Origin of the sequence: Kaistia sp. MMO-174, from assembly GCF_037147815.1 — a bacterium.
GTDB lineage: Bacteria > Pseudomonadota > Alphaproteobacteria > Rhizobiales > Kaistiaceae > Kaistia > Kaistia nematophila.
The window spans coordinates 903,052-959,868 of sequence record NZ_JBBCUO010000002.1 but is presented as its reverse complement, the minus strand read 5'-3'; the positions used below and the strand labels follow the sequence as shown (position 1 = coordinate 959,868).

The following is a 56,817-nucleotide window of genomic DNA, read 5'->3' as shown; positions in this document are numbered from 1 at the left end:
CGTCACCGCCTGGCAGATCTCGTAGACCTCCTGCAGATGGTGAGAAATGAACAGGAAGGTGACGCCGGCCGCCTGCAGCTCGCGGATGCGGATGAACAGACGCTTGATCTCGTCGCCGTCGAGCTGCGCCGTCGGCTCGTCGAGGATGATGAAGCGAGCGCCATAGGAGAGGGCGCGGGCAATCTCGACCAGCTGGCGCGCCTCGATGCGAAGGTCGCCGGCGCGGGCGTCCTCCGAGACGTTGACGCCCCACTGGTCGAGCACCTCGCGGGCGCGCCGTCGCAAAGTCGACCAGCTGATGAAGCCACGCTCGGTCGGATGGCGGTTGATGAACAGGTTCTCCGCGACCGTCAGGTCGGGAATGATCGTCGAATGCTGGTAGACGCAGGCGACGTTGCGGCGCCAGCCCTCGCGATCGGAGATGGCCGGGGCCGGGACGCCCGAGAACAGCACCTGGCCGGAATCCGGCGCGCGCAGTCCGGTCAGGATGCCGACCAGCGTCGATTTGCCGGCGCCGTTGCGGCCGACCAGCGCGTGCGACTCGCCGGCGAATACCTTGATATGCGCTTCGTGCAGCGCCGTGGTCGGGCCGTAGCGCTTGGAGACGCCGCGCGCCTCGACGATCGGCGTTCTCGTGTCAGGCGGCTGCATGATGGCCCCGCCCTGCGTCTGGAAAGAAGAAATGCATCGGGGTCTCCGGAGTTCGGGAGACCGGATCCATGCCGTCGGCACGGATCCGGTTTATCAACACCTTGCGCCAAGCGCTTGATCCAGCGGGGAAAGCGAGACGCTTTCCGGGATCAGGCAATCAGAGCTGGTTGCCCCAGAAGGCCTTGTCGTCGACATTCTCCTTGGTGACGAGCGGCGCCGCGAGCTGGTCTTCCAGCACGCCCGGGCGGACCTCGACGATGTTGCTGTCGTGGTCGGTCGGACCCGGCTTGAAGGTCGTGCCGTTGATCGCCTCCTTCAGATACTGGATGCCGTACTTGGCATAGAGGTCGGCCGGCTGCGAAACGGTGGCGTCGATCTCGCCCTTGCGGATGGCGTCGAATTCCTGCGGGATGCCGTCATTCGAGACGATGACGATGTGGCCTGCCTCGCCCGCCGGCTTCAGCAGGTTCTTGCGCTTCAGCGTTTGCAGGGTGGGGGCGAGGAACACGCCGCCGGCATGCATGTAGATCGCCTTCAGGTCGGGCTGCGCATTGAGGAGCGCGTCGAGACCGGCTGCGGCGTCTTCACCCGACCAGGCCTTGGTCGGGATCTCGAGCAGCTTCAGGTTCGGATAGTTCTTGGTGATGCACTCGCGGAAGCCGTTGCCGCGATCGCGTCCGTTGATCGAGGCCTGGTCGCCCATGATCTGGACGACGGGGCCTTCCTTGACGTTGTCGCCGATGAATTTGCAGGCCTTCTCGCCATAGGCGAGGTTATTGGCGCGTACGACGATCGCCACCGGGCCGGCATCCGGCGCGACGTCGACGGCGACGACCTTGGCGCCGGCCTTCTCGGCCGCCTTCAGCACGGAGCCGGCGGCGGCGGATTCGAACGGCGAGAAGATGATGCCCTTGGCGCCGAGCGACAGGGCGTTCTGCACGCCGGTGATCTGCTTGGCCGTGTCGAACTCGGAATTGAAGGGTTCGAGCAGGTCGACGCCCTGCTTCTTCGCTTCCTCGACGATGTACTTGTTGTACGAGGTCCAGAAGGGCGAGGTCAGCGTCGTCAGGTCGACAGCGACCTTCTCGCCATCGGCCCGCGATGCGCTGGCGCCGAGCATGGTGGCAAGCAGCGCCGCGCCGAGAACCGGCACGGTCTTCTTCAGCATGTTCATGTGGTTTCCTCCCACTGGTTCAGTCACGCAGTCCCGCGCCGAGGGAAACGTCCGGTTTTCCCGGTTCTGTCGTTCCCGCGGCGACGTCCTCCTCCGACATCGCGCTTGACCGTTTGGCCCGCCTACGCGCGGACCGGAAAGTCCTCCGGTGCGCGCGACATCATCGCGTCCCGGCTCGCGGCCAGATGGGCCCGGAGCGCGGAAACGGCCTGTTCGGCATCGCCTTCGGCCACGGCGTCGACGATCGCGGAATGTTCCTGCCGCGTCCGTTCGGGCGTGTAGCTCTTCAGCGTGAAGTTGCGGATCGTCTGGGTCTGGCGCTGGATGACGCGGTGCCAGCTGGCGATCGTGTCGTTGGCGCCGAGCTGGACGATCAGCTCGTGGAATTCGCGGTCGAGGCGGATCGCGTCGACGAGCGCCTCGTCGCTCTGCTTGTAGACCGCGGCCATGTGCGCATCGAAAATCGCGCGCAGCCTGGCGATGAATTCCGGCGTGGCGCGACCGGCTGCGATGCCGCGGGCGAGCGCGTCGAGCTCGACCAGCATTCGCGCCTCGAAGATCTCGCGGATCGCCTCCGGCGTGAAGCGGCGAACGACGGAGGCGCGGCGCGATGCGCCCTCGATGAGCCCGTCGCGCGCCAGCATGGCGAGCGCTTCCTTGACCGGCGTCTGGCTGATCATCAGCTCGCCCGCCAGCTGGTCGGCGAGCAATCGTTGCCCGGCTGGCAGCCGTCCGGAGACGATCTGGCTCCGTAGCTCCTCGTAAGCCTGTTCTGCGAGTGTGGCGCGTTTCAGCTTGGGCATGCCGCAACGATAGGCTCGGTTTTACTCGCCATGCAATAAAAAATTTTTTGTTTCTTTTGGCCGGATGATGGGCTAGCTCGAAGGAAGAGCCGGGACATTCTGAGCAGAGCCGTATCGCCATGCCCAATCCTTCGCCTGACCCTTCCCATGACCTTGCGCCGGCCGTTTCCGGCACGGACAGTCGCCTGCTTCTTCTCTTCGAGGACGACAATGTGCTGGTCGCGCGGATGCGGATCCGTGCCGGCGAGGCCGTTTCCGTCGAGGGGGCGGCGGTGACGCTCGCGGCCGACCTGCCGCTCGGCCACAAGCTGGCGCGGCGTACGATCGCGGCCGGCGAGAAGATCGTCAAATATGGCGCGCCGATCGGCACGGCGACGGAAGCGATCGCGGCCGGGACCCCGGTGCATGTCCACAACGTCAAGAGCGACTACACGCCGACCTATCACCTGATGGACGCGGCAAAAGCGGGAGCGGGCGCATGAGCATGGCCATCGCTACAGGGACCACCTCCGTTCCGCCGTGGCTGGCCCTGACGGAAACCATGCGCGGCTGGCTGCGCAGCGATGGCCGCAAGGGCATCCGCAACACGGTTGTGGTCGCCTATCTCGTCGAGTGCGCCCACCACGTCGCCCGCGAGATCGCGATCCCGTTCCGCGAGCACGACGTGCATGTGATCGGCTTTCCCGGCTGCTATCCGAACCCCTATGCCGAACGGATGATGGAGCGGCTCTGCACGCATCCGAATGTCGGCGCGGTGCTGCTGATCTCGCTCGGCTGCGAGAGCTTCAACAAATACGCGCTGGAGAAGACGGTGCGCGACAGCGGCCGCCCGGTGAAGACCATCGTCATCCAGGCGGCGGGCGGCACCCGCAAGTCGATGGACGAGGGCAGGGCCTTCGTCGCCGAGCAGCGCGCCTTGCTGGACGAGGCGCCGACCGTGCCGATGGCGCCGAGCGAACTGATCATCGGCACCGTCTGCGGCGGATCGGACGGAACGTCCGGCATCTCCGGCAACCCGGCCGCCGGCCGCGCCTTCGACCAGTTCGTCGCCGAGGGCGCCGCCTGCATCTTCGAGGAGACCGGCGAACTGATCGGCTGCGAGCACATCATGGCGGCGCGGGCGGTAACGCCGGAGCTGGGCGGGATCCTGGAGGCGTCGGTCGCCAAGGCGGCGCGCTATTACGCTACGCTCGGCTATGGCTCGTTCGCCGCCGGCAATGCCGAGGGCGGGCTCACCACCATCGAGGAAAAGTCGATGGGCGCCTATGCGAAATCGGGCGCTTCGCCGATCTCCGGCCTGATCAAGCCGGGCGACGTGCCGCCGCATGGCGGCCTCTATCTGCTCGACGTCGTGCCGGATGGCGAGGTCCGCTTCGGCTTTCCCAACATCAACGACAATGCCGAAATCGCCGAATTGATCGCCTGCGGCAGCCATGCGGTCCTCTTCGTCACCGGGCGCGGCTCGGTGGTGGGTTCGGCGATCTCGCCGGTGGTGAAGATCTGCGCCAATCCCGAGACCTATCGCCGGATGGAGGACGACATGGACGTCGATGCCGGCCGCATCATCGAGGGCCGCGCCAGCCTCGACGAGGTCGGCCGCGAGATCCATGATCTGGTCGTCGATCTCGCGCGCGGCAGGCGCACGAAATCGGAGGAGCTGGCGCACCAGGAATTCGTGCTCGGCTACAAGAGCTTCGAGCCGATCGGGCCGGCCTGCCTGCCGGTCTGACACGGAAGAAGGGACATCGGGGAGGATGTTTTGACGGATCTGACCGCCAGGCTGGAGGCCTGCTACACCGGCGTCGTGCACGACGTCATGCGTGCCATGGGCCTGCGCGATTTCACGCTGCCGGCCGAATTGCGGCCAATCCTGCCGGAGCGCCCGCTCGCCGGCCCCGCCTTCACCATCGAGGGGCGCGCCGATCCAGACGCCGACGGTCACGAGACGCTGCTCGCCTGGACGGGACTGCTCTCCAAGGCGCCCGCCGGCTCGATCTGGGTTTCGCAGCCGAACGATCGCATCGTCGCGCATATGGGCGAACTTTCGGCCGAGACGCTGAAGAACAAGGGCGTGCGCGGCGCCATCGTCGACGGCTTCATCCGCGACACCAATTTCCTGCTGGAGATGGGCTTCCAGACCTGGTGCCGCGGCTTCACCCCGCGCGACATCGTCGGCCACTGGTTGCCGGTCGCCACCGACGTGCCGATCGTGATCGGCGGCATCGACATCCGGCCGGGCGATTATTTCCTCGGCGACCGCGACGGATTGGTCCGGATTCCGGCCGAGCATCTTGCCGAAGTCGTCGAGCGGGCCGAGACTGCGATCTCGACCGAGAACCTCGTCCGCAAGGCGATCCTCGCCGGAACCGATCCCCAACAGGCATATCTGAAGCATGGCAAATTCTGATCTCGCCGCGGTCGAGCCGCTGCACCCCATCCTCGCCGAAGGCGTGAAGGCGCGGCGCGCGCGGCCGGCCTTTCCCGATATCGGCCCGGAAGCGGCGAAGCGCCTGTTCGAGGAGATGCAGGCCAATCCGGAGGGGCTGCCGGCGGTCGCCGAGGTCGAGGCGCTGACGGTCGCCGGCGCGGAGGGGGCGCTCGAGGCGCGGCTCTACCGGCCGGACACGCAGGCGCTTCCGCCGCTGGTCGTCTATTTCCATGGTGGTGGCTTCGTCGTCGGCAGCTTTGCCACGCATGACCGCAATGCGCGGCGCATCGTCAATGCGGCAGGCGCGCTGGTGGTTTCCATCAACTATCGGCTGGCGCCCGAGCATCCTTTTCCCGCCGGTCCGCTTGATGCATCCGCGGCCGTCGCCGATCTGGCCGCCCGCGCCGAAGCGCTCGGCGCCGATCCGGCCCGCATCTTCGTTGCCGGCGACAGCGCCGGCGCGACGCTCGCCATCGCCGCGGCGCTGTCCGGGCGGGATGGACGCGGCCCGGTGCTGGCCGGCCTGATCGCCTTCTATCCCGTCACTGACATGACGACGATCGGCGCGGGCGTTTCCTATGAGGCGTTCGGCGATGGCTCCGTTGGGCTGTCTGAGGCAGACATGATCTGGTTCCGCGATCTCTACGCGCCCGATCCGGCCGACTGGAACGATCCGCGCTGTTCGCCGCTGACGGCGGAACTCGCCGAACTCGGCGAATTGCCGCCGACGCTGGTGATTACGGCCGCGTATGACGTGCTGGCGGAGGACGGCGCATTGCTCGCCGCTCGCCTCCGATCGGCCGAGGTCGCCACGACCTATCTGCATGTCGAGGGCGTCAACCACGGCTTCATCGGGGCTCCCAACCCGCCCCCCGCGACGCTTTCCACCTACGAGGCGGTCGCGGACTGGATGAAGTCGCTCGGGTAAGGGGTAGAAAGACCCTCACCCCAACCCTCTTCCGCGCGCGGGAGAGGGGGAGCGGCGGCGGCCGGAAGGTCCTGGCGAAGGTCTGGGTGAGGGTTTAGGGAATCTTCCGGGTGAGGCGGTAAACCCCACCCGCCGCACTGCGTGCGGGGTCCTCTTCCGAAGGGAGAGGTGAAGAGCGAGGCTCGCCGGATCCTCAGAACCGCCGCGCCATCGTCAGGCCGCCGGCCGGCAGTTCGTCCGAGACGACCGGCGCGAAGCCGAGCTTCTCGTAGAAGGCGATCGCCGCGTGGTTCTGCGGGCTGACGTCGAGATGCATGCCGCGCGAACCGGCGGCGGCGAGCGCCGCCATCAGGTGCTCGAAGCCGCGCCTTCCCCAGCCGAGACCGCGCGCCTCCGGCAGGAAATCGACATGGCCGTGCGAGGGGAACGGATGCAGCGCCGGCGGATAGAGATAGGGCGGGCGGTGGATCAGGCGGCGCACCCAGTCGCTGCCGGACCAGCGGCTCTCGTCGTCGCCGGGATCGCGCAGGCGGGGGCGGATCTTCGCCAGCCAGTCGCGTTCCATGCGGCCATAAAAATCCGGCGTGTCGAGCGCGCCCATGACATAGCCGGCGACGCCGTTCGGCCCTTCCAGCACGAAGGCGAATTCGGGCTCGAGCACCAGATAGGGGCCGATGAACATGTGGCCGAGCGCGTCGGGATCATCCTCGCGGGCGCTCGCGTCCTGCCCGGCATTGCCGGTGCGGAGGCACACCCGATAGACGGCGGGCATGTCGGCGAGGTCGGCCTTGCGCAGGCGAAAATCGACTTGGTTCGGGGAGGCCATGGCATTTCCGCTGCGCGATCGGAATACGGCCGGGAGCGGTCGTCCCGGCCGGCTTCCTGTCGGGCGATCGATCAGGCGAGGGTCCGCCCGCCATTCACGGCAAGCGTCTGGCCGGTGATGAAATCGGCCGCGGGTGAGGCGAGGAAGGTGACGATGCCGGCGATATCGTCCGGTGTGCCCTGATGGCCGAGCGGCACCAGGCGGCGATAGTCTTCCAACTCGTCGGCCGTGGTGCCGGAATGGCGCTCGACCGGAATGAAGCCCGGCGCCACCAGGTTGACCGTGATGCCCTCCGGGCCAAGTTCGCGCGCCCAGGAGCGGGTGAGGCCGACCATGGCCGCTTTCGCGGCGACGTAGTGGCCGAATTCCGGATTGCCCATGTCGACGACTTCCGAGCCGATATGGATGACGCGGCCGACGTGACGGGCCCGCCATTCCGGCAGCACGGCCTGGAGCAGCAGCAGCGGCGCCTTGACGAAGAAGCGAAGCTGGTCGAGATGGTCGTCCCAGGTCTGTTCCTCGATCGGGATCAGCGGCTGCGGGCCGGTCGCGTTGTTGACGATCACGTCGACGGGGCCGAGATGGCGGTCGATCTCGGCGATGCCGTGGCGGACGCTGGCCTTGTCGGTGACGTCGAACTTGAAGGCGGCCGCCTTGCCGCCGGCGCTGGTGATGGCGTCGACGACACTGCCGGCGCCGACATCGTCATGCGCAAAGTTGACGGCGACGGTCCAGCCGGCGGCGCCCAGCCCCTTTGCGATCGCTGCTCCAAGTCCGCGCGACGCGCCCGTGACGAGTACTACTCCCACGATCATCCTCCCGAAATCACGCCCGTCTCTCGGATTCGACGCGGGCTGTACCGATCGAAGCACAGCCCGTCGGGATTGTCTTCCGACTTCTGAAAGCCGGCTTCGGATCGGCTCAGCCGGAACTCGCGACGGGCAGGACGCCGTCGGTCGCGAAAACGATGCCCGCCACCAGGTTGCGGCCGGCGGCCTTGGCGACATAAAGCTGCTCGTCGGCGGCGCGGATCCACGAGTCGGGCTGGCTGCCGGGAATGCACAGCGCCGTCGCGACGCCGAGGCTGACCGAAACGAAGGGCGAAGCGTCGGAGCCGGAATGCGGGATGCCGAGCGCCTGCACGCGATCGCGGATGCTGTTCGCTATCTCCATGGCCTCGGGGTGCTCGATTTCCGGCAGAACGCAGGCGAATTCCTCGCCGCCATAGCGGATGGTGACGTCGTTGGCGTGATGGACGGCACGGTTCAGCGCGGCGGCCACCATGGTCAGGCAGCGGTCGCCGGCCGTGTGGCCGTAGAGGTCGTTGAACTTCTTGAAGAAGTCGATGTCGAGGATGATGACCGAGAGGAGGCCGCCGCTGCGTGACAGGCGCGACGTCTCCTGGTTCAGCACCTTTTCCAGCCGGCGGCGGTTGCCGAGGCCGGTCAGCGCATCCGTGACGGCCATTTCGGCCAGCTCGTCGCGCATCCGCTTCATGTCGAGATGGTTGCGTATCCGGGCCCGCACCACGACCGGCAGGATCGGCTTGGTGATGTAGTCGATGGCGCCGAGCATCAGGCCCTTCACCTCGGCTTCCTGGTCGCCCAGCGCCGTGGTGAAGATCACCGGCACGTCGGCGATCAGCGGATCGGCCTTGATCGCCGCGCAGACCTCGTAGCCGTCGACACCCGGCATGAGCACGTCGAGCAGGATCAGGTCCGGCAACGTCGTGCGGGCGATCTCGATGGCTTCGGTTCCGGTGGTGGCGAAGTAGATATCGTGATCCTCCTCGAGCGTCGCGCTCAGGATCTCGATGTTGCTGACCTCGTCATCGACAATGAGGATCGATGGCCGTTCGCTCAATTCTGTACTTCCCTGGTATCGACGAAATGACGCTCAATGGCGTCGAGCCCGGCGAGGGCGTTGTTGAAATCAAGTCGGCTGATCGGGTCGCGGATCTCGGCCAGGCGTCCGGCCTCGGGCGTGCCCTGCAGCCTGGCCTCAAGTGCCTCGAACGTCCTTCGGGCCCGCATGCTGCGCTTGCTCAGTTGCTGGCGGAGTTCATAGAGGAGCTTCGCCGCCTCGTCCCGCGCGGCCGCGTCGAGGCTTGCCGCCGGCGCGGCGGCGGATGCTTCCTCGGCCGGCGACAGGGTGCGCGCCGCCGCGATGGCCGGCTGAAGCACGGCATCGAGGCGCTCGATCAGCTCGTCGACATTCGCCATCTCGCGATGGGCGATCGCGTCTTCCAGCTGGCGGGACGCCTCCGACACCCTGCGAAGTTCCAGCGAGGCGGAAACGCCCTTCAGCGAATGCGCCAGCCGGCGCGCGTCGTCGAGGGCGCCGGCATCGATCTCGCCGCGCAGTGTCGCGACGAAACCGCGATAGTTGGTCCCGAAGCTGACGATCAGCTTGCGCAGCAGCGCGGTCTTGCCGTTGACGCGGACGAGCGCGGTCGCAAGATCGAAGGGCGGCAGCTCGGCCGGTAGATCGGCGGCCGCCGGGACCTCGACGGATTTCGCCGTCGACCCGCTGCCTTCCGCCCTGCGCGGCTTCAGCCAGCGCTCGAGCGCGTGCATCAGCGTCGCCGGATCGACCGGCTTGGCGACATGGTCGTTCATGCCGGCCTGGAAGCAGTTCTGCCGCTCCTGCTCATAGGCGTGCGCCGTCATGGCGATGATCGGCAGCCTGTCGGAGGGGAACGCCTGGCGAATGCGCTTCGTCGCTTCGATGCCATCCATTTCCGGCATCTGCACGTCCATCAGCACCACGTCGTAGCTGCGGCCGGACCGGAGCACCATATCGCAGGCGATGCGGCCATTCTCGGCCAGTTCGACGACGAGGCCGCCGTCGCTCAGAATCTCCGAGGCGACTTCGCTGTTGATCTCGTTGTCCTCGACGAGCAGGACGCGCGAGCCGCGATACTCCGGCGCGACCATCGGGATCGCGTGCGCGGCGGGTGCGGCGGCGCGTTCCTGGCCCGTCCGCTGCCCCAGGAGCTGGGTAATTTCTGTCAGCAGCAGCGAAGCGTCGATCGGCTTGACGAGGAAGGCCGAGATGCCGGCCTCGCTGGCGTTTTGCATGGCCTCTTCGCGCGCATAGGCGCTGACCATCATGATGGTCGGCAGGCGGGTCAACGTCTCGCTGCTGCGCATCGCCTCGACGGCCTCGATGCCGTCCATGCCGGGCATCTTCCAGTCGATCAGCATCAGGTCGTAGGCGACGCCGCGCGCCTGGGCGTTTTCAAGCAGCGCGATCGCCTCGGTGCCGGAGGCGACCAGGTCGGCCTGGACGGACCAGCCCTCGAATATGGTGTGCAGGATCTCGCGCGAGGCCGGATTGTCGTCGGCGATCAGCACGCGGAGCCCGCGCAGCTTCTCGACATCGGCCGCCTCGGCCAGCATCAGCGTATCGCCTTCCTCCAGGCGGACGGTGAAGGTGAAGGTGCTGCCGGCGCCGGCGATGCTGTCGACGCGGATGGTGCCGCCCATCAGCTCGACCAGCTGCTTGCTGATGGCGAGCCCAAGCCCGGTGCCGCCGAATTTGCGCGTCATCGAGCTGTCGGCCTGGCTGAAGGAGCGGAACAGCATCTGCTGTTGTTCCGGCGTCATGCCGATGCCGGTATCGCGGACCGACACTTCGAGCAACAGCTGCCGGTCGACCTTCTCCAGCGTGCGGATCGACAGGACGACAGCGCCGCGCTCGGTGAACTTCACCGCGTTGGAGACCAGGTTCAGGATGATCTGGTTCAGTCGCAGAGCGTCGCCTAGCAGGGTCGCCGGCACGTTGTCGTCGATGTTGATGCGGATATCGACGCCCTTCTCGGCCGCTTTGACGGTGGAGATGGTGGTGGCGTTCTCGATCGTCTCGCGGATCTTGAAATGGGTGCCCTCGAGCGAGAGCATGCCGGCCTCGATCTTGGAAAAGTCGAGGATGTCGTTGATCAGCGCCAGAAGCGCGGTGCTGGCCGACTTGATCTTGTTGATGTAGTCCGCCTGCTTCGGCGTGAGGTCGGTGCGCAGCGCCAGGTGGCTGAAGCCGAGGATGGCGTTCATCGGCGTACGGATCTCGTGGCTCATATTGGCCAGGAACAGGCTCTTGGCGATGTTCGCGGCGTTGGCCTCGCGCGTGCGGTCGGCGACCTTCTGCTCCAGCGTCTCGTTGGCGAGCACGATTTCGGCGCTCATCGCCTCGATGCGCTGGAAGCTCGCGACCAGCCGCATGCTGAGCCAGACGAGCACGACGGTCTGGAAGGCGACGATGGCGGCGTGCAGGCTGACGCGCTCCAGGTCTGCGCCCAGCGGGAATACCGCATAGGGGAAGACCAGGTTCAGCATCAGGTGATGCACCGCCACCGTCACGGCCGCGACGATCACCGGGCGCCAGTCGCACCAGCCGATGACGAGCGCCAGCGTGGCGAAGAAGTACATGTGCATGTCCATCTGCCACGGATGGCCGGAGAACATGAAGACGAACAGGGCCGGCTGTCCCATCAGCGCGACGGCCGACACATAGCGGGTCACCGGCGCGGGCCCACGCAGCGTCCAGGAGACCTGCATCGCCAAGGCCAGCAGCACCGCCACCAGCGTCGGCGCGACCATGCTGCGTCCGATCGACCATGCGACCAGCGCGATCACCGGCACGTGGATCCACATCAGGAAGACGAGGAATAGACCGAACTTGTGTCGCAGCCTGTCGAGCTCGGCCATGCGCCAATCCTTGAAAAAAATCTGGGCGTACCGCTCAGACGGAGAAACAACCGCGCAACTTGATGGCGTCTAGCACGAGCCAGGCGCCGGAGTGGTAGAGGCGGGAAATGAAGTCGGGGCTGTCCGAGTGGGCGATGATCACATTGGCAATCCCGCCACCGGCAACGATGCTGCCGCCCGAGCGAGCCACGATGCCGGCCGTGTCGGCGGCATCTGCCCAAGGCGGCGCGACCACGGCGACTTCCGCGCTGCCTGCGTCCGCGGTGAGCGTGCTCACAAAGATCGCGATGGCACTGGCAACCAGAAGCAGGCCAGCCGGAATCAGATCCGTCCAGCTACCGCGTTCGGTAGTCTGCCCGATAGGCCTGCCAGAAATTCAATGCCCCCGTCGATGAGAATGCTGACGGCATCAAACCCGGTTAACTATAATATTTCAATAGGGATGGAGCGCAGCGCCCAGGCGTTTCCGGGCGTGGTGTGATCGACGTCACGTAACCCTGGATGGTGGGCCTGTGGGTAGTGCGCGGGATGGTATCTATCGCCGCCGTGCCCCGGAGGCTGACCGCCGCTGTGATGGCTGACTTTGCGTCGGAGCGATTCGGATGCGCCTTCGAGCAGGTTCCCGCAATGCGTGCGCGGGCGTCCTCCTGCATTCGCTAGAGGCGTCAGTCGAGGTGGAAGACTTCCTCCATCAGGGACCACCATTCGCCGGGCGCAGCCGAGGCGAGGGGCTGCTGGCAGGGACTGGTCTGCCCGAGCCAGGCCTGGATCGCGGGCTCCTTGTCGAGCCGGGCGGCGTCGGCTGGCCAGTCGGCGCCGTGATATTCCCAGTAGCCGAAGAGAAGGTTCTCCGGCTCGCGCAGGTAGATCGAGTAGTTCTTCACGCCGCAGGCCGAGAGCAGGGCGTTCACCTCGGCCGAGCCCGTGGCGTGCAGCCGCCTGTATTCGGCGACCGCCTCCGGCTTGACGCCGATCACCATGGCCATGCGCTGCATTTTTCGTTCACTCCTTCAGGCTGAGGCTATTGCTTACGGCTGGAGGGCCCTCACCCCAAGCCTCTCCCGCAAGCGAGTGAGGGAGTAGGCCAGCGCTGGTTCTTGCATTGGCCCGGACTTGATGAGTGTCACCAGCAGTAGCCCTCGCCCGCTTGCGGGAGAGGGTAGGGTGAGGGGCTGGCTAGGAGCAAAGGGCGTGGGCTGCGCCCGCTAGCTCACCCCTTCACGGCGCCGACGGCGATGCCGTTGACGATCTGGCGCTGGAAGATGACGTAGATGATGACGATCGGCGCGGCGGCGAGGCAGATGCCGGCCGCGAGCAGCGGCACGTTGGTGGTGTATTCGCCCCGCAGCGCGGCGATGCCGACCATCAGCGTGCGCTGGTCCTGCAGCACGAGCAGCGAGATCAGCACGTCGTTCCAGCAATAGAGCGTGTTGAGGATGCCGAGCGTCAGCAGGGCCGGTTTTCCCATCGGCAGCATGATGTGCCACCAGACCTTCACGAGGCTGGCGCCGTCGATCTGCGCCGCCTCGAACAGCTCGCGCGGCAGGCGGGCGTAGAAGGCGGTCATCAGGTAGACGCTGAAGGGCAGGAAGAACGCCGTGTAGGCGATGATCAGGCCCGGCCGGCTGTCGACCAGGTGCAGGCCGATCATGGTGCGGTAGAACGGCACCAGCACCACCTGCACCGGGATCATCAGCGACACGAGGATGGTGATGAAGATGATCTTGCGGCCGCGGAAGCGCAGGATCGCCAGCGCGAAGCCGGCCATCGAGGCGACGACGAGCAGCACCAGCACGGCGCCGACGGTGACGACGACGGAATTGTAGAAATATTCCGACAGCCGCGACTGGTTCCAGGCCTGGGCGAAATTGCCGAAGGTCGGGTCCGTGGTCAGGCCGAAGCGGTTGAGCACGTAGCCCTTGCGCGTCTTCAGCGCCGCGTTGATGGCGAAGAAGACGGGATAGACGGCGGAAAGGGCGAGCAGGGCCATCGGGATCGAGATGATCCAGAGGACGCGCCTCTCGCGGGTTTTGACTTCTGCCATGGCGCCCTCAGATGCTCGCGTTGCGGGACATGATGCGGATCTGGATGGCGGCGAGGCCCCCCATCATCAGGAAGAGCACCATCGAGATCGCGCTCGCATAGCCGGGCCGGTTCATCTTGCCCTGTTCGAGCCAGATCAGGAATTCCGGCAGGATGGTCGAGGTGCCGGGGCCGCCGGCGGTGAGCACGTAGATCAGCCCGAACATCGAGGTCAGCATGCCGATCGTGGTGACGACGGCGGCGAATTCGATGATCGGCCGGATCGACGGGATGACGATGTACCACCAGGTCTGCGTCAGCTTGGCGCCGTCGAGCTTCGCCGCCTCCAGCATGTCGGAGGGCACCGTCGACAGGCCGGCGATGAAGATCAGCAGGCTCATGCCGAAGGTCGACCAAAGCTGCACGGCGATCAGGCTGAACAGAGCCGTCGAGGAATTGCCGAGCCAGTCCACGGCCGAGAAGCCGAGCGCCTTCAGGAACAGGTTGAACGACCCGTCATAGCGCAGCAGCACGTTGAAGATGGCGCCGACGATGACCGAGGAGAGCACGGCCGGGAAGAAATAGACGGCGCGGAACAGCTTGCCGCCCGGCACGCCTTGGTGGATCAGGATCGCCAGCACCAGCGGCAGGCCGATCCAGATCGGCAGCGTCGCGAGCAGGATCAGCATGTTGACCAGGCTGTCGAGGAAGACCGGGTCGTGGGCGATGCCGATATAGTTGTCGAGGCCGACGAAGCGCGGCGCCGACATGCCGTCATAATCGGTGAAGGAATAGCCGAGGCCCCAGATCAGCGGGACGATGCGGAACACGACGACGAGCGCCAGCGCCGGCAGCACGAACAGATAGGCGAAGCGTTCGACGCTGCGGCTGCCGGGATCGGCAGGTGCGGCGGCGGCCTTGCGGCGCTTTGCGTCCGTTGCGGTCAGGGTCTCGGTCATCGCGGGCCTCGGGTCAATGCAACGCGGCCTCATCTCGCGGGGAGGTGGGCGCAACTCTGTCGGGGGAAGCGGCGTCGCCCGCTGGCGACGCTCGATGTCGGGAGGCGGAGCCGCATCCTCGACCTTCCCCGGTGGGAGAGGTCGGACCGATGGTCGCGCGAGGGATCAGGCCCTCGCCGGATGGCTCCCCGAACCCTCGCTCGCCGGCCCGCCTTCGACCTCTCCCGACGGGAGAGGTGAAGGGCGGAAGCCTGCGATCGGCGAAGGCGGAGCTTACTTCTTCTTGGCCTGGGCCTGGACTTCGTCGAGGCGGGCGACGGCCTTGTCGACGGTGGTCTCGCCGGTGAAGAGCATCTGGCTCTGGCGATGCCATTCCTCGGTCTCGGCCGTGGAGGTGTTGTTGTGCAGCAGCGGCACGCCGTCCGAGAGCGAGCCGAGCACGACCTTGGCCGAGGGGCTCTCGACCTTCGACGTGTCGACGGCCGTATCCGAGGGAACCGCGCCGGCCGCCTCGAAGAACACCTGCATGTTGGGGGTGTCTGCGAAGCTCTTGGCGAGCGCGACGGCGAGGTCCTGGTTCGGCGAGAACTTTGTCACGGCGTAGCCGATGCCGCCGGCGAGCGGCATGCGCAGCTTGTCATAGGCGGCCGGGGTGACCGGCGGCAGCACGAAGACGCCGACATTCTGCGGCTCCAGGAATTCGTCGAATTCCTTCCAGTGGGCGACGTCCGACAGCAGGCCGATCGTGTTGGCGTTCTCGCCGCGCTCGAAGCTCTGGTATTCGTCCATGAACTTGGCGGTCGAGTTGGCGCCCTCGGCGTACCAGCCGTCCTTCTGGGTATCGACCCACTTCTGGACGATCGCCTTGATTTCCGGGCTCGACCACTTGAGGTCGCCGGTCGTCCAGGCAGCCTGCTGCTCTGCCGTGAGCGCGTTGGCGGCCGCGGCGGAGTAGAAGAAGTCGGCGCCGTAGCCTTCCTTGTTGCCGAGGGCGAAGCAGGTGGTGCCCGCCGCCTTCAGCTTGGCGCAGATAGCCTCCAGATCGGCCCAGGTCTTGGGCGTCGCTTCCGGATCGAGGCCGGCCTTCTTGTAGAGTTCCTTGTTGTAGTAGACGGCGAGGCCCTGGATCGAGATCGGCACGGCATAGACGCTGCCATCGGCGCCGGCGAACTCGTCCCAGCCGGCGACCCGCGCCTTGATGTCGGCGACCTTGTCGTCGAGCTTGGTGAACGCCGCGATGCGCTCCTTCGCCTGCGAGCCGCCGTGCACGAGCACGACGTCGGGACCCTGGCTGGCGGCGATCGCCGTGCCGAGCAGGGTGTAGTACTGGTCATGCGGCTGCATGACGAACTTCACCGTCACGCCGGGATGGGCCCCCTCGAAGTCGGCCTTCACCTTGTCGTAATAGGGCGCCGTCGTCGGGTCGCCCGATTTCCAGTCCCACACGGTGAGCGTCTCGGCCTTGGCCGATGCCGCCACGCCGAGCGTCATGACAAGCGCGGTGGCGAGCATCGTGCCGGCGCGCAGGACCCTGTTCGTCGTCTTCATCTCGTCTTCCTCCCTAGCAGATCTCTCTCCACCCCCGGCCGCCTGCGCGGCCGTGGGCCCTCTTGCAATCTCAGTGCGGCAGGCGCGTGTTCACCGGCGCCGGCGGCAGATCCTCATTGGCAACGACTTCGGGCACGGCCCATTCGCTGCGCGCCGTCTCCGACAGCACCAGGCCGTGGCCCGGGCGGTCATGCGCATAGATCCAGCCGTCGCGGATCTCGAACGGCTTCTCGATCAGGTGGTCGAAGTTCTGGAACGAGTATTCGAGCCATTCGACCTCGGGCAGGGCGAGCGCCATGTTGACGCCGATTTCCAGGAACGAATTGCCGAGGCTGACCGGAATGCCGTGCTCGGCCGCGAGCCAGCCGATGCGCATCACCTGCGACACCCAGCCGTGCACGTTGATCATGTCGGTGCCATGCGCCTCGATGAGCTGGCGCTTGCCATGCGCGTCGAAATATTCGCCCGAATTGACCAGGGTGAACGGGCAGCCCTGGCGGATCATCTTCAGGCCTTCGAAATCGTAGCGCAGGCAGGGATCCTCGATCCACAGGATGTCGAAGCCGGCGTCCCGGATCTTGTTCATGTTGCGGACGGTCTGCTGCGGCGACCAGCCCTCGTTGGCGTCGATCATGATCGCCTCGGGCTTGCCGACCGTCTTCACCAGGAGGTCGAGGCGGTGCAGGTCGCGCTCGATGTCGGGATGGCCGACCTTGATCTTGAACGACTTGTAGCCGATCGACGCGGCGTGATCGAACAGCGCGCAGAAGTCATCGTCCGAGAGATGGAAGTCGAGGCCGCTGGCATAGGCCTTGACGCGGCTCTTGGTGCCGCCGAGCAGCTTCCAAAGCGGCATGCCGACCTGCTTGGCGGCGAGGTCCCACAGGGCCTGGTCGAGGCCTTCGCCGAAAGGCAGCGAGGCGCCGCGGATGTTGCCGCCGCGCGGACGGGTGAGCTTGTGGGCGAGGGCCGCCGGCGACTGGCCTTCGAGGCCCGGCCAGATCTCGGCGCGGAAGAGGCGCTCGATCTCGGCCTGCGACGGCAGCGGATTGAACAGCGACGGCACGAAGCCGAGACCGACCATGCCGTTATCGGCGATCAGCTCGAGGGTCGCGACATGAGCGTGCGCGATGCGGACCTGGCTGTCGCCGATGACACGGTCGCGGGCGAACTGGAAACGGACAATTCGGAAATCCACGATGCGCATGCTATAGTCGCCTAATCGATCAAAAGTGAGAGTTGATATGTCACGTAAGCGATCTGATAGATCAGATCCGATTGCATCGCAAGCCACCGGCGCCGCCGAGCCAGCCGAACGCGACGTCGAAACCGTCACGGTGTCGCTGAGCGAGGTCGCCTATGAGCGGATCCTCGACATGCTGTTCGGGCGGGAACTGCCGGCCGGCGCCTTCGTGTCGCAGAACGACCTGGTCAAGCTGATCGGCGTGCCGGTGGCGCCTCTGCGCGATGCGCTGCGCGTGCTGCAGACGGAGGGATTGCTGACGATCCATCCGCGCTCCGGCATCCGCTTCCTGAAGGCGGATTTCGAACTGGCGCGGAATACCTACCAGCTGCGTGCAATCCTGGAGCGGCCGGCCGTGCGTGTCTTCGCCGAGACGGCGGAACCGGCGCTGCTCGACGCCCTCGTCGCGCGCCACGAACGGGCGATCGAAGCGCTCGAGCGCGACGGCTTCACCCAGGCGATCGCGCCCGAGATCGTCGCGATCGACGCGGCGCTTCATGTCGAGATCATCGCGGCGCTCGGCAATCCGCTGATCGTCTCGACGCACCGCCGTGTCCACAATTATCTGCAACTGATCCGGCTCGACCGCACGCTGTCGACGCCGATCGTCATGCGCACGCTGCGCGAGCACATGACGCTGCTGGAGGCCTGCAAGGCACGCGACGCGGACACGGCCGAGACGGCGCTGCAGGCGCATTTCTCAAACGCGCTGCAGCGGACGCTGGGGATTTTCTAAGACGTTTGGTTGCTGGGGCAGGAGACCCTCACCCCAACCCTCTCCCGCGGGCGGGAGAGGGGAGCATCGCACCCGGTCGCAAAAGAGCGCCATGGCGATGAAGGGCGCTGCCCGAAAAGCCCTCGCCCGCTTGCGGGAGAGGGGTGGGTGAGGGGCTTGCCTGCCGCTGTGCGGATCAGCTCGCCTTGGTGACCCAGCCGAGCACGTTCTTCCAGAGGCGGGCATAGCCCGGCCATTCGACGAAGCTGTTCGGCAGCCAGTGCGGGCCGATGTCCGAGGTCCAGGCGACGCTGCGGCCTTCGCCGAATTCGCCGGCGACGAGAAGCGGATGGCCGCCCTCCGAATCGGGCAGGCGGGCCAGCAGTTCCACGTCCGCGCGGTCGCGCAGCTTCACCTCGTTGGCGCCGAGCAGAATCGGCCATTCGCCGTCGAGGCCCGCCAGCAGCGGATGGGACCGGTTGCCGACGATCTCGGCGCGGAAGCCCTCCGGAACCTCGATGCGGTCGTCATGCGGCAGGCAGGTGACCGGCAGCGCGTCCTCGACCGCGGTGCGCGACCAGCGGCCGCGTCCGTCGATGCCCTGGAAGGTCAGGTAGCCGCCGATCATGACGAGGCCGCCGCCCTTCTTCGTCCATTCGCGCAGCAGCTTGAGCCGGTTCGGCATCGGCTTGCCGTGCAGCCAGACGTCGGGGTGCAGCAGGATCGAGTTGGAGCCGATGTCGGACAGGATGATCGCGTCATAGGCGTCGAGGCCTTCGAGCGTCAGCGGCAGCTCGGTCGGCACCTGGTGCGCTTGCATGTAGGTGAGCTCGAATTCGCTGCCGGCCAGAGCTTTCACCAGCGGCTCGGCGCCGAGATGGAAGGTGACGCTGCCGAACTGGTCGAAGCCCTTGTAGTGCGTGGCGCTCGACATCCAGCTTTCGCCGACGAGCAGCACCTTCTTCACAGTCATACTTACCCCCTGTAGTGCCGCCTCAAGAACGAGGCGGCTTGACGGATTCGCGGATGATCAGTTCGACCGGCAGCACCTCGCTCACGGGCTCCCGCATCTCGCCCTTGATCAGGTCGAGCACCATCTCCACGGCGCGCCGGCCCAGTCTTTCGACGGGCTGGCGGATCGCCGTCAGCGGCGGATCGAACAGTTGCAGCGGACCGACGTCGTCAAAGGCGACGACAGAGATGTCGGTGCCGACTCTCACCCCACGCTGTTTGAACACGGACAAGAGCCCGAGCACAATCTCGTCGCTCGCGGCGAAGACGGCGCTCGGCACCGGATCGAGCGCCAGGATCTGTCCCGCCGCGAGCCGGCCATGCTCGGACGAATAGGGGCCCTGGATTTCGGCCGCGATCGTCACCGGCCGTTCCGAGGCCGCCACGGCGCGGCGAAAGCCGCCGAGGCGGCCCCGGCTGCTCGAAAGCCCTGCTGGCCCGCCGACATAGCCGAGCCGGCGATGGCCCATTTCGATCAGGTGACGGGCGGCGAGGAAGCCGCCCTGGTCGCTGTCGGCCATGATCGTCGGCGCGCGGGCGCCGATGATGTCGTCGTCGACCAGCACGACTGTCGAGGTGCCCTGCAGCGCGCGGCCCAGCGCGGGATCGTCGCCATTGTTGGTGGCGAAGAGCAGCCCATCGACATGGCGGCGGGCCAGCCGGCCCAGATAGTCGATCTCGCGGTCGGTCCGGCTCAGTGTCGGGCAGAGCACCAGGCCGAGCCCGAACTCGGAAGCGGCCTGTTCGACCGATGCGGCGAGATGCGCGAAATAGGGATTGGAGATATCGGGAACCACGAGCCCGATCGTCTCGGAGCGTCCGAGACTGAGGCTGCGGGCGTGCTGGTTGGGCTGGTAATTCAGGGCCGCGATCGCGGCGTCGATCCGCCCGATCGTGGCGGGCGGCAGCTTGATCGACCGGTTCAGGTAGCGCGAGACGGTGGCGACCGACAGCCCGCAGGCCTCGGCGACATCCTTCAGCGTCGCATGCCTTCGCGTCGGTGGATCCGGCTTGTCGTTCATCGCGCCTCCGAGATCGCCCCTGTCCGACGGCGTTGGATTCCCGTCTGCTGGATCCCGGGAACCATGGCGGATTCGTCGGATGCCGCGCCGAAATATATACTCGTGGTGCGTATGTCAGGCGAGAACAATTCCAGGTTATACCTAGCCGGTCCGCCCGATCCCGGCCCTGATTGCACAGTGCGAGATAGTCCCTTCGGGGCTGCGTCAGCAAGATCGATGACGCAAACTTGTCCGTGATTCGCGCGGCCATGCGTCTGTCTTTCCGGCGTTTCCCGGACGGTCGGGCGGCTTTGTTCAAGCTATTGTTATCGATTCTCGATTTTTACTAAGGAGCGTGCGGTGATCGCAGTCGATCGGTTTCAGCCGGATCCAGCCATTGGCCTGCGTTGCCAGTCGCTACTTGGCGACAAGGGGCAGGCGATCTCGGCCGAGGTGACGCATGCGCTCGCCGCGCGCCGAAATTCCCATGACGGCCTTGTCGTGCCGGCCGCGCTGGCGGCGGATCTCGTCGCGAGGCACGGGCTCGCGGGCATTTCCGAGCTGATGCTCCTGCTGGTTCCCCTGGCGCGGGGCGTTGCGCGGCCGCCGATCTCCCATTTTACAATCGGCGCGGTTGCGCTGGAACGCGAGACCGGCGATCTGATCCTCGGCGGCAATGTCGAGTTTCCCGGCGCCAATCTCGGCGAGGCGATCCATGGCGAGCAGTTCCTGTCGGCACGCGCCTTTTCGCGCGGCACGTCGATCGCCGAGATCGCCCTGGAGGCGGCGCCGCCCTGCGGCCATTGCCGGCAGTTCCTGGCGGAGTTCAGCGGCGGTCTCGATCTCCCGATCACCACCATGCAGGGCCACCGCGTCGAACTGCGGCACCTGCTGCCCTGGGCTTTCTCGCCGGCGGATCTCGGCGAGGCGGGGGTGACGCCGGTCGGGCAGGGCGGGGGGCGACAGGCGCTGCGGGTGCTGCGATCGGATATTTCCGATGCGCCGGAAATGGAGGCGGCGCTGCTGGCAGCCGGACAGCTTGCCTATGTTCCCTATAGTCGAGCGCCTTCGGCGGTCGTCCTTAAATCGGCGGATGGAATGGTCGTCACGGGGGCTGCGCTGGAAAATGCCGCCTTCAACCCGAGCCTCGGTCCCTTGCAGGTGGCTTTGGTCAGCTGGATCGCGGCCGGCCGGGCCTATGCGGATATCGAGCTGGCGGTGCTGGGCGGCGTCGAGCGCGGCGCGGTCGACTATGCGGCCGATCTGCCGAACCTGCTGGCGACCGTGGCGCCGAAGGCCGCCTTCAGGCGGGTGGCCTGGGAGGTTCTCTCTTGAATGGATGCCCTCTCCCGCCGGGCGGGGGGAGAGGGATATTCAGCGGGATCAGGCCGCGACGGGTTCGCCGAAGGCGGGAATGGTCGAAGCGATCTTGTCGCCCGTGAAGTTCGCGACCCAGCCATCCGGCGAGATGAACAGGCGGATGCAGGTGAAGTTCGGCTCGGGGCCCATGTCGAACCAGTGCAGCGTGCCGGCCGGGACCGAGAGCAGGTCATCGCGCGTGCAGACGACGCGGTACACCTTGTCGCCGAGATGCAGATAGAACGCGCCGGAGCCCTCGACGAAGAAGCGGACCTCGTCCTCGTCATGCGTGTGCTCGTCGAGGAACTTGGTGCGGATGGCCTGCTTGTTCGGATTGTCCGGCGTGATGCGCATCACGTCGATGGTCTGGTAGCCCTCTGCGGCGGAGAGCCGATCGACCTCGGCCTTGTAGGCGGCGAGGATGTCTTCATGGCTGGCATTGGCGGCCAGCTCCGCGCCGGCCTTCCAGCGCTCGAACAGAACGCCGACCTTGTTCAGCTCGGCGGCGATTTCCACCGGGTCGGACGTGACGGCGACGGGGTTGGCCGGATCCTTGTCCGGATAGATGGTCAGCGTGGTCATGGCGTGAACCTCCTGTAGGAAAGCTCGAACGCGAATAGCGTTTCGAGCGCTTCGAGATGGCGGGCGGCATCGGATTCCGTGGCGCCCCAAGCGTAGACGCCGTGTCCGGCGAGAAGATAGCCGGGCGCGGCGATGGCGTCACCGACCGGCTGCGCCAGCCGCGCGAGCACGCGGCCCGAAAGCGCGCTGATATCCTGGTCGTTGGCGAAGACCGGAACGTCGACCGTCGCCTCATGCGTGCGCACGCCGACAAGGGCCTTCTGCAGTTCCCAGCCGGTCAGCCGCAGGCTGCCCTCGGCCAGCGCCAGGCGCGACAGCACGGTGGCGGCGGGGCTGTGGACGTGGAAGATCGCTCCGAGCTCCGGCCGCTCGCTGTAGAGCGCGGTGTGCAGTTCCGCCTCGGCCGATGATCCCGGCAGCAGCTTTTCTCCGAGCGGCTGGATCAGGATGTCGGAGGCGAGCAGGTTGCCCTTGTCGACGCCCGAGCGCGTGATCGCGATCGTCCAGGCGTCGATGCGGACGGAAAAATTGCCGGAGGTCGCCGGCACCCAGTGGCGCGCTGCGCTGGCTCGGCCGGCCGCGATGACGCCGGCCACGGCCTTCGCCTCGGCGCTCTCGCCTCCCGCGACAAGCGGCTCGGATTTCAGGGAACTCGTCTGCGCCAACCACGCTACTCCATTAAAAGGCACGGTCCCGGCAAGCGGGCCGGGCGCCACCATACTAACTAAAACGCGCGCGCAAGCGTGGGGTAGATCAAATTTCCCAAGCCGTCCCGAATAAAGAGAAAATCCTTCGTTCCGTGCGCGTCAGCCGTCGCGCTATCAGAATGAAATTGCAACTTCGCCGCCGGGGCGCTGCGTGTTGCCGGGATCGTAGCCGTCCTTGGGGACGCATGGGAGAGAATAGATGAAGCGTTTTGCAATCGGCCTGGCCGGCGCGGGCCTGCTGGCGACCAGCCTCCTCGGCGCGCCCGCCTATGGCGAGGGCCTCGCCGGCGCTCCCGCTCCCTTCGACAAGGGCGGCGTCAAGGTGGCGCTGGTGACGTTCATTTCCGCCGGCGACTTCTTCCAGTCCTACCAGGCTGGCGCGCAGAAGCAGGCCAAGGCCCTCGGCATCGACCTGCAGATCTTCTCCGGTCGCCAGGACGCCGCCGCCCAGCGCGAGCAGGTCGAGCAGGCGATCAACCTCGGCGTCCAGGGCATCATCATCGATCACGGCCAGCCGGAATCGCTGAAGGACGTGGCGCAGAAGGCGCTCGACGCCGGCATCAAGGTCGTCGCCTTCGATGTCGATCTCGGCAATCCGGCTATCCCGCAGGTCGAGCAGTCGGACCACGAGCTGGCCAAGACCGCGCTCGAGCAGGCGATCTCCGACAATGGCAAGGCGTTCAACGCCGGCTATGTCTATGTCGCCGGCTTCGCGCCGCTCGACCGCCGCAACGAGGTCTGGGAAGAGACCAAGAAGGCAAATTCCGGCATCGTCGAGAAGGCACGCTGGGGCGCGGTGAACGACACCACCGCCTCGTCGACCGCCGACCAGACCAAGGCCGCCTTCCAGGCCAATCCCGACATCTCCGTCGTGTTCGCGCCCTATGACGAATTCGCCCGCGGCGTGAAGCTCGCCACTGACGAACTCGGCATCTCCGACAAGGTGAAGATCTACTCGGCCGACGTTTCGACCGCTGACATCACCGAGATCGCCGCCGAGGGCAGCCCGTGGGTCGCCACCGTCGCCACCAACCCCGCCGTCGTCGGCGAGGTTTCGGTGCGCGCCGTCGCCAAGCTGATCGCCGGCGAGGATCCGGGCCACAACATCGTCGTCAAGCCGGTGCTGATCACGCAGAAGGACCTGCGCGCCAATGCGATCAAGACGGTCGAGGACCTCGACGCCAAGCTGCCGGCCTTCGGCAAGAGCGACGCGGCGACGGCCGCCTGGATCCCGGCGGCGAAGTAACGCCTCGTAAGCCGGCTCTGGCGCGCGCGATCGAGACGCGCTAGGGCTGACCGCCATTGATTTCGACGCGGCGCGGGACTGGCTCCCGCGCCGCTTTCTTGCCAGCCGCGCCAGGCGCCGAAGACGCAGCGCGACAACGATAGAGCAGCCTCCATGTCCCTCGACGTGCCCGCCGGTTACCACCCCCTCGACAGCCATTCCGTCCGCGGCTTCCTCGACGGCTTGCCGGCGATGCGCGAGAAGCTCGGTGGCGCGCCGGAAGGCTGGACGGTGCAGGAAGTCGGCGACGGCAATCTGAATCTCGTCTTCCTGGTCGATGGCCCGGATGGCTCGGTCTGCGTGAAGCAGTCGCTGCCCTATGTCCGCGCCGCCGGAGAGAGCTGGCCGCTGCCGCTCGATCGCGCCTTCTTCGAGCAGTCCTATTACCGGGCGGTCGGCGCGCATGTCGAAGGCCTGGCGCCGCGCTTCTACCACTACCAGCCCGAGCTCTACGCCTTCGTCATGGAGCGCCTGTCGCCGCACATCATCCTGCGGCGCGGCCTGATCGAGGGGAAGCGCTACCCGCATGTCGCCGAGCATGTCGGCGAGTTCGCCGCCCGTTCCACCTTCGCCACCTCCGATCTCGGCGCGACGATCGAGGAAAAGGCCGAGTGGACGGCCGCCTTCGCGAAGAACACCTCGCTGATCCGCATCACGGCCGAGGTCGTGTTCTCCGATCCGCTCAGCCAGTCGCCGCGCAATCGCTGGACCAGCCCGGAGCTGGACGGCCTGGCGCGCGATTTCCGCGCCGATTCCGCCCTGAAGGGCGCCGTCGCCGATTTCGGCTGGCGCTTCCTCACCAGCGGGCAGGCGCTGATCCATGGCGATCTGCACACCGGCTCGGTGATGGTGACCGAGACCGATACCCGCGTCATGGACCCGGAATTTTCCTTCGTCGGGCCGATCGGCTTCGATGTCGGCGCCTTCCTGGCCAATCTCGTCATGAACTATCTGGCCCAGCCCGGCCATGCGACGGCAGGCGACGACCGCCGCGCGCAGGCCGACTGGGTGCTCGACCAGGTGCCCGTGTTCTGGAACACGTTCAAGCACCGCTTCCTGGCGCTCTGGGAGAGCAGCGCCCGCGGCGACGCCTACCCGGCGACGATGTTCGCCAACCCGGCGGATGCAGCCGTCCTGGCGGCTCGGCGCGAGGCATTCCTCGACCGGATCTTCGCCGACGCGGTCGGCTATGCCGGGGTGAAGACCATCCGCCGCATTCTTGGCTTCGCCCACAATGCCGATTTCGAGCGTATCGCCGACCCGGCCCGCCGCGCGCCGCTGGAGACCAAGGCGGCCCGCCTCGCCCGCACCTTCCTGCTCGAGCCGCACAGCTTCCGCACCCCGGAAGATATCGTCGCGGCCGCCAGGGCGGCCTGAGGCGAGGGCGGGGGGTAGCCTTCGGGCCAGCTCACGACGCGGGAGATGATCACCCGGAGGGGGCGGCGCCGCGAAGCGTAGCCGCTCTGGTGCGCAGCCCGGATATGCGGGGCGGCGATGGTCGCCTGGCGGTGCATCCGGCAGGCGACGCGGCGCCAGTATTTCGGGCGCAGTCAAAACCAGCCCGGGCACCGTCCTCCCTCAGCCGCTTGAAGTCCCGCCGGGCGGTGGCGCCGGGATCTGGGCGCCGGATTCGAGGCGATAGGCGTCCAACTCCGTCGTCATCCCGTGGCCGGAGACAGGTCGACATGGCTGGGGCGGGCGGACCGGCATCTCTTTCGCTCGAAAGCGCTCTTACCGCTTCTTCTTGCCGAGGCCGAAGGTGAGCGCCAGCGCGCCGACGAGGACGACGCCCTTGACGAAGTCCTGCGTGTAATAGGGCGCGTTCAGCATGGTGAGGCCATTCAGCAGCACGCCGACGAAGATGGCGCCGAGCACCGTGCCGAGCACATGCGGGCGGCGCTTGTCGAGCACGGCGAAGCCGATCAGCGAGGCGGCGACGGCGTCGAGCAGCAGCGAGTTGCCGGCCGAGACGTCCCCGCGGCCGACGCGCGAGGCGACGATCAGGCCGCCGAGCGAGGCGAGCGTGCCGGAGAGAACATAGGCCCAGAGGCGATAGGCCTTGGTCGGCGCACCGGCGAGGTGAGCGGCGGTCTCATTGCCGCCGATGGCGTAGAACACGCGGCCCCAGCGCGTGCGCTCCATCAGGAACCAGGCGAGGATGGCGACGATGGCCATGACGATGACCGGATAGGGCACGGTGTCGAACAGCCGGGCGCGGCCGAGGATCAGGAAGGCCGGGTCATACGCACCGGCCGCCGTGGTGCCGTTCGGCAGCATCATGCCGGCGGTGATCGAGCGGCCGCCGGTCGGGATCAGCTGCAGGCCGGCGAGCAGGAACATGGTCGAGAGGGTCGCCAGAAGGTCGGGCACGCCGACGCGGACGATCAGCAGGCCGTTCACCAGGCCGATGAAGGCGCCCATCAGCAGCACGAGGCCGAGCGTCTCGAAGGCGTTCAACTGCAGCACGACCATGGCGTAGCTCGCCGCCATCACGGATGAAGCGGCGACGCTACCGACCGAGAGGTCGAAGCCACCGGCCGACATGGTGATCGAGACGCCGACGCCGAGGATGGCGACGACGGAGACCGCCTGCAGGATCGAGAACAGATTGGCCGAATTGATGAAGGCGGGCTGGGCCGACCAGAAGCCGACCAGCATCGCCGCCAGCAGGACGAAGAGCGCATATTTGCGCGCCGTTTCGGCGAAGGTCGAAGCCGGCTTCGACGAAGATGCAGCGTGGTCGGTCATCATGGGTGTCCTGTGCCGGCAGCCTGGGTTTCGGCGCTCTCGACGCGGCCGATCATGGCGGCGAGCGATTCATGGCGGCCGTCGGCCTCGTAAAGGGAGTGGTCGCGCATGACAAGGATGCGGTCGGCAACCTCGAGCGCTTCTTCGGTGTCGCTGGTGGCGATCAGGGTCGCCGAGCCGGACTGGCTGTTGCGGATCGCCGCGATCAAGTCGGCGCGGGCGCCGACGTCGACGCCCTGGAAAGGTTCGTCGAGCAGCAGCAGCCGGCAGGACGCCGCCTGCCAGCGCGCCAGCACGACCTTCTGCTGGTTGCCGCCGGAAAGCTGGTCGAGCGTGTCGTCGGGACCGCGCGCCTTGATGCCGAGCCGGCCGATGGCGTCGGCCGCGACCAGCCGTTCGCGCGTCTCGCGCAGCAGGCCGAGCGGGAACCAGCGCGGCAGATGCGGCAGCGCGATGGTGCCGGCAATCGAGGCACCGGGAATTTCAGGCGGCAGCAGCGACGAGGCCCAGCGATCCTCGGCGACCATGAACACGCCATTGTCGATCGAGCGGGCAGGGCCGTCGGAAAGCCAGGGCTTGCCGTCGAGGGTGAACGAGCCTTCGGCGAGCGTCTCGAGCCCGAACAGGGCGCGCAGCAGCCGGGTCTTGCCGGAGCCGAGCGTGCCGGTGATCGCCACCACCTCGCCCGAGCGGAGGTCGAGATCGAACGGCCGCGAGCCGGGGATCAGGCGCGCCCGCTTGACGGAGGCGAGGATCGGAGCCGTCGAGACCGAGCCGGCATGGCCACCGGCGTCGAGCGTGCGGCCGATCATGGCGGCGACGGCGGCCGAAAAATCGATCGGCTTGGCGAAGGAGGCGACGACCTTGCCGCCGCGCAGCACGACGGCGCGATCGGCGATCGCCGCCAGGTCGCCGGTACGGTGCGAGATGTAGAGGATGGCGATGCCGCTCGCCTTCAGGCGGCGCAGCACCGAGAACAGCCGTTCGGCCTCGGTCGAGGACAGGCTGGAGGTCGGCTCGTCGAGGATCAGCACGGATGCCTTGGCGGCGACCGCGCGGGCGATGGCGATCAGCTGGCGTTCGGCCGGGCGCAGGTCGATGAAGTCGCGGTCGAGCGGCAGATCGAGGTCGATCAGCGCGGCGATCTCCTTCGCGCGCTTGCGGGTCGAGCGCGGCGAGACGAAGAAGCTGCCGGTGCCGCAGAGCTCGTTCAGCGTCAGGTTCTCGGCCACGGTCAGCCCGGCGGCGCCGGCCTGATCGGTCGCCTGGTGCACGGTGGCGATGCCGGCGGCTTGTGCTTCGGCCGGCGAGCCGAAGGAGACCGTCTTGCCATTCAGCAGGATCGTGCCGGCATCGGCGGAGATCGAGCCGGAGAGGATCTTGACCAGCGTCGACTTGCCGGCGCCGTTGGCGCCCATCAGCGCGACGATCTCGCCGGCCTCGACGACGAGATCCGCGCCGGCGAGCGCGCGCGTCGGGCCGAACGATTTTTCGAGCCCCGTGACGGAGACGGCGATCCGGGCGGAGGAGGGCGTGTTGCTCACCCTTCATACTCCATGATGGCGAGACCGGCATTGTAGTCGGTGGAATAGATGATGCCGTTGGCGTCGACGAACAGATCGGCCGACTGGATCACGCGCGGGCGGTTTCCCCGCTTGTCGACCATGCGCTCGGGCGCCGCCGGCACCAGCGCGCCGGTCTCCTTCGGCTCGAACGGGTTGGAGATGTCGAACACGCGCACGCCGGCATTCTGGTAGGTCGCGAAGATCAACGTGTCGGAGACGAAGCTGCCGGGCCGGTTCTCGTGCAGATTATGCGGGCCGAAATGACCGCCCTTGGCGGTGTAGTCGGCCTCGGCCGGCGTCGGCAGCGTGGCGATCGAGATCGGGTTCGCCTTGTCCTTGATGTCGAAGATCCAAGTCCGCTTGCGGCCGTCTTCCTCGTGGTCGAGCACGGCCTCGTCGGCGACGACCAGCAGGTCGCGCTTCGGCAGCGGCAGCGGCGAATGGGTGCCGCCGCCGAAGGGCGGCGACCAGTTCTTGTGCGTGATCAGCTTCGGCGCCGACTTGTCGGCGATGTCGAGGATAGTGAGGCCGCCGTCGCGCCAGCAGGCATAGGCGGTGTCGCCTTCGACGAGGCTGTGATGTAGCGCATAACGCCGGCCTTCGCCCCATGTCGCGTGCTCGCCGCCGGCGAGATGCATGCCGGGGATCCACCAGCGGCCGGCCTCGACCGGTTTCGTCGGATCCTGAAGGTCGACGATCATGAAGATGTAGTCGCTATAGCCGTCGACGAGCGCCGAGACATAGGCGTAGCGGCCGCCAACATACCAGATGCGATGGATGCCGACGCCCTCGACCGGGAAGAAGCCGATCTGGCGCGGCTGGGTCGGCTTGGAGATGTCGTAGATCGCCATGCCGGCCGACCAGTTGCGGGCGGTCTTCGCGCCGCCGGCCGTGCCGACCGTCTCGCCGACCGACTTGGTGTAATAGACCTTCTCGTCCACCGCGAAGGCGGCATCGGCGAAGAGGTCGCGCGCATGGATGACGAGCAGCAGGTCGTCATGCGTCTGCAGGTGGATGGTCCAGGTGTTCGGCGGCGCCGGCACGAACACTGTCTCGCCCGGGTTCTTCGGGTCGCGCACGTCGATGATGGAGAAGCCCTGCGACCAGGGATGAGCCACATAGGCGAAGCCGCGATGCACCATGACCTGCAGCGCGTCCGGCCGCCCGCCCTGGTCGGAATGGCCGATCAGGCGGATATTCTTCGCATAGTCGGGGGTGGGGAGGGCGGTCATGGTCTTTTCTTTACTTTGGGCGAAGCCGAAATCACGAGCGAAACCCTCCCCTTGAGGGAGGGTCAAATCCGCCTTGGCGGATTTGGGGAGGGGGCAGCTTCGGTAAGCCGAAGCGTTCCTCTCCCCGACATCTCAGGCACCCCTCCCCAAAAGTGCTGTGCACTTTTGACCCTCCCTCAAGGGGAGGGTTCAGGCGGAGCGCCCTTCCTTACTTCGAGGCCGGGATCCAGTCCTTCTTGGCGGCGTCGCTATCCTTGAAGGCCGGGAACTTGTCCTGCAGTTCCTCGATCGTCTTGATGTTGTTGTCGACGAGGTCTTTCTTGGTGACCAGCGTCGGCTGGATCAGGACCGAGTGGCCCGGGTCCTGGCCGGCGATCAGCTGCGCCAGCGCGCGCACCGACACTTCGCCGACGACGGCCGGGTTGGTGGCGGCGGTGGCGACCCACGGGCTGTTCGGCTCGAGCATGGCCTGGATGTCCGAGGTCGAGATGTCGACGCCGTAGATCTTGACCTTGTCGGCGACGCCGGCCTCGTCGATGGCGAGCTTCACGCCGCGGGCGAATTCGTCCCAGGGGGTGAAGACGACCGAGAGGGTCGGGTTGGCGGCGAGCACGGCCTTGGTCTGGTCGGCGACCGAGGCGGGGACGCTGTCGTTGACGACGCCCCACGTCGCGACTTCCTTGATGCCGGGATACTTCTTGCCGAAGTCCTTCCAGACGGCATAGCGGCGGTCGAGCGGCGCGAAGCCGGAGACGTAGACGGCGCCGCCGTCGAAGGTCTCGCCCTGCTCCTTAACGGCCTGCTCCAGAACGAGGCGCGCCATGTCGGCGTCGGACTGCTCGATCTGCGGGATCTTGGCGTTGTCGAGGTTGACGTCATAGGCGACGACCGGGATGCCGGCGTCGAGGGCCGCCTGCGCGACGTCCTTCAGCGCTTCCGGCTGGCCGTTGTTGATGACGATGCCCTTCACGCCGAGATTGATCGCCTGCTGGATCAGTTCGCGCTCGGCGTTGATGTCGTTGCGGGCCTGCGAGATGTTGGCCTCGATCCCCAGCGCGTCGGCCTGGCGCTTCACGCCGGCCTCGAAGGCCTGCAGCCAGTCGCCCGAGCCGAGGAAGGAGATGACGGCGATCTTGACGCCGCCCTTGTCGAACGGCGCCGGCGCGCCGGCGATGCCCTCGGCATAGGCGCCCGAAGAAAGCGCAGTCAGGCCTGCGGCCAGCGCGAGCGAAAGAAGCTTCTTGCCCATGATCTTACCCCCATAGTCTCGTGAAAACGTCCCGTGCCGCGCCCCCGGACGGCGCTTGCGGTCCCGTCGCGGCAATTCGCTGCCAAGCTAGCGTTCCGCCGACTGGCATAAAGAAAACTGATTTCAATTCAAGATCGATATTGGGTCGTTTGTTGCGCCTGGAGGCGTCGCAGGGCCGGGCGACGTCAGCCGGTGCCGCCGACGCGCCGGCCACCGATCCAGATCTCGGCCAGATTGCCCTTGGAGGCGGTGTAGACGATCTTCTGCAGCGCGTCCGCGTCGCTGTCGATGTCGTCCCAGACGCGCATCGTCCCGCCCGGCGCGTGCGGGTCGACGAGGATGGCGTCGAAGTGGCAGCCGGGCGCGAACCGGCCGACCGGCAGATCGAGCGCTTCGGCGCCGCCGGCGGTGGCGAGATGGAAGGCGACGTCGAAATCGATGCGCGAACCCGGCCGGCCGCGCTCGGCCTGCGGCAGTGTCGGGTCGACGCCGGTTTCCAGCATGCGCGAGGCAGCGATCGCCATCCGCTGCGCCTCGATCATCGAGGCGGTCGGGCCGCCCGAAATGTCGGTGCCGAGGCCGACGCGCACGCCCTTGGCGAGCGCCGCCCGGAGCGGGAAGACGGCATTGGCGAAATAGGCGTTGGAGAGCGGGCAATGCGCGACGCCGGCGCCGCGCGCATGGATCAGCTCCATGTCGCCGTCGGTCAGGAAGTTCGAATGCGCCAGCACGGTCCTGCGCGTCATCAGGCCGAAGCGGTCGAGCGTCTCGGCGTCGGTGCGGCCGAAGCGGTCGAGCACATAGCCATGTGCCCAGTCGCTTTCCGAGCAGTGCGTCTGGACATGGCAGCCGCATTGGCGCGCCAGTTCGCCGAGCCCTTCCAGCAGGGGATCGGTGCAGGAGGGAACGAAGCGTGGCGTGATCACGGGATGGACCAGGCCGTGGTTTTCCGGATGCGCGGCGACATAGTCGATCAGCGCCTTCGTGCCCGTGATGCCTTCCTCGGCCGAGGCGTCGCGATAATAGTCCGGGCATTCGGCCGGATTATCCATCGCCACCTTGCCGACCAGGGCGCGCTGGCCCTGTTCGAGGCAGATGTCGACCAGCAGTTTGGACGCCTCGACATGCTGCGTGGCGAAATAGAGCGCCGTCGTCGTGCCGTTGGCGATCAGGTCCTCGACCAGCGCTTCATAGTGGCGGCGGGCGAAGGCGAGGTCGGCATAGCGCGCCTCGAGCGGGAAGGTGTGCTGCTGCAGCCAGACTTCCAGCGGCACGTCGAGCGCCTTGCCGAGCTGCGGATATTGCGGCGCGTGGATATGCAGGTCGACGAAGCCGGGTAGGATGTAGCTCTCGGCCGGCGCCTCGACGAGCGCGCCGGAGTCCGCTGCCCGCGCGCGCTTCGCGGCATGGCCGGGATCGCCGGCCGGAGTCACCGCCACGATGGTGCCGCGACCGTCGATCTCGACCAGCGCGTCTCTCAGGATCTCGATCGAGCCGAGTTCGGGAGCATGGCAGAACGTGCCGGCGATGGTCTTGCTGCGCAGGTCGGTCAAGGCGGGTTCCAGTCTGGCGGTCTCAGCCCAGGCTGCGCTTGCGCAGCGCATGGGCGCGGGTGCGGAATTCGCGGCGGATTTCCGCCTCGTCTATACCCGCGACGAAGCGGTTTTCCATCAGCATTCGCCCGTTGACAATGGTGTGGGTGACGTCGTCGGCCCGGCTCGAATAGACGAGGGCGGCGGCCGCGTCATAGACGGGCAGGCTGTGCGCCTTGTCGAGATCCACGACGATGACGTCGGCGGCCATGCCGGGCGCGAGCCGGCCGGTCTCCGGCCGGTTCATCGCCTTCGCGCCCTCTGCGGTCGCCAGCTCCAGGATTTCCGCCGTCTTCAGGAACTCGACGTCGTTGGTCTTGTCCTTGTGGATCAGGCCGGCGAACTTCATCTCCTGGAACATGTCGAGCGTGTTGTGGCTGGCGGGGCCGTCGGTGGCGAGGCCGACGGTGATGCCGTGCTCCAGCACGCATTTGAGCGGCATGGTGCCGGAATTGAGCTTGGCGTTGCAGCAGGGGCAGTGGCCGATCTTGACGTCATGCGCCGCCAGGATCTTCATGTCTTCCGCGTCGAGCTGGGTGCAGTGGGCGGCGGTGATGTCGCCCTTCAGGAAGCCGAGCGACTCCAGCCAGCGCACCGGCGAGGTGCCGTAATTCTCGGCCATGTAGGCCATTTCCTGCGTGCCCTCGGCGAGGTGGGTGTGGATCGGCACGCTGTAGGCGTCGGCCACCTCGCGCGTCAGCCGGTACATCTCCTCGCCGCAGGAATAGGGCGCATGCGGCGACAGGCCGATTTGCAGCAGGCCGTCGCGTGTCTTGTGATGCTTGGAAACGAGGTCGCCGAAATTGTTCAGCGTCTTCCACGACCAGTCGGTGATCGGCGCGTAGAGGCCGCGATCGGCGAAGCCGTAGCCGAGCGTCGCCCGCAGCGGAATCCGCTTCAACGCCTCGATCTCCGGCTCGACGGCATAGGCGTCGAAGTGCTCGTTGAAGGTGGTGATGCCCGACTTCACCATTTCGACGAGGCCCATCAGGCTCGCCCAGTAGAGCGTCTCGGGGTCGAAGTTGCGCTTGAGCTGCCACATTGTCGAAAGCCATTCGAACAGCTTCACGTCCTCCAGCAGGCCGCGCAGCAGCATGTTGGAGGCGATGTGGGTGTGGCTGTCGCAGAAGCCGGGCATGACGGCCGAGAGCGAGGCGTCGATCACCTTGCGCGCGCCGCGGATATCGACCGCGTCGGCGGGGCCAACGGCAGTGATTGTGCTCCCCGTCAGGGTGACGACGCCGTTCTCGATCGGCTTGGCGCCGCCCATCGGAAGCACGGTGCCGTTGATGATGGCGATATCGATGGTCATGGCAATGCGGCCCCGAAATGCTGGCTTCGAAAAAGACTTTGGCGAAGGAACGGCGGGAAGGTTCAGGCGGCGCGTTCGGCGGTGCCGAAGGTGACGCCCTTCTCCTTCAGCCAGCGCCGGTAGGCGACAGAGGAGATGTCGGCGCGGGTCGGAATCTCCGCGCGCGGCTCCAGCGGCAGCAGGCGCGGGCGCTGGTTCTCCAGGATGATCCGGTCCTGCAGGAAGATCAGCTGCTGGAAATGCACCATGCTGGTCAGCGTGCTCTCGTCGTCGATGATGAACATCACCGGATGGGCGCGGCAGCGGTCATGGTCGAGCGGCTGCACGAACAGGCAGATCACGTCCCAGCGGTTCGCCGCCGCGGGGCAGGTCTTGTAGAGCAGCGTCTGGAACGGCGCCGCGACGCGGTACATGTACTGCGTCATGATCCCGCCTGAGGCGGAAAGCGCTGCCTGCGGCTGGAAGAACTCGCAATTGGTGGCCCAGACCTCGTCGACGTCGCGGCGGATCTCGGTCGTGTAGTGGCGCACTTCCGTGTGCGGCTCGGCGCCGAGGATATCGGTGTGGACGAAGGGGAAATGCGCCATGTCGAGGAAGTTCTCGACGATGCGCAGGCCCGAGGCGCGCACGGCGACCGCGCCGCAGACGACGTGCCGCCGGTCGGGCTCGTCGGCTTCGGGGATATCGAACAACTCGCGCTCCGGCGTGCCGAGGGTCGTCCAGATGAAGCCGTAGCGATCGCGCGTCGGCAGCGCCTCGCCTAGAACGCCGCCTTCCAGCTTTTCCCGCACGACGACCGTTCCCGCCGTATCGCGGGAGACGATCAGGTCGCGGCCGAGCAGCCGGTTCGGCTTCGGCTCGGCCGGAATATCGGCCGCGATGTCGATCACATACCACTGGTCGAGGGATGCTTTTTCAGCCGGTCGTGCCATGGCCATTCTCCTCAGGGGCAGATGCGGCGGGCAGGCCGCCAAATGTTGCACACACTCGCTTTTCGAGCGAGTCGGGTCATCGTTCGTCGCGGAAGAACGGCACGCCGAGGCCAGCCGGCGCGGTGAAGCCGAGCCGCAGCCGACGCCACAGGAATACCGGCAGGATCATTGCCAGCATGGTGCCGAGATAGGGCAGCATGGAAAGGAATGTGGGCGAGATCGGCCAGTTGCGCGCCTGCCCCACATAGCCGATCGCCGTGATCACGCCGAAGAGCAGCGCGCCGAACACCGCTCCGAACGGCCGGTAGCCGGCGAAGATCACCAGCGCCACCGCGATCCAGCCGCGCCCGGCGACGACGCCGTCCGACCAGGAGGGCACGAAGGCGAGCGTCAGATAGGCCCCGGCACCCGCTCCGAGAGCCGCGCCGATGGTGACGTACCAGAAGCGGATCAGCGTCACCGGGATACCGGCGCTGTCGGCGGCTGCCGGATTCTCGCCGACGGCGCGGACATTCATGCCGTGGCGGGTGCGGAACAGCACGAAGGAGATCGCCGCCGGGATGACCAGGTAGATCAGATAGACGAGGATGTTCTGCGAGAAGAGGGCGCGGCCAAGGATCGGCAGGTCGCTCAGATAGGGCACGACGATCTTCTCGAAGGTCGCCTTGGCCGGCATGCCGGAATAGCTCTTGCCGATGGTGACGGCGAGGCCGGAGCCGAGCATGGTCAGCGCCAGCCCGCACAACACCTGGTTGGCGCGGAAGACGACCGTCGCTAAGGCGAACAGCGCCCCGAAGCCGAGGCCGACGAGAAGCGCCATGGCGAAGCCGAAGAAAGGATTGGGGTAGAGCGTCACGGCGATGATGCCGGTGACGCCGCCGAGCGCCATCAGGCCCTCGACGCCCAGGTTGAAGACGCCGACGCGCTCGGCCAGCACTTCGCCGAGCGCCGCCAGCGCCAGCACGCCGCCCGCCAGGATCGCCGTCGTCAGGATGCCGGTAATGAGTTCCATGGGATTTCCTCAGCCCGCGGCCGTTGCCGGCGCTGCCTGGGGCAGGGCGCGGACGAGGCGGTAATGGGCGAACTGGTCGGCGACCGCGGTGAACATCATGATGAGGCCGGTCAGGGCGAGAACGGCGGCGGTGGTCAGGCCCTGCGTCTGCAGGATGATGCCGGCGTTCAGGATGATCGCCATCAGCGCCGCGCCGGCGATCACGCCGACCGGCGAGCCGCGTGCCAGCACCGCGACCATGACGCCGAGATAGCCATAGTTGTTGGAGATGCCACCCTGCAGGCGATGCACCGTGCCGGTCACTTCCAGCATGCCGGCAATACCTGCGATGGCGCCGGAGAGCAGCATGATGGTGATCATGCGGCGGCGGACCGGGATGCCGGCATAGTGCGCGGCCTCCGGATTGGCGCCGGTCAGACGAATCTCGTAGCCCCATTTCGTGTAGCGCAGCAGCAGCCCGAACAGGATCGGCGCGACCACCGCGATGACGAAGCCCCAGTGCAGCGAGCCGAAGAAATCCGGCATCTGGTAGGGCACGCGGCCGGTCGAGGCGACGGTTCCCGTGGTGCGGTCGCGCCAGGGACCGGTGGCGACGTAATAGACCAGCAGCAAGGCGACGAAGTTCAGCAGAAGCGTCGTGATGATCTCATCGACCTTGCCATAGGCGCGCGCCAGCGTCGGCACGAGGATCCAGAGCGCGCCGCCGGCCGCTCCGGCCGCGAAGCAGAGCAGCAGCATGAAGGGCTCGGGGCCCTTCACGAACAGGCCGATCGCGGTCGCCGCGAAGGCGCCGATATAGAACTGGCCGTCGGCGCCGATGTTCCAGAGGCCGATCTTCATCATCACGGTGACGGCGAGACCGGTCAGGATCAGCGGCGTCAGAAGCAGGCCGAGATCTTCGAGGCCAAAGCGCGATCCCAGACTCTTCTTGATGATCTGGGTGCCGAGATGCAGTGGGTCGAAGCCGCATGCGGCGAGCACGATGGCGCCGACGGCGAGCGCCGCGATGAAGCCGATCGCGCGAGCGGCAAGGATACGGCGGCCGGAAACGGTGGAGCTACGGACAAGGCGCAGGGACGGGAAGCCGCTCATGTCAAGCAGCCTCGACGGCTTGGGTGGCAGGCTGCTTCGTCTGCCCGCCCATCAGCAGGCCGACCGTTTCGAGATCCGCGTCCTGCGTCTCGAAAAGTCCCATCACCCGCCCCTTGAACATGACGGCGATGCGGTCGGTGACGTCGAACAATTCGGATAGCTCCTCGGAAATCAGCACGACGGCGACGCCGGAATTGCGCAGGTCGATCAGGTAGCGAAGCAGGGTCGAGATGGCGCCGACATCGAGGCCGCGGCTCGGATAGGCGGCGACGATGGCGAGTCTGGCGATGCGCATCTCGCGTCGGGCGACGAGGCGCTGCTGGTTGCCGCCGGAAAGGTTGCGGATCGGAGTGCGCAGCGAGGGCAGCGTCACCTCCGCGTCGGCGGCAATCTCCTTGGCGAGCCGGTCGGCGGCGCCGGGCTTGAACAGCGCGCCTTGGGCGATCGGGGGCTCGGCATAGGTGCGCAACACGGCGTTGTCGGCGACCGAAAGGCTCGGAGCGACGCCGCTGCGCAGTCGGTCCTCCGGGATATGGCCGACGCCGATATCGAGGAAGAAGGCCGGCGACGGGTCGTCGACGGCAACGCCTTCGATCAGGATCCGGCCGCCGGTCGGCTTGCGCACGCCGGTCAGGATTTCGGAGAGCTCGCGCTGGCCGTTGCCGGCGACGCCGGCAATGCCGAGGATCTCGCCGGCGCGCACCTCAAGATCGGCGTCGATCAGGCCGGCACGGCCGCGATCATCGGCGGCCGAGACGTTTTCGAGCGCGATGACGATGCGGCCGGGTTCGTGGCGCGGCGTCATCATCTCGCGCAGGCCGCCCAGCACCATCTCGCGGCCGACCATCAGCTGCGCCAGCTTCGTCGTGGTGCAGTTCGCCGTCGGTTCGGTGACGACCTTGCGGCCGCCACGCAGCACCGTGACGCGGTCGGAAATCTCCAGCACCTCGTCGAGCTTGTGGCTGATGAAGATCACGGAATTGCCGGCGGCGCGGAAGGCCCGCAGCGCCTTGAAAAGGGTGCGCGCCTCGCTCGGCGTCAGCACGGCGGTCGGCTCGTCGAGGATCAGCACGCGCGCCTGCCGCGCCAGCACGCGCAGGATCTCGACGCGCTGCTGCTCGCCGGCGGAAAGCTCGTCGATGCGCGCGTCGGGTCGGACGGCGAGGCCGTAGCGTTCGGAGAGTTCCCGCGTCCGCGCTTCCAGCACCTGCGCCGAGGCGAAGCGGGGCGTATCCTTCCAGCCGAGATGAACGTTCTCGGCGACGGTGAAGGCGCGCACCAGCTTGAAGTGCTGATGCACCATGCCGATGCCGGCAGCGATCGCCTCGACCGGCGAGCCGAAGCTCTGAACCGCGCCATCGAGCAGGATGCGGCCGGAATCCGGCCGGTAGATGCCGGTCAGGATGTTCATCAGCGTCGACTTGCCGGCGCCGTTCTCGCCGAGCAGCGCATGGATTTCGCCGGGGCGGAGGTCGAAGTCGATATCGGCATTGGCGATGACGCCCGGAAACACCTTGCCGATGCCTTCCAGCGCGATGATCGGCCTGGCAGGAATGTCGCGTGCCGGAGCTTCAGGCATCGATGGGCGTCCTCGTCGTCAGCATGCAGGAGAGCGGCCCCTCCCGTCGCCGGGAAGGGGCCTTTGGATTGGGCGTCAGACCTTGAGGCCGGACACGCCTTCGATCGACCAGTCCCAGGTGTAGAGGGCTTCCGGAGTCATGGTCTCGCCGGCCTTGACGCGGACATTGCCGTCGATGTCCTTGATCTCGCCGACGAAGGGATTGAAGCCTTCGTTGAGGATGCGGTCGCGCACCGCGTCCGCCTTGGCGGCGACCTCGGCCGGGACCTTGGCGCCCCAGGCGTCGCGGTCGATGCCCTTGCCCATCGGCAGCAGCGTGCCCTCGCCGCCGGTCCATTCGCCGGCGAGGCGCTTGCGCACCTGGTCGACGTAATACTGGTTCCAGTCGAGGACGATCGAGGTGACATAGGCATCCGGGCCGTAGCGGCGGATGTCGGTGTTCCACATCGCCGCCCAGACGCCGCGCTCCTGCGCGACCTGCAGGTAGGCGGCCTCGTCCATGATGCCGAACAGGAAGTCGCAGCCATTGTCGATCAGCGCGGTGCCGGCCTGCTTGGCGCCCTGCGGGTCGAACCAGGAGTTGATGACGACGGTCTGCAGCGTCGCTTCCGGATTGACGGTGCGCGCGCCCATCAGGAAGGCGTTGGTGCCGCAGAACACGGCCGGGACCGGGAAGGAGGCGACATAGCCGAGCTTGCCGGTCTTCGACAGCAGGCCGGCGGCGACGCCCGCCACATAGGTCGGGAACCAGTGCTGGATGTAATAGTAGGAGAGGTTGTCGGCCTTGCGGTGGCCGTCGCACTCCATGAAGGCGACGTCCGTGGCGCGGTCGGAAACCTCGTAGATCAGGTCGCCATAGTTGGAGGTCGAGATGATCATGTTGGCGCCGTCGGACACCATCTGCCGATAGATGCGCGTGCAATCGGCTGAGAAGGGGATGTTCTCGACTTCGAGATACTTCGCCTTCGGGAAGGCGGCCTTGACCGCCTCGAGGCCCTGGTGGTGGCTCCAGGTCCAACCTTCATCCGAGATCGGGCCGACATGGCCGAAGCCGATCACGGCATCCTCTTCCTTGACAGCGGCGAGCGGTGTCGCGCCATAGGCCGGCCGGCCGAACTGCGGCAGCATCAGCGACGAAGCGGCCGTCATGCCGGCAAGGCCCATGAAGCGGCGGCGGTCCATGTTCTTGAAGTCGATCATTCGTTCCCCTCGGTTCTCGGTGGTGTTCAGGAAGTGAATTCCGGGTGCGACGCGGCGGGCGCGGCGTCGAGTTCCGCCATCAGCCCGTCGATCTCCTTCGACCAGTCGCCGAGCCAGTCGCGCTTGGTGTCGGCGTCGAGCCAGGAGGCACGGATACTGTCGAGTGCACACTTCTTGAGCATTGGCGCGTCCATGTGCAGCTTTTCGGCGGCCAGAACGTACTCATTGGCTAAATCCGTGCCGAACATGGGCGGATCGTCGGAGTGGATGGTGACGTTCAGTCCGGCGTCGAGCATGCGGCGGATGGCGTGGTCCGGCGCCGACAGGTCGCGCCAGATCGTCGTCGCCTCGGTCGTGCTCGGGCAGCAGGTGAAGAAGGTGCCGGCCGCGCGGCATTGCGCGACGAGGGCGGGATCGTCGACGACGTGATAGCCGTGGTCGATCCGCTCGACGCCGAGAATTTCCAGCGAATCCCGGACGTTGGCGGCGGGGCCGCTTTCGCCGGCATGCGCGGTGACGTGCAGCCCGGCCTGCTTCGCCTGCTCGAACAGTGGGCGGAACGGCGCGGGCGGGAAGGGCGCCTCGTTGTAGTCGAGGCCGATGCCGATGATCGCGTCGCTGCGATGCTCCAGCACCATGTCGAGGAATTCGAGGCCGCTCTTGAGGCCGAGTTCTCGGCTGTGCGCCGGGATCAGGCGCGACGTCAGGCCCTTGTCCGTCTCGATGTCGGCCATCGCCGCCAGGATGCCGTCGAGCATCGTCAAATAGTCGACGCCATGCGCCTGGTGGGCATGGGCCGAGAAGAAGAACTCGACATGGCGGGCGTTACTGGTGGCGCAGCTCTCCAGCATCTCGTAGGTGATGCGATGGAAGTCATTGGCATCGCGGATCGAGCGGCTGACGAGGTCGTAGATCTTCAGGAAGTCCGGCAGGTTGTCATAGCGGTAGAGCTCGCCGATCTCGTCGAAATAGGGCAGTTCCACGCCGTTCTTCCGCGCCAGTTCGACAAAGGTCGACGGCCGCACCGCGCCCTCGAGGTGGAGGTGCAGTTCGATCTTGGGAAGGCGACGCGCGAAACTCGTAAGGTCCATCGGGCTTGCTCCTGGGGCCGTGCCTCCTCTCGAAGCAATGTTCAGGCCAGCGCCGACGTTCGTCGCGCATGGCAGTCGGCGCCGAAGCCCGGGTCAACCGGCGTATTGCCGGGCTTCCGTGCGCTTGCGGGAGGATGCGTTGCGCTCTCGCGCCGGTCGTCTTGCGCTGGGCGGCGGGTCGCTTCGGCCCGGTCGGCGCGAAGGCGCATTGATGTCGCATTGCCTACAGGTTAGACATGCCTGAATGTTAGGCGATCGGCATTCGTTGCCGACCATGAGGGGATTTCATGCTTCCGCCAGCTGCCCGCGCCCTTCTCGACCACCCGGAATGGGAAGCCATGATGTGGCGGAGCTGCAGCCCGATGACGGTGGCTCCGGGCGACCGCGCGAGCTTCCGCGCCAGCCTCGATCTCTGGGATCTCGGCACCCTCGGCCTGCGCCTGTTCAACGCGCCGCGCTATGTCGCCTTGCAGACGCCGCACGAGATCTACCGCGCCCATCGCCAGCGGCTTGTACTGACCATCCCGCTCGACGGCCGCTGCAGCTTCTCGCAGTTCGGTCGCACCGTGCAGCTCGAGGCCGGCGACGCGGCCTTTCACCTGACCACCAGCCCGCTCGAATATGTCCAGGCGGAGGAGGGCGCGGTCGCCATCCTGCAACTTCCGTCGAACCGCATCGGCCTCTATGTCTCCTGCCTGGAAGACATCTGCGCCCTGCGCATCGCCGCAAGCGATCCGGTCCTCGGCGCCGTGCTCGGCAGCGCGCGCGCCATTCCCAATATCCACGCTATCGCCTCGGAGCGCGCGCGGGACGCCTTCGCCGAGAGCGTGGTCGCCAGCCTCGGCGCCCTGGCGGCGATGCTTTCGGAATCGCAGGAGAACCAGAGCTCGGTGATCCAGCGCCGCCGTCTGAACGCGGTCAAATCCTTCATCGATGCGGAGCTCGCCGATAACGGCCTCAATCCCGATCGCATCGCCAGCGCCAACGGCATCTCGGTGCGCTATCTGCACCATCTGTTCCAGGGCGACGGGCAGTCCGTCACCGACTGGATCCGCGAGCGCCGGCTCGACCGCAGCCGCAAGGGGCTGGAGAGCGCCGACCTGCGCGCGCTGACCGTGAACGAGATCGGCCTGCGTTCCGGCTTCAACAACGACGCGCATTTCCGCCGCGCCTTCAAGTCGCGCTTCGGCGTCGCGCCGCGTGACTATCGCCGCCAGCAATTGGCGGAATTCGAGGACGAGCGCGTCGGATGAGCCAGCCCGTGCAGACGAACGCGCCGGTGACGATGGCCTTCCTGGGCCATTTCCAGCCGGAGAGCTTCACGGAATTCATGCGCCATCGCGCCACTCGCCTGTCGCTCGTGCTGCGCCTCGGCGCGGTCGGCTGCGAGCGGGTCGAGGTCGCCGTCGAGGGGGCGGCCGATCTGGTCGACATGTTCGAAATGGCGTGCAGCCTCGGACCGATCGATTGCCTCGTGCTCGACATCCACCGCAAGACGGAACGGCAATGACCGCTCCGGAATATCCAGAAGACAGGGGAACGGCAATTATGGGTTTTGCAGCGGGCTGGTATGCCCTTGGGCTTGGCAACGGGCTGGAGGTGGGGACCTCGGCCGGCACGCAGCTTTTTGGCAAGGAGCTGGTGATCTGGCGCGACGCATCGGGCGCCAGCCATGTCTGGGAGGATCGCTGCCCGCATCGCGGCATGCGGCTTTCCTTCGGCTTCGTGCGCGGCAACCACATCGCTTGCCTCTATCACGGCTGGCAGTATGACGAGGCCGGCCAATGCCGCCACATCCCGGCGCATCCGAGCCTCGAGGTGCCGGAGACGATCAAGGTGCCGACCTACGCCTCGGTCGAGGCCGCCGGCATGATCTGGGTGCAGTCCGCGCCGGAGGTGGGCGGGCCGCCGCCGCAGGATATCGCCGCCGTGCCCGTCCGTAGCCTCTATATCGACCGCGCGCCCGAAGCCGTCGCCCACGCGCTGGAAGCGGGCCTGGCCGGCACGTTCGAATCGCTGTCGCCCAGCACCTTCGCGGCGACGCCGGGCGGCGCGACCTTGTTCCTGGCGCTGCAGCCCTATGGCGCCGAGCGCACGGCGCTGCATATCGCCCGTACCGGCGGGGACGTGCCGTTGAAGGATATCGCCGTCTGGGCCGAGGATCTCCGCGCCGCGCTCGAGGCGCTGCCTGCAGGCGCTGTGGCGCCGGTTGCCGGCCATGCGGGAGCGGCGGCATGAGCCTGATCCTGCACGATTACGAACTGGATTCCGACAGCTACAAGGTCCGCCTGCTGCTCTCCGTGCTGGGCGTCGAATACGACAAGGTGGCGGTCAACGTTCATCCCGGCCACGAGCAGCGTTCGCCGGCCTATCTCCGCCTCAATCCGCTCGGCAACCTGCCGATCCTCGTCGAAGGCGCGACCGCCCTGCGCGATGCCGGCGCCATCCTCTGCTATCTCACCCGCCTGCACGACAGGGATGGCCAGTGGTTGCCGGCCGATCCCGTCCGCTTCGGCGAGGTGATGATGTGGCTGTTCTTCGCCGGCCAGGACCTGGCGCCCGCGACGCTGGCGCGGCTGCATGACATGCTCGAAGTCCCGGCGGACCGGGATGCTGTCATCGCCGCTTCCCGACGCGCCTTCCGCATCATGGACGACCACATGACCCGGCGCGAACTGGAGGGCTTCGACTGGTTCGTCGGCGAGAATGCGACGCTCGCCGAGATCGCCCTGTTCCCGACGATCGCGCTGTCGCGTGACTTTGGCGTCGATCACGACGAATATCCGGCTCTCCGGCGCTGGATGCGGCGGGTTCGTACGATTCCGGGCTTCATCACCATGCCGGGCATCCCCGACTATCATTGATCGCGTAGCAGGATCACTTCATGACCAGGCTCACCCGCTTCTCCGTCGCGCCGCTCGCCACCCAGACCCGGCGCCTCGCCGACGTCGCTTCCGGCCGCGCCGCTCCCGATCTCGTCATCAGGGGCGCGCGCGTGCTCTCGACCTATTCGGAGCGGATCCTGCCGGAGCGCGAGATCTGGATTTCCGGTGGCCGCATCGCCGCCGTGAAGCCGTCCGGCACCCACAAGGGCGGTGCCAGGTCGATCTATGACGCCAAGGGCGGCATTGTCGCGCCGGGCCTCGTCGATCCGCATATTCACATCGAATCCTCGATGGTGACGGCCTGCGCCTATGCCGAGGCCGCGCTTTTGAACGGCACTACGACGATCTTCTGCGACAGCCACGAGATCGGCAATGTCATGGACGTCGCCGGTGTCGAGGCGATGCTGGAGGATGCGCGCCAGGCGCCGCTCTCGATCTTCCTGACCGTGCCCTCGACCGTCCCGGCGACGTCACCCGAGCTTGAGACGGCCGGCGGCGACCTGACGCCGGAGAAGATCGCGGCGCTGTTCGACAAGTGGCCGGAGGCTGTGGCGCTCGGCGAGAAGATGGATTTCGTCCCCGTCGCCATGGGTGACGAGCGCAGCCACGCCATCCTGGCGGCGGCGCTGTCGCGCGGCCGTCCGGTCTCGGGCCATGTCTATGGTCGCGAGTTTGTCGCCGCCTATGCCGCCAGCGGCGTCACCGACACGCATGAGGCGATCGACCGCGAGATCGCCGACGACATGCTGGAGGCCGGCATCTGGCTGTTCCTGCGCGGCGGCCCGCCGACGACGCCGTGGCATTCCCTGCCGCAGGCGATCAAGACGGTCACCGAGCTCGGCGCCTCGCACAAGCGTGTTGCCGTCTGCACCGACGACCGCGACGCCGACGACCTCCTGCATTTCGGTCTCGACTGGGTGGTGCGCGAGGCGGTCAAGGCCGGCATGTCGCCCGAGCAGGCCTGGTCAATGGGCTCGCTGCATGGCGCCACCCGCTTCGGTCAGGATGGCGAGATCGGCGGCATGGGCGGCGGCCGCCGTGCAGACCTCGTGCTGATGGGGGACGGCCTCGATCCGCAGTCGACCTGGTATGGCGGCGAGCTGGTCGTCGATGGTGGCAAGATCACGCCGCTGCTCGACGCGGCGCTTTCCGATCGCTACCAGTATCCGAAATCGGCCTATCAGACGGTCAAGCTGCCGAAGAACTTGAGGCTGACGCCCGACCTTCCGTCAGGCCCCGGTACGCTGCATGCGATCCGCACAGAGCTTCCGGGCATCACGCTCGGCCATGAGAAGATCGAGATCGGCGCGGCGAACGACTGGGAGACCCTGTTCGAGCGGCACGGGCTCTGCTTCGTCACCGTGGTCGAGCGGCACGGCAAGTCGAACGGCAATGTCGCGCATGGCGTGCTGTCGAATTTCACGCTGAACTATGGCGCCGTCGCCTCGTCGGTCGGCCATGACAGCCACAATATCATCATCACGGGCACCAACGAGCCGGACATGCAGCTGGCGCTCGAGACTGTCGCCGCCACCCAGGGCGGCGTCTGCGTCGTCGCCGATGGCAAGGTGCTGGCGAAGATCGACCTGCCGATCGGGGGCCTTCTCTCCGACAAGCGGGTCACCGAGGTGGCGGAGGAGACGAAGGCGCTGAAGATCGAGTGGGAGAAGGCCGGCTGCTCGATCCCCTATATGGGCTTCAACCTGATCCCGCTTTCCGTCATCCCCGAGATCCGCATCACCGACAAGGGCCTGGTGCTGGTGCCGGAGATGGAAATCGCGCCGATGTTCGAACCGGCCTGAGTCCAAATGAAAACACCCCCGACGTCCAGTGACGGCGGGGGTGTTGAAACTCGTCCTTTAGCCGACGTTGCTGCCGGTGACAGCCGCGACGCGCTCGATCTTCTCGCGCTTGATCAGAGACGGGGCTTCATAGGTCTTCTTGGTCATGGTGCTCGCTCTCGATTCGGTATGAGATGTCCGGCGCCCGTGCACAAGGCATCAGGCGCCGGCGGTCGCATTAGACCGGGTTGCTGCTCGGCGCAGCGGCGACGCGCTCGATCTTCTCGCGCTTGGTCAGAACCGGAGCTTCATAGGTGCGCTTGGTCATTCTTGGCCTCATCATCTGATTGGAGCTTGCGCTCCGAAAATAACGGTGTCGAACCGCCCGGAACGGGATCGCGAACGACTTATGGCTGCAACTGGCTGGTCGCGAGTCGCGCTTAGGTAACCCGGCTGCCGATCGGCTCGGCCGCGATGCGCTCGATCTTCTCGCGCTTGGTCAGAACCGGAGTCTCATAGCTACGCTTGGTCATGTTAGCCCCCACAATAATAGTGACGGCTGAATTGTTTCTGATTTTGGTGAAGCTACGCAAGCGTTTAGTGAGAGTAATTCAAATCGGTCACGGTCGTTCTGACGCCAGAGTTGCTGTTTTGTAACGCTATCTTCGCAGGCTGCGACGCACAGAAAAATGCCCCGGCCGCAAGTGCGACCGGGGCATCCAATGTCTTAAAAGCCTGCGGCCAGCCCCCGGGTCGTGGCGCGGCAGGCCTTGTCGACTTTACTTGCAGTCCGAGCCGGCGCAGCCGGCCGCGATGCGGTCGAGCTTCTCGCGCTTGACGAGTGCCGGAGTCTCGTAGGTACGCTTGGCCATGGTGCCCCCCATTTGCCGATGCACTAAGCGGGAGACGCATCCCGTCTTTCGTGATTCCGTGCAATCGGAAATCGTTGCCGGACGTCGCGGCGACCTGTTGCTTCCGACGAGTTTGCCGTCGTGTGACGCGCGCGCCACAGTTGGCGCGGAAGGCGGCAGCGGCCCCGGCTAGAGAGCCGAGGCGACCAGTTCGCGCGCCTTGCGGTCGGCGTCCTGCAGGGCGAGGAAGACGCGATACTTGGCGTCATGGATACCCGCGGTAGTGCCGCCGGCCGGGCGATGCTCGGAGGCGAGGCGCGACATCTCGTCGATGGCCGCGACCGTGCCGGGGAAGGCGCCGGCCGCGACGGCGCCGAGAATGGCGGCGCCCAGCAGGACCGGCTCGGCTGATTCGGGCACGGCGATGGTGAGGCCGGTCGCATCCGCCATGACCTGCCGGACGAGCGGGCTCTGGCCCGCGCCGCCGGAGACGACGATGGTGTCGAGTTCCGCGCCCTGCTTCGCCAGCGCGTCGACGATCTGCCGCGCGCCATAGCCGAGCCCGCAGACGCCGGCGAGATAAAGTCGCGCGAGGCTGTCGAGGTCCTCGTCCATGTCGAGCCCGGCGATGACGGCGCGGGCGGCGGGATCGGCGTTGGGCGAGCGGTTGCCCAGGAATTCCGGCACGACCTGGATGGTAGCGGCGAGGCGGGCGATCGCCTCCGGCGTCGAGGCCAGTTCGGCGACGCGTGCTTCCAGGAGGCCGAGAAGCGATCTGCCGCCCGCCTTGGCGCTGGCGACGGCCTGCGGATAGGCGGGATGCAGCTTAACCAGGTGGTCGATCGCGGCGCCGGCCGCCGACTGGCCGCCCTCGTTCAGCCAGAGGCCGGGCAGCATGGCCGAGAAATACGGACCCCAGACGCCGGGCACGAAGCGCGGCTCGACCGTGGTCGTCATGGCGCAGGCAGAGGTGCCGAAGATATAGGCCATCTGGCGCTTGGCGTCGGTTGGCTGGTTCGACGTATCGCGCGCGCCGATCGAGCCGACGCCGCCGGCATGCGCGTCGATCATGGCGGCGCCGACCGGGGTTCCCGGCTTGAGGCCGAGCTCTTCGGCGGCGCGCGCCGTCAGGCCGTTGCCGAGCGGCGTGCCGGGATCGACGACCTCCGTGCCGATGCGGGCAAAGCCTTCGTCGGCGAGCGAGCCGAGGCCGATCTGCCGGAAGTAGCTCTCGTCCCAGCGCTTCTCATGCGCGAGATAGGTCCACTTGCAGGTGACGGTGCAGACGGAGCGGGCGAGGCTGTCGGTGGCGCGATAGCTCAGCCAGTCGGACAGGTCGAAGAAATGCTTCGCGCTCGCGAAGCTTGCCGGCAGGTTCTCGCTCAGCCAGAGCAGTTTCGGCGTCTCCATCTCGGGCGAGATGACGCCGCCGACATAGGCGAGCACGGGATGGCTGGTGGCGTTGATGCGGCGCGTCTGGTCGGTGGCGCGGTGGTCCATCCAGACGATGATGTTGCGGGCGGGATCGCCGGAACGGCTGACCGTGACGGGCCGGTCGTCGGCGTCGATCAGCACCAGCGAGCAGGTGGCGTCGAAGCCGATGCCGGCGACCTGATCGGCCGGGATCTTGGCCGCCGCCATCGCCTCGCGCACAGAGGCGGCGATCGCCTGCCAGATGTTCTCCGACGACTGTTCGACGACGTCGCCGGGCTCGTGCCAGAGCGTGATCTCGCGCTTGGCCGAGGCCTTCAGCACGCCGGTCGCGTCGAAGATGCCGGCGCGGGCGCTGCCCGTGCCGACATCGATGCCGATGAAATAGCTCATGGAAGCGTCCCCGTTCGCGTCTTGGAGCATTGCACCGTTTCGTAAAAACGGTGCAATGCTCTCACTCTTTGTCTGGTCGCGTTTTCTTCACGCGAACCGGCCACCACTTCGCTTGAAAACGCGTCTCAACCGGCGGCGTCCGCTCCATAGCCGGGCCGCAGCAGCACCTTGATCGAGTCGAGTCCATAGGCCTTGTCGATGGCGGTGGTCCAGTCCTTCAGCCCGTAGTGGTGGGTGACGATGCCCTTCGAGGTGACGAGGCCGCGCTGCAGCAGGTCGATCGCGATCGGATAGCAGTAGGGCGCGAGATGGGCGCCGCGGATGTCGAGCTCCTTGCGGTCGCCGATGATCGACCAGTCGGCCGTCGTCTCGGCGCCGAAGACGGAGAACTCGACGAAGCGGCCTAGCTTGCGGATCATTTCGAGGCCCTGGGTGACGCCGGCCGGCACGCCCGTCGTCTCGATATAGACGTCGCAGCCATAGCCGTCGGTCAGGCCGCGGACGATCTCGATCGGATCCTGTTCGCGCGGGTTGATCACCACGTCGGCGCCGAACGACTTGGCGAGCGCCAGCCGCTCCGGCACGAGGTCGACGACGACGAGCTTCTTCGGCGTCTTCAGATGGGCGATCTGCGTCATGAACAGGCCGAGCGGACCGGCGCCGGCGATCACCACGACATCGTCGAGCTGGATGTCGCCGCGATTGACGGTGTGGATGGCGCAGGAGAGCGGCTCGATGATCGCCGCGTCCTCGAGCGAGATCTCTTCCGGGATCTTGTGCAGGCGCGCCGTCTCGGGGATGCGCATGTATTCCGCCATGCCGCCATCGGCGACCTGCTTCTGGAAGCCGAAGATGTTGTGCACCTCGCACATCCAGTAGCTGCCGGAGCGGCAGTAGCGGCACTTGTCGCAGGGGACGATCTGCTCGGCGATGACGCGGTCGCCGACGGCGACGCCGAAATGCTCGGCCGCGTCCTCGCCGATCGCCTCGACCCGGCCGAAGAACTCGTGGCCGGGGATCACCGGCGGCTTCACATAGGGATTCTGGCCGCCCCAGAACATGTTGGCGCCGGACCAGCACTTGCAGTCGCTGGCGCAGATGCCGCAGGCGTCGATCTTCAGCACCAGTTCGCGCCGGCGCGGCTCCGGCTTGCCGACCGCCTCGACGCGATAGTCCTTCGGGCCGTGGCAGACGATCGCCGTCATCGAGCGCGATTGAAACATGGAGGGCCTCCCGGGGCATTGGCGCAGCCCATCGCGGCAGCGCTGTTTTGATTGGTGGGACGGGAGGATAGGGGCTGTTCGACTCCCGCGCCAATGCCGAATTGCACACCGACTGATACGGTTTTGACAGGGCGCTGATGGTCGGGGCGAGATGGAGCCCGGATCGCCGCTCCGCCGCGTCCGGGCAGCGGCGAGGGCGGGTGAGGGGGGCGAGCCGGGGCTCCGGGCCCGTCTCACACCTCCGGGATATTCTCCTTGAAGATCGCCTGCAGGCGCGTCGCCGGGCCGGTCGGGTTTTCCTCGCCGCGGGCGGCGCGGGCGAGGCGGTCGACGGCTTCGCGCGCCTCGACGCGCGGGTTCTGGTCGATCGCCGCGTCCATCGTGCCGGAGATCAGGAAGCGGCGCGTGTGCTCGGTCAGCTCGTGGCCGATGAAGACGACCGACTTTTCCCGGCCCGCCTCCTGCAGGGCGCGCGAGATGCCGCGGTTGCCGGCGCCGATATTGTAGATGCCGGCGAGATCGGGATAGCGCGCGAGCAGCGCCACCGCCTCGCTATAGGCGCGCTCGGTGTCGTCGCGGATCTCGCGCAATTCGACGATCGAGAGCCCCGGATATTCCTCGCGCAGCATGTGGCGGAAGCCCATCTCGCGCTCTTCATGGCCGCGATAGGAGAGCGAGCCGGCGAAGAGGGCGACCTTGCCGGTCTCCGCCTTCAGGAAGCGGCCGAGCAGGTAGCCGGCGAGCCTGCCCGCGGCGCGGTTATCGATGCCGACATAGCCGACGCGCGGCACATGGCTGATGTCGGAGACGAGCGTCATCACCGGCACGCCGGAGCCGGCGAGCGAGCGGATCGCCTCGCGCACCACCGGATGGTCGAGCCCGATCAGGCCGACGCCCTGGCTCTTGCCGCGCAGCGCCTCCAGCTTCTCGGCCAGGAGCACCGGCTCGAAGCCCTCGATCGAATGGATGCGCAGGTTGACGTCGGGCCGGATGGCGGCGATGTCGGCGAAGCGGTCGGCGAGATTGTTGATGAAAGTGTTGGTGCCGCCCGGCAGCACGATGTCGAGGTCGACGATATCGAGCGGGACGCCGCCGATCGCGGCGCCCGACGCGCCGGGACGCAGCATGTCGTCGAGGTAGCCGAGCTTGCCCGCGATCGCGAGCACATGGCCGCGCGTGCGTTCCTTGACGCCATCGCGGTTGTTGAGGACGCGGTCGACCGTCGCGGTCGACACCCCCGCCTCCTTCGCGATGTCCGCCAGTGTCGTCCGCATTCCGTTTATCCTAGTCGTTTCAGGGCTTTGGAAACCGCAAGCTACGCCGTTTGCCGGGGGAACCGGAAGCGGCAGCGGTTGCGTGCCGGCAAATGATGTCTTTGATGTAAAATGATGTCAATGACGGTTTTGATCATTTTGATCTCCCGCCGGAAAATCGGTGCTGCTTCAACGTCTCAGCGGAGCATGTCCGGCTGATTTCGGCCGAAAATGGCCTACATCGTCGCAAAATCCGGCGCGGTCGTCGGTCCACGCGATCAGTTGGAATCCTGTCATTGCTGCAATGCATCATCGGATTGGGCATATTGTGATGCATTGCATCGCCTGTTGACATCGAAACAAATCAATATCAATCATCTCCGCCGATGTGACGGATCGGGAAACGGTCCGCTGTCCTTGGGAGGGGAAATCATGTCCATGCGCGGTTCGTCCGCCGGCTCGTCCGGCTTCACCCGCCGCCGTCTGCTGAAGACGGGCGGCTCGGCCTTCGCTCTCACCGCCGCCGTCGGCATCGCGCCGAAGTTCCTGCGGCCGGCCTTCGCCGATACGGCGCTGGCGCCGGGCATGATCGGCGGGCCGACCGGCTTCGCCGGCGCCGAGCGCTACCAGTATGGCGCCGATACGCCGGAAGGCCGCGCCATCGAGGGCATCAAGGCGCTGAAGGCCGCCGGCAAGGCGCCGTCGAAGATCGTGCTCGGCCTGTCGGATGGCTCGATCGGCCAGCTGACCAAGCCGTTCCCGGAAGGCGCGCCGTCGATCAAGGACCTTTGGGAGAAGGAAACCGGCGTCACGCTGGAGATCGTCGGCCAGCCCAACGGCCAGGAATTCACCAAGGCGATGCAGGACATCTCCACCCAGGGCGGCGCGTTCGACATCTACGCCGTCGAGTGGAACCGCCTGGGCGACCTCGCCGAGACCAATGGTCTCGTCAAGATGGACGATTTCGTTGCGCAGTATAAGCCGGAATGGGACAATCCCGAGCGCGGCTATCCGGGCGGCGACGCCGGCGTCAGCCTGTTCAACCGCTATCGCGGCTCCGTCTACGGCGTCTCGCTCGATGGCGACTATCAGTGCTGGGTCTACCGCACCGATCTCTTCGGCGACGCGGCCGAGCAGGCGGCCTTCAAGGACAAGTTCGGCTACGACCTGGCGCCGCCCTCGACCTGGAAGCAGCACAGCGACATCGCCTCGTTCTTCCATCGCCCCGACAAGGGCCTGTTCGGCTCGACCGACCTGCGCAACCAGGGCTGGGGCTACACCAACTGGTACCAGCGCTTCGTCTCGACCGCCTCGCCGAACCAGTTCCTGTTCGACGACAATGGCGCGCCGCTGATCAATTCGGCCAATGGCATCCTGGCGACGACCGAATATGTCGACAGCCTCGCCCATCATTCGCCGGACGCGATCTCCTGGGGCTGGCCGGAGCAGTACGGCAATTTCGGCAATGGCGGCGCGGCGATGACCTGCGCCTTCTCCAACCTGCCGAAGTTCCTCGACAACAAGGCGAATGACGGCTCGAAGGTCACCGGCAAGATCGGCTCGATGCTGCCGCCGGGCCGCGTCATCGACGACAAGCTGGTCCGCCGCTCCGTGCTCTGGCTCAACCTGTCGGCCTCGATCTCGGCCCAGAGCCAGCATCCCGAAGCCTGCTACCTGCTGCTGCAGTGGCTTGGATCCAGCCGGATCTATTCCTGGATGACGGCCAATCCGGGCGGCTATTTCGACCCGTTCCAGCTGGCGAACTTCGCCGATCCGCTCGTCCGCGAGACGTATCACGCCTACCACATGGACAATCTGCGCGAGGTCGTCGCCCGCACGGTGCCCACCATCAACTATCCGGGCGCGACCGCCTTCCACAACGCGCTCGACGAGAACCTCGTCGCCGCCTGCACCAAGGCGAAGACGCCCGAGCAGGCGATGGCCGACACCGAACGCGAATGGAAGCGCATTGCCCGCCGCATCGGCGAGGACAAGCTGCTCGATGCGATCCGCAGCAACAAGGCTTCGTGGCCGACGGTGCTGGACCCGGTCGTGACGTAAGCCGCTGGGCCTAGACCCTCACCCCAACCCTCTCCCGCAAGCGGGCGAGGGGGCGCTCCTCACCGGCCGCGAGGCGGATGCAGAGCTACGGCGGAAAGCCCTCTCCCTCAGGGAGAGGGTGGGGTGAGGGCCTTGGCGGCCAGGAATGTGGGGACCCTTTCACCTCTCCCACGGGGAGAGGTCGGCGGCGAAGCCGACGGGTGAGGGGGTAGGGAATTTTCCGGAGAGGGCTCAACCCCTCACCCGGACCTGCGGTCCGACCTCTCCCCATGGGAGAGGTGAGGGCCGCTGCCGAGGAAACGAGTCGACCCATGCGGCGTTCACCCGCCTTTGAAACCTTCCGTTATGCCGCGATTGCGCTTGCGCTCGCGCTGACGCTGCTGCCCATCCTCTGGATGGTGTCGATGGCCTTCAAGCCGATCCCGGAATGGTCGGCGACCGGTGCGGACCTGACCTGGATTCCGCGCGCGCCGACGCTCGACAATTTCCGCTTCGTCTTCGGCGAAAGCACGTCCGACCTGATCGTCGCGCTGGAGCGCACCGCCTGGCGGCCGATCCTGTCGTCGCTACTCTCGGCCGTGTTCGGCACGGTTATCGCCATGGGCTGCGGCACCGCCGCCGCCTATGGCCTGTCGCGCTTCGGCTCGGGCAAGAACCTGCCGCTGGCGCTGATCCAGCTTCGCCTGTTCCCCCCGATGGCGGTGATGATCCCGATCATGATCATGTGGGCCTTCCTCGGCCTGATCGATACGTGGTGGGGTCTGGCGCTGATCTACGGCATCGTCACGCTGCCCTTCGCCTTCTGGCTGATGAAGACCTTCTTCGACGAGATGCCGCGCGAGATCGAGGAAGCGGCGCTGGTCGAGGGTTGCTCGCGCTTCCGCGTCTTCATGAAGATCACGCTGCCGATGATGCGCGCGCCGCTCGCCTCCTCGGCGCTGCTGGTCTTCATCCTGAACTGGTCGGACTATCTGATCGCGCTGCTGCTGACGACGAAGAACTGGGTCACCATCCCGGTCTACATGGCGTCCCTGTCGTCCTCGATGACCGGCCAGCTCTATGGCGCCAAGGCGGCGCTCGGCCTGCTCGCGGCGATCCCGCCCGTCATCCTCGGCATCGCCATCCAGAAGCACCTGGTCCGCGGCCTGACCTTCGGAGCGCTGAAGCAATGAGCGCCACCGAAACCATCCCGAGCGCCGCCTCGGCGACGCCGCCGCGCGCGGCCCAGCCCGTCGACCTGGAATCGCGCCGCCTCGGCTTCCGCCTGACGCTGCCGACCCAGTTGCTCGTGCTGTTCATCGCCGTCTTCCCGCTGCTGATGCAGCTCTACATCAGCCTGACCGACTGGTCGCCGCTCGACGGCGTCAGCTGGTGGAGGGCCTGGCAGTCCTGGAACAATTTCGCCAACTATACCGACCTCATGGAAGACCGGCGCTGGTGGGGCGCGCTCTGGCGCACCTTCATCATCATGGCCGTCTGCGTGCCGGCCGAGTTCCTGCTGGCCCTGGGCCTCGCCACGCTGTTCATGGACGACTTCCCCGGCAAGCGGATCTTCTACTCGATCCTGCTGATGCCGATGATGGTCGTGCCTGCGGTCGCCGGCTACATGTTCTTCATGTTGTTCCAGTCGAGCGGGCCGCTCAACGGCATCCTCTCGGCGCTTTCCGGCATGGATGTCCGCATCGCCTGGCTGTCCGATCCGACGCTGGCGCTCGTCGCCGTCATGATCGCCGACATCTGGCAGTGGACGCCGCTGATGTTCCTGATCCTGCTCGCCGGCCTCGTCGGCGTGCCGGAGGACCAGCTGAAGGCGGCGACCCTGCTTGGCGCCAGCTGGCGGCAGCGCTTCTTCACGATCATGCTGCCGCGCATCAAGACGATCATGGTGATCGCGCTGGCGATCCGCGTCATCGAGATCTTCAAGATCTTCGACACGCTCTACATCATGACCGGCGGCGGCCCCGGCGTCGCGACCGAGACGATCTCCGTCTACGTCTACAAGGTCACCACGCAGGACCTGATCTGGGGCTATGTCGCGGCGATCGCGCTCGTCATCCTGATCGTCCTCTCCGTGCTCGCCGTCTTCGCCATGAAGCGGATGGAAGCCGCCAAAAGGGAGGGCCGGGCATGACCACGATCCGCCTCGAAAACCTCGTCAAGCGCTTCGGCGACTTCACTGCGCTGAAGACGATGGATCTGGAGATCCGCGACGGCGAGTTCATGGCGTTGCTGGGGCCTTCCGGCTGCGGCAAGTCGACGACCATGAACATGATCGCCGGCATGGAGGACCCGTCCGGCGGCCGCATCCTGTTCGACGGCCGCGACATGAACGGCGTACCGATGGGCAAGCGCGGCGTCGGCTTCGTGTTCCAGAACTACGCCATCTTCACCCATATGACGGTTCGCCAGAACCTCGCCTATGGTCCGAAGATGCGCGGCATGAGCCGGTCGGAGATCGACCGCCGCGTGAAGAACATCGCCGATTTCCTGCAGCTGACGCCGCTGCTCGACCAGAAGAGCGCCAAGCTCTCGGTCAACATCCTGCAGCGCCTCGCCATCGGCCGTTCGGCCATCGTCGAGCCGGCGATCTTCCTGCTCGACGAGCCCCTGTCGAATGTCGACGCCGCCTTCCGCGCCGTGATGCGGACGGAGTTGAAGCATCTGCAGAAGCAGTTCAGGCAGACCATGGTCTATGTCACGCACGACCAGCTCGAGGCGATGACCATGGCCGACCGCATCGCGGTGATGGATCATGGCGTGCTGCAGCAGGTCGGCACCCCGCTCGAGGTCTATAACAACCCGGCCAACATCTTCGTCGCCAGGTTCATCGGCGCGCCGGGCATGAACCTGATCGCCGGCGAACTGGCCGAGACGGATCGCGGCCTCGCCGTCGATCTCGGGGCCTGGGGCGTCTCGCCGCCGCTGCCGGACGATCTCGCCGCCGCGGCGCGCGCCGCCGGCAGCCGGGCCGTGCAATACGGCTTCCGGCCGGAGGAGGCGACGCTTGCCGCCGAGGGGCAGGGGCTGCGTGCCCGCGTCACCTTCGTCGAGCGCATCGGCGCCCGCACCATCGTTCATGTCGAAAGTGGCCAGCCGGCCAAGATCGTCGCCGGCAACGATGTCGGCTTCTCGGTCGGCGACGTCGTCTCGATCGTGCCGGCGCCGCAGGCCGTCCGCCTGTTCGACGCCGCTTCCACTGCCGCGATCCGGGGAGGCTGAGCATGGCCGAGATCACCTTCGAGAACGTCTCGAAGCGCTATGGCGACACGCTGGCGCTCGACCGGGCTTCCTTCACCATCCGCGACAACGAGTTCTTCTGCTTCTTCGGCCCGCCATCCTCCGGCAAGACGACGATCCTGCGCCTGATCCTCGGGCTGGAGACGCCGGACGAGGGCGAGATCCGCATCGGCGGCAAGCGGGTCAACGAGGTGACGCCGGCGGAACGCAACGTCGCCATGGTGTTCCAGAACCTCGCGTTGTTCCCGCATATGACCGCGCGCGAGAACATCCGCTTCCCGCTGGTCGAGCGGAAGGTGCCGGAGGCGCAGATTGCTGCCAAGCTCGCCTCGGTCGCCGAGAAGCTGCATATCGGCCACATCCTGCACAAGCCGCCGGCGCAGCTCTCCGGCGGCGAGCGCCAGCGTGTGGCGATCGCCCGGGCGCTCGTGCGCGATCCGGCCGCCTATCTGATGGACGATCCGATCTCGGCGTTGGATGCCCGGTTGCGGGAAGAGACCCGCGTCGAGCTGAAGCGGCTGCAGCAGGAGCTCGGCCACACGCTGGTCTATGTCACGCATGACCAGGAAGAGGCGATGTCGGTCGCCGACCGGATGGCGATCCTGGAGCGCGGCATCATCCGCCAGGTCGATGTGCCGCGCGCCATCTACGATCGTCCGGCCAGCCGCTACGTCGCCGGCCTCGTCGGCGCGCCGACCATCAACCTGCTCGCCGGAACGGCCGATACGGTTAACGGAAGGCTAACAGCAGCGGATGGCGCGATCCGCCTGCCGCTCGCCGGCGTGCCCGAGCGCGCCACCGCCTTCGGCATCCGTCCCGAGAGCCTCAAGCTCGCGCCCTGGCGCGACGGCGACGGCGCGGCGGCGACGATCTTCGAGGTCGAGCCGCTCGGCGGCTTCACCGTGGTGACGCTGACCGCCGGCGAGGAACGGCTCAGGGCGCTGCTGCGCGGCCAGCCGAAATTCGTGGCCGACCAGAAGATCACCCTCTCGGTCGATCCGGCCGACATCCACTTCTTCGCGGCGGACGGCTCGGCCGTCGCCCGCGCCCAATAAAAAGACGGAGGAACCCATGGCAGACTCGAAGGGCTTCGCGCCCGATCCGGAGATCCGGGTCAAGGATCTGAGGATCGGCGCCATCGGCGCCGGCA

At 66.8% G+C, this 56,817-nt stretch carries 51 protein-coding genes (2 of these 51 cut by a window edge); 19 read left to right on the top strand and 32 right to left on the bottom strand.

Translation table 11 applies throughout. The features are described 5' to 3' along the window. The 3 genes from WFK98_RS10450 to WFK98_RS10440 form a co-directional block, all read right to left on the bottom strand. Window positions 1-651, bottom strand: partial view of a sugar ABC transporter ATP-binding protein gene (locus WFK98_RS10450; RefSeq protein WP_266337945.1) — the 5' portion only. It extends 861 nt beyond the left edge of the window; the window shows 651 of its 1,512 coding nt (coding positions 1-651); the start codon lies at window positions 649-651; its stop codon lies beyond the left edge, outside the window. A 157-nt stretch (window positions 652-808) separates the two neighbouring features. Then, window positions 809-1,825, bottom strand: coding sequence for a sugar ABC transporter substrate-binding protein (locus tag WFK98_RS10445; protein ID WP_266337944.1), 1,017 nt, complete (start codon window positions 1,823-1,825; stop codon window positions 809-811). A 122-nt stretch (window positions 1,826-1,947) separates the two neighbouring features. Further along, window positions 1,948-2,628, bottom strand: a complete 681-nt coding sequence (locus tag WFK98_RS10440; RefSeq protein ID WP_266337943.1) for a GntR family transcriptional regulator — start codon at window positions 2,626-2,628, stop codon at window positions 1,948-1,950. Between the two features lie 119 nt (window positions 2,629-2,747). On the opposite strand from WFK98_RS10440, the gene WFK98_RS10435 reads away from it, so the two are divergent. The 4 genes from WFK98_RS10435 to WFK98_RS10420 are packed head-to-tail and all read left to right on the top strand — an operon-like array spanning window position 2,748 to window position 5,984. Further along, window positions 2,748-3,110 (top strand): UxaA family hydrolase, encoded by a 363-nt coding sequence (locus tag WFK98_RS10435; RefSeq protein ID WP_336800156.1) that lies wholly within the window; start codon window positions 2,748-2,750, stop codon window positions 3,108-3,110. After that, the gene (locus WFK98_RS10430; protein WP_336800155.1) at window positions 3,107-4,357 is read left to right on the top strand and encodes a UxaA family hydrolase; all 1,251 of its coding nucleotides are present in this window, start codon (window positions 3,107-3,109) and stop codon (window positions 4,355-4,357) included. Before WFK98_RS10435 ends, WFK98_RS10430 begins: the two co-directional genes overlap by 4 nt. 30 nt (window positions 4,358-4,387) lie before the next feature. Further along, a complete protein-coding gene (locus WFK98_RS10425; RefSeq protein ID WP_266337940.1) occupies window positions 4,388-5,035 on the top strand; it encodes an RraA family protein in 648 nt (215 codons plus the stop codon). Then, the gene (locus WFK98_RS10420; RefSeq protein WP_266337939.1) at window positions 5,022-5,984 is read left to right on the top strand and encodes an alpha/beta hydrolase; all 963 of its coding nucleotides are present in this window, start codon (window positions 5,022-5,024) and stop codon (window positions 5,982-5,984) included. Before WFK98_RS10425 ends, WFK98_RS10420 begins: the two co-directional genes overlap by 14 nt. A 193-nt stretch (window positions 5,985-6,177) precedes the next feature. Here the strand turns inward: WFK98_RS10420 and WFK98_RS10415 are convergent, their stop codons facing one another. From WFK98_RS10415 to WFK98_RS10370, 10 genes are all read right to left on the bottom strand, one after another. After that, window positions 6,178-6,810, bottom strand: coding sequence for a GNAT family N-acetyltransferase (locus WFK98_RS10415; RefSeq protein ID WP_336800154.1), 633 nt, complete (start codon window positions 6,808-6,810; stop codon window positions 6,178-6,180). A gap of 71 nt (window positions 6,811-6,881) precedes the next feature. After that, window positions 6,882-7,625: an SDR family oxidoreductase gene (locus tag WFK98_RS10410; protein WP_336800153.1), complete on the bottom strand. Its 744-nt coding sequence runs from the start codon at window positions 7,623-7,625 to the stop codon at window positions 6,882-6,884. Between the two features lie 106 nt (window positions 7,626-7,731). After that, entirely contained in the window at window positions 7,732-8,673 is a 942-nt protein-coding gene (locus tag WFK98_RS10405; protein WP_266337936.1) for a diguanylate cyclase, read from the bottom strand. Continuing rightward, window positions 8,670-11,516 (bottom strand): hybrid sensor histidine kinase/response regulator, encoded by a 2,847-nt coding sequence (locus tag WFK98_RS10400; RefSeq protein WP_336800152.1) that lies wholly within the window; start codon window positions 11,514-11,516, stop codon window positions 8,670-8,672. Before WFK98_RS10400 ends, WFK98_RS10405 begins: the two co-directional genes overlap by 4 nt. 34 nt (window positions 11,517-11,550) lie before the next feature. Continuing rightward, window positions 11,551-11,793: a hypothetical protein gene (locus WFK98_RS10395; protein ID WP_266337934.1), complete on the bottom strand. Its 243-nt coding sequence runs from the start codon at window positions 11,791-11,793 to the stop codon at window positions 11,551-11,553. A gap of 388 nt (window positions 11,794-12,181) precedes the next feature. Beyond that, on the bottom strand, window positions 12,182-12,511 hold the full coding sequence (locus WFK98_RS10390) for an L-rhamnose mutarotase (RefSeq protein WP_336800151.1): 330 nt from the start codon (window positions 12,509-12,511) through the stop codon (window positions 12,182-12,184). A gap of 215 nt (window positions 12,512-12,726) precedes the next feature. Then, the gene (locus WFK98_RS10385) at window positions 12,727-13,560 is read right to left on the bottom strand and encodes a carbohydrate ABC transporter permease (RefSeq protein ID WP_336800150.1); all 834 of its coding nucleotides are present in this window, start codon (window positions 13,558-13,560) and stop codon (window positions 12,727-12,729) included. A 7-nt stretch (window positions 13,561-13,567) separates the two neighbouring features. Next, a complete protein-coding gene (locus tag WFK98_RS10380; RefSeq protein ID WP_336800149.1) occupies window positions 13,568-14,497 on the bottom strand; it encodes a carbohydrate ABC transporter permease in 930 nt (309 codons plus the stop codon). A gap of 273 nt (window positions 14,498-14,770) precedes the next feature. Beyond that, a complete protein-coding gene (locus WFK98_RS10375; RefSeq protein WP_336800148.1) occupies window positions 14,771-16,045 on the bottom strand; it encodes an ABC transporter substrate-binding protein in 1,275 nt (424 codons plus the stop codon). Window positions 16,046-16,115: 70 nt separating this feature from the next. Then, a complete protein-coding gene (locus WFK98_RS10370; RefSeq protein WP_266337929.1) occupies window positions 16,116-17,252 on the bottom strand; it encodes a mandelate racemase/muconate lactonizing enzyme family protein in 1,137 nt (378 codons plus the stop codon). A 37-nt stretch (window positions 17,253-17,289) separates the two neighbouring features. Here WFK98_RS10370 and WFK98_RS10365 point away from each other — a divergent pair, with 37 nt between their 5' ends. Continuing rightward, window positions 17,290-18,024, top strand: coding sequence for a GntR family transcriptional regulator (locus tag WFK98_RS10365; protein WP_336800147.1), 735 nt, complete (start codon window positions 17,290-17,292; stop codon window positions 18,022-18,024). Between the two features lie 175 nt (window positions 18,025-18,199). Here the strand turns inward: WFK98_RS10365 and WFK98_RS10360 are convergent, their stop codons facing one another. Together WFK98_RS10360 and WFK98_RS10355 are read right to left on the bottom strand one after the other, a co-directional pair. Continuing rightward, the gene (locus tag WFK98_RS10360) at window positions 18,200-18,976 is read right to left on the bottom strand and encodes a glutamine amidotransferase (protein WP_336800146.1); all 777 of its coding nucleotides are present in this window, start codon (window positions 18,974-18,976) and stop codon (window positions 18,200-18,202) included. Between the two features lie 22 nt (window positions 18,977-18,998). After that, window positions 18,999-20,036, bottom strand: coding sequence for a LacI family DNA-binding transcriptional regulator (locus tag WFK98_RS10355; RefSeq protein WP_336800145.1), 1,038 nt, complete (start codon window positions 20,034-20,036; stop codon window positions 18,999-19,001). A 339-nt stretch (window positions 20,037-20,375) separates the two neighbouring features. Here WFK98_RS10355 and cdd point away from each other — a divergent pair, with 339 nt between their 5' ends. After that, window positions 20,376-21,350 carry a cytidine deaminase gene (gene cdd, locus WFK98_RS10350; protein WP_336800144.1) on the top strand — a complete coding sequence of 325 codons (975 nt, stop codon included), beginning with the start codon at window positions 20,376-20,378 and terminating at the stop codon, window positions 21,348-21,350. Between the two features lie 48 nt (window positions 21,351-21,398). Here the strand turns inward: cdd and WFK98_RS10345 are convergent, their stop codons facing one another. After that, window positions 21,399-21,956: a 1,2-dihydroxy-3-keto-5-methylthiopentene dioxygenase gene (locus WFK98_RS10345; RefSeq protein WP_266337924.1), complete on the bottom strand. Its 558-nt coding sequence runs from the start codon at window positions 21,954-21,956 to the stop codon at window positions 21,399-21,401. Then, window positions 21,953-22,621 carry a methylthioribulose 1-phosphate dehydratase gene (gene mtnB / locus WFK98_RS10340; RefSeq protein ID WP_336800143.1) on the bottom strand — a complete coding sequence of 223 codons (669 nt, stop codon included), beginning with the start codon at window positions 22,619-22,621 and terminating at the stop codon, window positions 21,953-21,955. Before mtnB ends, WFK98_RS10345 begins: the two co-directional genes overlap by 4 nt. 241 nt (window positions 22,622-22,862) lie before the next feature. On the opposite strand from mtnB, the gene WFK98_RS10335 reads away from it, so the two are divergent. Both WFK98_RS10335 and mtnK read left to right on the top strand, forming a co-directional pair. Next, on the top strand, window positions 22,863-23,909 hold the full coding sequence (locus WFK98_RS10335; protein ID WP_266337922.1) for a substrate-binding domain-containing protein: 1,047 nt from the start codon (window positions 22,863-22,865) through the stop codon (window positions 23,907-23,909). Between the two features lie 153 nt (window positions 23,910-24,062). Then, the gene (gene mtnK, locus WFK98_RS10330) at window positions 24,063-25,325 is read left to right on the top strand and encodes an S-methyl-5-thioribose kinase (protein WP_336800142.1); all 1,263 of its coding nucleotides are present in this window, start codon (window positions 24,063-24,065) and stop codon (window positions 25,323-25,325) included. A 354-nt stretch (window positions 25,326-25,679) separates the two neighbouring features. On the opposite strand, the gene WFK98_RS10325 is transcribed toward mtnK, so the two are convergent. The 12 genes from WFK98_RS10325 to add all read right to left on the bottom strand — a co-directional run bounded on the left by WFK98_RS10325 (window position 25,680) and on the right by add (window position 40,552). After that, window positions 25,680-26,696: an ABC transporter permease gene (locus WFK98_RS10325; RefSeq protein ID WP_266337920.1), complete on the bottom strand. Its 1,017-nt coding sequence runs from the start codon at window positions 26,694-26,696 to the stop codon at window positions 25,680-25,682. Next, window positions 26,696-28,240: a sugar ABC transporter ATP-binding protein gene (locus tag WFK98_RS10320; protein ID WP_336800141.1), complete on the bottom strand. Its 1,545-nt coding sequence runs from the start codon at window positions 28,238-28,240 to the stop codon at window positions 26,696-26,698. The genes WFK98_RS10325 and WFK98_RS10320 overlap by 1 nt, the downstream gene beginning before the upstream one ends. Further along, complete coding sequence (locus WFK98_RS10315) at window positions 28,237-29,493, bottom strand: LVIVD repeat-containing protein (RefSeq protein ID WP_336800140.1); 1,257 nt, start codon at window positions 29,491-29,493, stop codon at window positions 28,237-28,239. Before WFK98_RS10315 ends, WFK98_RS10320 begins: the two co-directional genes overlap by 4 nt. 208 nt (window positions 29,494-29,701) lie before the next feature. Further along, window positions 29,702-30,742, bottom strand: coding sequence for a substrate-binding domain-containing protein (locus WFK98_RS10310; protein ID WP_336800139.1), 1,041 nt, complete (start codon window positions 30,740-30,742; stop codon window positions 29,702-29,704). 185 nt (window positions 30,743-30,927) lie between these two features. Further along, entirely contained in the window at window positions 30,928-32,295 is a 1,368-nt protein-coding gene (guaD, locus tag WFK98_RS10305) for a guanine deaminase (RefSeq protein WP_336800138.1), read from the bottom strand. A gap of 22 nt (window positions 32,296-32,317) precedes the next feature. Further along, the gene (locus WFK98_RS10300) at window positions 32,318-33,646 is read right to left on the bottom strand and encodes an amidohydrolase family protein (protein WP_336800137.1); all 1,329 of its coding nucleotides are present in this window, start codon (window positions 33,644-33,646) and stop codon (window positions 32,318-32,320) included. 62 nt (window positions 33,647-33,708) lie between these two features. Then, entirely contained in the window at window positions 33,709-34,578 is an 870-nt protein-coding gene (locus WFK98_RS10295) for an aromatic ring-hydroxylating oxygenase subunit alpha (protein ID WP_266337914.1), read from the bottom strand. Between the two features lie 76 nt (window positions 34,579-34,654). Then, window positions 34,655-35,590: an ABC transporter permease gene (locus tag WFK98_RS10290; protein WP_266337913.1), complete on the bottom strand. Its 936-nt coding sequence runs from the start codon at window positions 35,588-35,590 to the stop codon at window positions 34,655-34,657. Between the two features lie 9 nt (window positions 35,591-35,599). After that, window positions 35,600-36,682, bottom strand: coding sequence for an ABC transporter permease (locus tag WFK98_RS10285; RefSeq protein WP_266337912.1), 1,083 nt, complete (start codon window positions 36,680-36,682; stop codon window positions 35,600-35,602). 1 nt (window position 36,683) lies between these two features. Further along, window positions 36,684-38,261, bottom strand: coding sequence for an ABC transporter ATP-binding protein (locus tag WFK98_RS10280; RefSeq protein ID WP_336800136.1), 1,578 nt, complete (start codon window positions 38,259-38,261; stop codon window positions 36,684-36,686). 75 nt (window positions 38,262-38,336) lie between these two features. Then, window positions 38,337-39,461 (bottom strand): BMP family ABC transporter substrate-binding protein, encoded by a 1,125-nt coding sequence (locus tag WFK98_RS10275; protein WP_336800135.1) that lies wholly within the window; start codon window positions 39,459-39,461, stop codon window positions 38,337-38,339. Between the two features lie 26 nt (window positions 39,462-39,487). Continuing rightward, the gene (add, locus tag WFK98_RS10270) at window positions 39,488-40,552 is read right to left on the bottom strand and encodes an adenosine deaminase (RefSeq protein ID WP_336800134.1); all 1,065 of its coding nucleotides are present in this window, start codon (window positions 40,550-40,552) and stop codon (window positions 39,488-39,490) included. 287 nt (window positions 40,553-40,839) lie between these two features. Here add and WFK98_RS10265 point away from each other — a divergent pair, with 287 nt between their 5' ends. From WFK98_RS10265 to WFK98_RS10245, 5 genes are read left to right on the top strand one after another with little or no spacing between them, the layout of a single operon-like run. Beyond that, entirely contained in the window at window positions 40,840-41,805 is a 966-nt protein-coding gene (locus WFK98_RS10265) for a helix-turn-helix domain-containing protein (protein ID WP_266337908.1), read from the top strand. Then, window positions 41,802-42,062, top strand: coding sequence for a hypothetical protein (locus WFK98_RS10260; RefSeq protein ID WP_336800133.1), 261 nt, complete (start codon window positions 41,802-41,804; stop codon window positions 42,060-42,062). The genes WFK98_RS10265 and WFK98_RS10260 overlap by 4 nt, the downstream gene beginning before the upstream one ends. Before the next feature lie 38 nt (window positions 42,063-42,100). Then, window positions 42,101-42,790 carry a Rieske (2Fe-2S) protein gene (locus WFK98_RS10255; RefSeq protein WP_336800132.1) on the top strand — a complete coding sequence of 230 codons (690 nt, stop codon included), beginning with the start codon at window positions 42,101-42,103 and terminating at the stop codon, window positions 42,788-42,790. Next, window positions 42,787-43,416, top strand: coding sequence for a glutathione S-transferase family protein (locus WFK98_RS10250; RefSeq protein WP_336800131.1), 630 nt, complete (start codon window positions 42,787-42,789; stop codon window positions 43,414-43,416). Before WFK98_RS10255 ends, WFK98_RS10250 begins: the two co-directional genes overlap by 4 nt. 20 nt (window positions 43,417-43,436) lie before the next feature. Then, window positions 43,437-45,239 (top strand): adenine deaminase, encoded by a 1,803-nt coding sequence (locus WFK98_RS10245; protein ID WP_336800130.1) that lies wholly within the window; start codon window positions 43,437-43,439, stop codon window positions 45,237-45,239. A 1,019-nt stretch (window positions 45,240-46,258) separates the two neighbouring features. Here WFK98_RS10245 and WFK98_RS10240 read toward each other — a convergent pair. From WFK98_RS10240 to WFK98_RS10230, 3 genes are all read right to left on the bottom strand, one after another. Next, window positions 46,259-47,893 carry an FGGY-family carbohydrate kinase gene (locus tag WFK98_RS10240; RefSeq protein WP_336800129.1) on the bottom strand — a complete coding sequence of 545 codons (1,635 nt, stop codon included), beginning with the start codon at window positions 47,891-47,893 and terminating at the stop codon, window positions 46,259-46,261. Window positions 47,894-48,018: 125 nt separating this feature from the next. After that, complete coding sequence (locus WFK98_RS10235) at window positions 48,019-49,116, bottom strand: alcohol dehydrogenase catalytic domain-containing protein (RefSeq protein WP_336800128.1); 1,098 nt, start codon at window positions 49,114-49,116, stop codon at window positions 48,019-48,021. 233 nt (window positions 49,117-49,349) lie between these two features. Beyond that, a complete protein-coding gene (locus tag WFK98_RS10230; RefSeq protein ID WP_266337901.1) occupies window positions 49,350-50,390 on the bottom strand; it encodes a LacI family DNA-binding transcriptional regulator in 1,041 nt (346 codons plus the stop codon). A gap of 417 nt (window positions 50,391-50,807) precedes the next feature. Between WFK98_RS10230 and WFK98_RS10225 the strand changes: the two genes are divergently transcribed. From WFK98_RS10225 to WFK98_RS10200, 6 genes are all read left to right on the top strand, one after another. Further along, window positions 50,808-52,430 carry an extracellular solute-binding protein gene (locus tag WFK98_RS10225; RefSeq protein WP_336800331.1) on the top strand — a complete coding sequence of 541 codons (1,623 nt, stop codon included), beginning with the start codon at window positions 50,808-50,810 and terminating at the stop codon, window positions 52,428-52,430. 311 nt (window positions 52,431-52,741) lie between these two features. Further along, window positions 52,742-53,602 carry a carbohydrate ABC transporter permease gene (locus WFK98_RS10220; RefSeq protein WP_266337899.1) on the top strand — a complete coding sequence of 287 codons (861 nt, stop codon included), beginning with the start codon at window positions 52,742-52,744 and terminating at the stop codon, window positions 53,600-53,602. Further along, window positions 53,599-54,561, top strand: coding sequence for a carbohydrate ABC transporter permease (locus WFK98_RS10215; RefSeq protein WP_336800127.1), 963 nt, complete (start codon window positions 53,599-53,601; stop codon window positions 54,559-54,561). Before WFK98_RS10220 ends, WFK98_RS10215 begins: the two co-directional genes overlap by 4 nt. Next, window positions 54,558-55,649, top strand: a complete 1,092-nt coding sequence (locus tag WFK98_RS10210; RefSeq protein WP_336800126.1) for an ABC transporter ATP-binding protein — start codon at window positions 54,558-54,560, stop codon at window positions 55,647-55,649. The genes WFK98_RS10215 and WFK98_RS10210 overlap by 4 nt, the downstream gene beginning before the upstream one ends. Before the next feature lie 2 nt (window positions 55,650-55,651). After that, window positions 55,652-56,722, top strand: a complete 1,071-nt coding sequence (locus WFK98_RS10205) for an ABC transporter ATP-binding protein (protein WP_336800125.1) — start codon at window positions 55,652-55,654, stop codon at window positions 56,720-56,722. Window positions 56,723-56,738: 16 nt separating this feature from the next. Beyond that, window positions 56,739-56,817 carry the 5' portion of a Gfo/Idh/MocA family protein gene (locus WFK98_RS10200; protein WP_336800124.1) on the top strand. Its footprint extends 1,010 nt past the window's final position, so the window shows 79 of its 1,089 coding nt (coding positions 1-79); its start codon is at window positions 56,739-56,741; its stop codon lies off the right edge, out of view.

Excerpts from the sequence above, each read along its gene's own strand:
- WFK98_RS10445 (WP_266337944.1), bottom strand. The coding sequence starts at position 1,825 with ATGAACATGCTGAAGAAGACCGTGCCGGTTCTCGGCGCGGCGCTGCTT.
- WFK98_RS10440 (WP_266337943.1), bottom strand. The coding sequence starts at position 2,628 with ATGCCCAAGCTGAAACGCGCCACACTCGCAGAACAGGCTTACGAGGAG.
- WFK98_RS10435 (WP_336800156.1), top strand. The coding sequence starts at position 2,748 with ATGCCCAATCCTTCGCCTGACCCTTCCCATGACCTTGCGCCGGCCGTT.
- WFK98_RS10430 (WP_336800155.1), top strand. The coding sequence starts at position 3,107 with ATGAGCATGGCCATCGCTACAGGGACCACCTCCGTTCCGCCGTGGCTG.
- WFK98_RS10420 (WP_266337939.1), top strand. The coding sequence starts at position 5,022 with ATGGCAAATTCTGATCTCGCCGCGGTCGAGCCGCTGCACCCCATCCTC.
- WFK98_RS10415 (WP_336800154.1), bottom strand. The coding sequence starts at position 6,810 with ATGGCCTCCCCGAACCAAGTCGATTTTCGCCTGCGCAAGGCCGACCTC.
- WFK98_RS10410 (WP_336800153.1), bottom strand. The coding sequence starts at position 7,625 with ATGATCGTGGGAGTAGTACTCGTCACGGGCGCGTCGCGCGGACTTGGA.
- WFK98_RS10400 (WP_336800152.1), bottom strand. The coding sequence starts at position 11,516 with ATGGCCGAGCTCGACAGGCTGCGACACAAGTTCGGTCTATTCCTCGTC.
- WFK98_RS10390 (WP_336800151.1), bottom strand. The coding sequence starts at position 12,511 with ATGCAGCGCATGGCCATGGTGATCGGCGTCAAGCCGGAGGCGGTCGCC.
- WFK98_RS10385 (WP_336800150.1), bottom strand. The coding sequence starts at position 13,560 with ATGGCAGAAGTCAAAACCCGCGAGAGGCGCGTCCTCTGGATCATCTCG.
- WFK98_RS10380 (WP_336800149.1), bottom strand. The coding sequence starts at position 14,497 with ATGACCGAGACCCTGACCGCAACGGACGCAAAGCGCCGCAAGGCCGCC.
- WFK98_RS10375 (WP_336800148.1), bottom strand. The coding sequence starts at position 16,045 with ATGAAGACGACGAACAGGGTCCTGCGCGCCGGCACGATGCTCGCCACC.
- WFK98_RS10370 (WP_266337929.1), bottom strand. The coding sequence starts at position 17,252 with ATGCGCATCGTGGATTTCCGAATTGTCCGTTTCCAGTTCGCCCGCGAC.
- WFK98_RS10365 (WP_336800147.1), top strand. The coding sequence starts at position 17,290 with ATGTCACGTAAGCGATCTGATAGATCAGATCCGATTGCATCGCAAGCC.
- WFK98_RS10360 (WP_336800146.1), bottom strand. The coding sequence starts at position 18,976 with ATGACTGTGAAGAAGGTGCTGCTCGTCGGCGAAAGCTGGATGTCGAGC.
- WFK98_RS10355 (WP_336800145.1), bottom strand. The coding sequence starts at position 20,036 with ATGAACGACAAGCCGGATCCACCGACGCGAAGGCATGCGACGCTGAAG.
- WFK98_RS10345 (WP_266337924.1), bottom strand. The coding sequence starts at position 21,956 with ATGACCACGCTGACCATCTATCCGGACAAGGATCCGGCCAACCCCGTC.
- WFK98_RS10335 (WP_266337922.1), top strand. The coding sequence starts at position 22,863 with ATGAAGCGTTTTGCAATCGGCCTGGCCGGCGCGGGCCTGCTGGCGACC.
- mtnK (WP_336800142.1), top strand. The coding sequence starts at position 24,063 with ATGTCCCTCGACGTGCCCGCCGGTTACCACCCCCTCGACAGCCATTCC.
- WFK98_RS10325 (WP_266337920.1), bottom strand. The coding sequence starts at position 26,696 with ATGACCGACCACGCTGCATCTTCGTCGAAGCCGGCTTCGACCTTCGCC.
- WFK98_RS10315 (WP_336800140.1), bottom strand. The coding sequence starts at position 29,493 with ATGACCGCCCTCCCCACCCCCGACTATGCGAAGAATATCCGCCTGATC.
- WFK98_RS10310 (WP_336800139.1), bottom strand. The coding sequence starts at position 30,742 with ATGGGCAAGAAGCTTCTTTCGCTCGCGCTGGCCGCAGGCCTGACTGCG.
- WFK98_RS10300 (WP_336800137.1), bottom strand. The coding sequence starts at position 33,646 with ATGACCATCGATATCGCCATCATCAACGGCACCGTGCTTCCGATGGGC.
- WFK98_RS10295 (WP_266337914.1), bottom strand. The coding sequence starts at position 34,578 with ATGGCACGACCGGCTGAAAAAGCATCCCTCGACCAGTGGTATGTGATC.
- WFK98_RS10290 (WP_266337913.1), bottom strand. The coding sequence starts at position 35,590 with ATGGAACTCATTACCGGCATCCTGACGACGGCGATCCTGGCGGGCGGC.
- WFK98_RS10285 (WP_266337912.1), bottom strand. The coding sequence starts at position 36,682 with ATGAGCGGCTTCCCGTCCCTGCGCCTTGTCCGTAGCTCCACCGTTTCC.
- WFK98_RS10280 (WP_336800136.1), bottom strand. The coding sequence starts at position 38,261 with ATGCCTGAAGCTCCGGCACGCGACATTCCTGCCAGGCCGATCATCGCG.
- WFK98_RS10275 (WP_336800135.1), bottom strand. The coding sequence starts at position 39,461 with ATGATCGACTTCAAGAACATGGACCGCCGCCGCTTCATGGGCCTTGCC.
- add (WP_336800134.1), bottom strand. The coding sequence starts at position 40,552 with ATGGACCTTACGAGTTTCGCGCGTCGCCTTCCCAAGATCGAACTGCAC.
- WFK98_RS10265 (WP_266337908.1), top strand. The coding sequence starts at position 40,840 with ATGCTTCCGCCAGCTGCCCGCGCCCTTCTCGACCACCCGGAATGGGAA.
- WFK98_RS10260 (WP_336800133.1), top strand. The coding sequence starts at position 41,802 with ATGAGCCAGCCCGTGCAGACGAACGCGCCGGTGACGATGGCCTTCCTG.
- WFK98_RS10255 (WP_336800132.1), top strand. The coding sequence starts at position 42,101 with ATGGGTTTTGCAGCGGGCTGGTATGCCCTTGGGCTTGGCAACGGGCTG.
- WFK98_RS10250 (WP_336800131.1), top strand. The coding sequence starts at position 42,787 with ATGAGCCTGATCCTGCACGATTACGAACTGGATTCCGACAGCTACAAG.
- WFK98_RS10245 (WP_336800130.1), top strand. The coding sequence starts at position 43,437 with ATGACCAGGCTCACCCGCTTCTCCGTCGCGCCGCTCGCCACCCAGACC.
- WFK98_RS10240 (WP_336800129.1), bottom strand. The coding sequence starts at position 47,893 with ATGAGCTATTTCATCGGCATCGATGTCGGCACGGGCAGCGCCCGCGCC.
- WFK98_RS10235 (WP_336800128.1), bottom strand. The coding sequence starts at position 49,116 with ATGTTTCAATCGCGCTCGATGACGGCGATCGTCTGCCACGGCCCGAAG.
- WFK98_RS10230 (WP_266337901.1), bottom strand. The coding sequence starts at position 50,390 with ATGCGGACGACACTGGCGGACATCGCGAAGGAGGCGGGGGTGTCGACC.
- WFK98_RS10225 (WP_336800331.1), top strand. The coding sequence starts at position 50,808 with ATGCGCGGTTCGTCCGCCGGCTCGTCCGGCTTCACCCGCCGCCGTCTG.
- WFK98_RS10220 (WP_266337899.1), top strand. The coding sequence starts at position 52,742 with ATGCGGCGTTCACCCGCCTTTGAAACCTTCCGTTATGCCGCGATTGCG.
- WFK98_RS10215 (WP_336800127.1), top strand. The coding sequence starts at position 53,599 with ATGAGCGCCACCGAAACCATCCCGAGCGCCGCCTCGGCGACGCCGCCG.
- WFK98_RS10210 (WP_336800126.1), top strand. The coding sequence starts at position 54,558 with ATGACCACGATCCGCCTCGAAAACCTCGTCAAGCGCTTCGGCGACTTC.
- WFK98_RS10205 (WP_336800125.1), top strand. The coding sequence starts at position 55,652 with ATGGCCGAGATCACCTTCGAGAACGTCTCGAAGCGCTATGGCGACACG.